The following is a 57671-nucleotide window of genomic DNA, read 5'->3' as shown; positions in this document are numbered from 1 at the left end:
CATGCACGGGGGTTTTCCGCGCCCGATCCGTCCCCTAACCGCTGTTACACGCCTGTCGACAAATGCGGACAAGCTCGTCCTAAAGTACGGGCGTTCGACTGCCGAAAGGCGCTGGTCCGGATGGGGACTAGTAGGGGTTACGGCTCTGCATACCTGAATTTCGTAACCACCCGTACCGGTGGTGCCCATGGCAGAGGGGCACCGGCCGGAACCGGTGCCCCTCTGGTGCCGCGGGTCGGACCCCTCCGGGTCCGTCGGCGTCCGCCCGTCTCAGCCGGCGGTCGCCGCGTCGCGCCGCTGTCCGCGCAGCGCCCGTGCCAGGTCGTCGCGGGCCTCGAGGACCAGACGGCGCAGGGCCGGCGCCGCGCTCTCGTGTGCCGTCAGCCACGCGTCCGTCGCGTCCAGGGTCTCCTGGGAGTCCTGCAGGGAGGGGAACAGCCCCTTCACCACGTCCATGCCGATCTGGATGGACCGCTCGGCCCAGATCCGCTCGATGGCGGCGAAGTACTTCCCGGCGTACGGGGCGAGCAGCTCGCGCTGCGAGGGCTGGGTGAAGCCCGCGATGGTCGCCTCCACGAGCGCGTTCGACAGCGCGTCCGACTCGACGACCTGGGCCCAGGCCTGCGCCTTGACCGCCGCCGACGGACGGGCCGCGAGGCAGCGGACCTGGTGGCGCTTGCCGGAGGCCGTGTCGTCGCGGGCCAGCTCGGCGGCCAGCGCGGACTCGTCGGCGATCCCGTGCGCGGCCAGCGGTTCCAGCAACGCCCAGCGCAGCTCCTGGTCGACGTCCAGGCCGTCGATCTTCGCCGTGCCGTCCAGCAGGTCCTGGAGCAGCTGCAGGTCGGCCCGCTCGGACGCGACCGCCGCGAAGAAACGGGCCCAGGTGAGCTGGTGCTGGCTGCCGGGCGCGGCGAGCCGGAGCTCCTTGAGGGCGCCCTGGGCGAGGAGCCGCCCGCCGGTCGCCCGCCAGTCCGGCGCCGTGTAGTGGGTGAGCGCGGAGTCGGCCCACGCGTGCAGCATCTGGAGCACGCCGATGTCCGACTCGCGGCCCGCGAAGCGCAGCACCAGGCCGACGAAGTCCCGGGCGGGCATGAGCCCGTCCCGGGTCAGGTTCCACAGCGCCGACCAGCACAGCGCGCGGGCGAGCGGGTCGGTGATGTCGCCGAGCAGCTCCCGCAGCGTGGCCAGCGAGTTCTCGTCGAAGCGGATCTTGCAGTAGGTCAGGTCGTCGTCGTTGACGAGGACCAGCTCCGGCGCATCGGCGCCGACGAGTTCCCCGACCACCGTGCGCGGGCCGTCGACGTCCGTCTCGGCGCGCGCGTAGCGCACCAGGGGACCGGGCTGTCCGTCCGGCCCGGTCCCGCGCCGGTAGAGGCCCACCGCGACGCGGTGCGGGCGCAGTTCGGGATGCGACTCGGCCGCCTCCTGGAGCACGGACAGCTCGGCGACCCGTCCGTCCGCGTCCAGGATCACCTGCGGAGTCAGCGAGTTGACCCCGGCGGTCTGCAGCCACGCCCGTGACCAGGCGGCCAGATCGCGCCCGCTGGTCTCCTCCAGCGCGGACAGCAGGTCGCCCAGGCGCGTGTTGCCGTACGCGTTGCGCTTGAAGTACCGGCGCGCGCCCTCCAGGAACGCGTCCTGGCCGACGTACGCGACGAGCTGTTTGAGCACCGAGGCGCCCTTGGCGTACGTGATGCCGTCGAAGTTGAGCTTGGCGTCCTGCAGGTCGCGGATGTCGGCCGTGATCGGGTGCGTGGACGGCAGCTGGTCGGCGCGGTAGGCCCAGGCCTTGCGGCGGTTGGCGAAGGTGATCCAGCCGTCCTCGAAGCGGGTGGCCCCGACCAGCGCGAACGCGCCCATGAAGTCGGCGAAGGACTCCTTGAGCCACAGGTCGTCCCACCACTCCATGGTGACGAGGTCGCCGAACCACATGTGCGCCATCTCGTGCAGGATGACGTTCGCCCGGCCCTCGTACGACGCCTGCGTGACCTTGCCGCGGAAGATGTACTCCTCACGGAAGGTGACGAGTCCCGGGTTCTCCATCGCGCCGAGGTTGTACTCGGGCACGAACGCCTGGTCGTACTTGCCGAAGGGGTACGGGTAGTCGAAGTGGTCGTGGAAGAAGTCCAGACCCTGCTTGGTGACGAGGAAGACGTCGTCCGCGTCGAAGTGGGGGGCCAGGCCCTTGCGGCACATCGCGCCGAGCGGGATCTCCAGCGTCGTACCGTCGTCGAAGGTGCGGGAGTAGCTGTCCGTCACATAGTGGTACGGGCCCGCCACGACCGCCGTGATGTACGTCGAGATCGGCTTCGTCTCGGCGAACTGCCACACCCCGTCCGTGAGTTCACCGACGCCGTTGCTCCACACGACCCAGCCCTCGGGGGCCCGCACCTCGAAGCGGAAGGGCGCCTTGAGGTCGGGCTGCTCGAAGTTGGCGAAGACGCGCCGCGAGTCGGCGGGCTCGTACTGGGTGTAGAGGTAGGTCTCGCCGTCCTCGGGGTCGACGAAGCGGTGCATGCCCTCGCCGGTGCGGGAGTAGGCGCACTGGGCGTCGACCACCAGCTCGTTCTCCGCGGCGAGGTCCTCCAGCCGGATGCGGGTGCCGTCGAAGACCTCGCCGGGGTCGAGGTCCCTGCCGTTGAGCGAGACGGCCGTGACGCTCGGTGCGATCAGGTCGGCGAAGCTCGCGGCGCCGGGCTCGGCACAGCGGAAGCGGATCGTGGTGACCGAGCGGAACGTACGCGCTCCGGCCTCGGCGGCGCCCACGGCGGATCGCAGGTCGAGGGAGACCTCGTACCCGTCCACGGACAGCAGGGCTGCCCGCTCCTGGGCCTCGTCGCGGGACAGATTCTCACCGGGCACGGCGGCACTCCCTCATGGCGTCATAGACATGTGTGAACGGGAGAGATCCTCCCATCCCCTGATCTTCGCAGGGAATCCCGGCCTTCAGGGCGGCCGGGAATGGGGTCTTCGGCCCGGAGGCGCGAAGCACCCGGCGGGAATGAGCAGGGGCCCCGTGGTGTTGGCCGGAAAAAGAGGACCCTTTGAGGAGAACCATGTCCGAGACCATCTCCGGCAAGACCCCCGTCGACTTCTGGTTCGACCCGCTGTGCCCCTGGGCCTGGATGACCTCGCGCTGGGTCCTGGAAGTGGAGAAGGTCCGGGACATCGAGGTCCGCTGGCACATCATGAGCCTCGCGGTGCTGAACGAGGACAAGCTGGACACGCTCCCCGAGGAGTACCGGGAGATGCTCGCCACCAAGGCCTGGAAGCCGATCCGGGTGGTCACCGCCGCGTGGCAGAAGCACGGCGAGGACGTCCTCGGCCCGCTCTACACCGCGCTCGGCACCCGGATCCACAACCAGGGCGAGGGCCCGACCGTCGAGGCGGTCGCCGGCGCGCTCGCCGACGTCGGTCTGCCGGCCTCCCTGATCGACTACGCCGACCAGGAGGACTTCGAGTTCGACGCCGAGCTGCGCGCCTCCCACAAGGAGGGCATCGACAAGGTCGGCCAGGAGGTCGGCACCCCGGTGATCGCGCTCCCCGGCGACGACGGCGAGCAGATCGCCTTCTTCGGCCCGGTCGTCACCCCGACCCCCAAGGGCGACGCCGCGGCCAGGCTGTGGGACGGCGCGCTGCTCGTCGCCTCCACGCCCGGCTTCTACGAGATCAAGCGGACGCGGACGGCCGGCCCGGACTTCAGCAACCTCTGAGCCGTCCGGGCGGCCGGTGCGTCAGTCCGGTTCGGGCATCTTGCGTGGCGGGTCGAACGGCTTGACCCGCCACGCGTGCCGGATGTTGCGGCAGTCGTAGTCGGTGCGACCGCAGATCCAGTAGTCGTCGACGTAGGCGTGGGGCGTTCTTGCGTGCGTCAGTTCGCGGATGATGTCCCGTTCCCGGTCGTCCCGGGGCTGTCGGTGCGGCTGGTCCGATCCGCACGTACAGCAGGGATACGTCATTTCCCTAGGCATCCCGCCACAATGCCCCGGAAGCCCCCGTACCGTAAGACATCGCACCCGCCGCGCCGGTCGCGTCGCGCCGCCCGGAATGCAGCGGCGGGCGCGCTCGCGAGCCCGGGGCTCCGGGCATCGGCGCGTCGCGGGCGGCCTTCCCGGGTGCCGATCCGGCCACCCTGGACCGGGCCGCCGCCGCCCACGAACCCGCGTCGGTCCTCGCCTGTCCGCTCGTCTCACCCGGCGAACGTTTTCCCTTCCTCGCCCCGGACGCCGTCCCTTCGTCCTCGGCACCCCCGCCTCCGACCCCGCCCCGTGGGCCGCCCGCACGGCACGGTTCGTTTACCCCGACGCCCACCTGGTCGGCGTACTCGAAGAGCGCGGCTTAAGCTGCCCGCTTCCGTCGGAGCGCACGCACGCGCCCGCCTCGACCTGGATACTGCGGGGTCATGAGGACGACGCACACCACCGACGACGCCACGAGCCCCGGGACTCCGGCGAGCGCGACCCTGCTGCTGGCCCGGCACGGCCAGACCGTCTGGCACGCCGAGAACCGCTACGCCGGGGTGAGCGACGTGGCCCTCACGGACGAGGGCCGCGCGCAGGCGGAGGCGCTCGGCCGCTGGGCCGCCGCCCATCCCGTGGACGCGGTGTGGACGTCGACCCTCTCCCGCGCCGCCGCGACCGCCGCCCCCGCCTGCCGGGCCCTCGGGCTCACCGCGCACCGTGAACCCACCCTGCGTGAATGCGACTTCGGCGTCGTGGAGGGCCGTACCCTCGCCGAGTTCGAGGCCGACAACCCGGCCCGCGCGAAGGCGTACAGGTCGGACCCGGTGTCCTACCCGTTCCCGGAGGCGGAGGACCCCCGGACCGCGGCGGCCCGCGGCACCGCGTCCCTGCGCCGCATCGCGGCGGCCCACCACGGCGAACGCGTCCTGGTCGTCGCCCACAACACCCTGCTGCGTCTGGTGCTCTGCTCGCTGCTCGGCATCCCGCTGGGCGAGTACCGCAAGGTCTTCCCCCGGCTGCGCAACGCGGCGCTCACCGAACTCCGGATGACGGACGGGGCCGCCGCGCTGCTGTCGCTCAACGTGCCGTGCGCGTGAGCCACGACGTGGGGGAGCCCCCGCGCGGCAGGTCCGCGCGGGGGCTCCCCGTTTCTCCGCCTGCCGCGTGAAGGGTGAGAAGACGATCACGAGCAGGACGTCTCGCGGCCGGCTCAGGAGGCCGGCAGCAGCACATTCGTACGGGACTTCGCGGCGGCGTAGCGGCGCGCCACGTCCTGCCAGTCGACGACCTGCCACATCGCCTCGACGAAGTCGACCTTCTGGTTCTTGTACTGCAGGTAGAAGGCGTGCTCCCAGGCGTCGAAGACCAGGATCGGCACCGAGCCCTGGCCCACGTTGCCCTGGTGGTCGTAGATCTGCTCGACCAGGAGGCGCCCGCTCAGCGGCTCGTAGGCGAGGACACCCCACCCGGACCCCTGTGTGGTCGCGGCGGCCTTGGTCAGCTGGGCCCTGAACCCGGCGAAGGAGCCGAACGACTCGGTGAGGGCGTCCGCGAGGTCGCCGACGCCGTCCGCGGCGAGCGGCTCACCGCCGCCGTCGCCGGTCATGTTCGTCCAGTAGACGCTGTGCAGGATGTGGCCGGACAGGTGGAAGGCGAGGCTCTTCTCCAGGCCGTTGACCGCCTCCCACGACTCCTTGTCGCGTGCCTCCGCGAGCTGTTCCAGGGTGTCGTTGGCCCCCTTCACGTACGCCGCGTGGTGCTTGTCGTGGTGCAGCTCGATGATCTCGGGACTGATCACGGGTGCGAGCGCGGAGTAGTCGTACGGCAGTTCAGGGAGTGTGTAGACGGGCATGGCGGGGTCCCCTCCAGGCTTATTGCAAATAACTTGCAACTACACGCTAGCAGCAAGAAGCCCTCGTGCGGGGCGCACGAGGGCTTCTCGGGAGTGGCGGGTGTCGCGGGTGTGTCGGGTGTGGCGGGGGCTCAGTTCCGGGTGCGCATCCGCTGCCTGGTGTACCCGGCGGCCGCCAGGAGCAGCGTCATCCCGCCCGTGGAGTACAACTGCACCCGGGTGTCGGGCTCCCGGGCCATCAGGACGAAGATCGCGGCCATGCCGGCCAGCGCGACCCAGGTCAGGACGGGGAACAGCCACATCCGTACGACCAGCTTCTCCGGCGTCTCGCGCTCCACCGTGCGGCGCAAGCGCAGTTGGGAGACCGCGATGAAGATCCAGACGACCAGGATCACCGCGCCGATCATGTTCAGCAGCCAGGGGAAGACGTCGTCGGGCCGCCAGTAGCTCAGCAGGACGCAGACGAAGCCGAAGACGCAGGAGACGAGCACGGCGATGCGCGGGACCCCGGCGGAGACCTTCCCGAGGGCCTTCGGGCCCTGGCCGCGCTCCACCAGCGAGTAGGCGATGCGCGAGGAGCCGTAGATGTTGGCGTTCATCGCCGAGAGCAGCGCCACCAGCACGACCACGTTCATCAACTGGCCGGCGCCCGGGATGCCCAGCCGGTCCAGGGCCGCGACGTACGGGCCCTGCTCGACGACCGCCTTCGAGTCCCAGGGCACCAGGGTGACGATGACCGCCATCGAGCCGATGTAGAAGAGCGCGATGCGCCACATCGCCGTACGGACGGCGCGCGCGACGCCCCGGACCGGGTCCTGCGACTCGGCCGCCGCGATGGTGACCGTCTCCAGGCCGCCGTAGGCGAAGACCGACGCGAGCAGACCGATGACCAGCCCCTCGCTGCCGTGCGGCAGGAAGTCGGCCAGGTTGGCCGTGCCCGGGGAGTCCGTGCCGGGCAGCACCCCGGCGATGGCCAGCACACCGAGGACGAGGAACAGGCCGATCGCGCCGACCTTCAGCGCGGCGAACCAGAACTCGAACTCGCCGAAGTTCTTCACGGCGGCGAGGTTCGCGGCGCAGAAGACCGCCACGAAGAGGGCGACCCAGCCCCACTCGGGCGTACCCGGCAGCCAGCCGGTGACGATCTTCGCGGCGCCGATGCCCTCCAGGCCCACGGCCGTGCACAACAGCACCCAGAAGGACCACCCGGCGGTGAAGCCGGCCCACGGGCCCATCGCCCGCTCGGCGTGTGCCGAGAAGGAGCCCGAGGACGGATGGGCGGCCGACATCTCGCCGAGCATCCGCATCACCAGCATGACGAGCAGACCGGAGACGGCGTACGCGATCACGATCGACGGTCCGGCGGCGGCGATGCCCGCGCCGGAGCCGACGAACAGGCCCGCGCCGATCACCCCGCCGAGGGCGATCATCGACAGGTGGCGCTGCTTGAGGCCGTGGGAGAGCGGGACGTCCCCGGCGGCCGGGGTACCGGGCGGGGCGTCGAGGGTGGTGCGGGACATGAGAGCGGGTGGTCCCTTACAGGGGAGGGGGCAAAACGCCCACAGTCTGGGCGGCCCTCCGCTCCGGGTCAGCCCCTGCCCACCATACGGACGTGGGTGATACGGAGTGTAGTAGTCCGGTCACCTGTCCGGTGAGTCGCGGCGCGGGCCGGAGCGACGGGCGGGCGGCCTCCGAGCCCGGGGTGGGGCGATTTGGCGGGACCCTACAGCGGCAGCTCACCCCGACTCCGTAGGAGAAACGATCCCACCTCAGTGACCAGTGTCACGCTCCGGCAGGTGTATGCCGCACTTTTGTGAGAGGTGCACCAAGCCGCCGATCCCCGCTTTGTCGATCGCTGATGGTGATCAGCTCAGGGCCCCTGGGATAGCGTCACCGTGTCCCGCAGCCCCCGTCACCCGCCGGAGTCCCCATGAGCACCGCCGCCGTCACGTCCCGCACAGGCATCCGCCCCGGCGAGGTCCTCGCCGACCTGCTCCCGGCCTCCCGCGTCCGGGACGCCGCCCTGGTGCTCGGCGGCGCCGCGCTCACCGGGCTCGCCGCCCAGATCTCCCTCCCCGTGCCGGGCTCCCCGGTGCCGGTGACGGGCCAGACCTTCGCCGCCCTCCTCGTGGGCACGGCCCTCGGCGCCGGCCGCGGCTTCCTCTCCCTCCTGGTGTACGCGCTCGTCGGCATGGCCGGCATGCCCTGGTTCGCCGGCGGCGCCTCCGGCTTCGCGGCCCCCTCGCTCGGCTACGTCCTCGGCATGGTCTTCGCCTCCGCCGCCGTGGGCGCCCTCGCCCGCCGCGGCGCCGACCGCTCCGTACTGCGCACGGCCGGCGCGATGCTGCTCGGCGAGGCCATCATCTACGCGGTCGGCCTCCCGTACCTGGGCGCCGCCACCGGCATGTCCCTCGGCGCGACCCTCGCGGCGGGCCTCACACCGTTCCTGATCGGCGACGCCCTGAAGGCGGCACTGGCGATGGGCCTGCTGCCCACGGCGTGGAAGTTCCTCGACAAGAAGTGACCTCGCGGGCCCGACGTCACGGGCCCGACGTGACGTCATGGGCCCCGGTCCCGTGATTCCCGCGGAAGAGGTTCGCCGGGTCGCGACGCGACCTCCGGTCCGGCGAGCCTCTTCCGCGTTTCCGCGTTTCCGCAGCTCTGCGGGTCCGCGTCCGTGCGGATGTCCCCTCAGGTCAGGACGGCTGACGCCGAGGGCGCCGCTGGGTCCACCACAGCCCCGCCGCGCCCAACGAGACGAGCGCCGCGCCCGCCGCGCCGAGCGGCAGGAGATCGCTTCCGGCGCCGGTCCTGGGCAACTCGTCGCCGCCGGGCGACACCGGCTTGTTGGTGGTGTCGAGCAGCAGTGGGGTGGTCGGGGCGTTGGGCGACGGGTTCGACGCACCGAACGGCACCGGACCCTGCTGCCAGAACGTCTTCTTCCCGGCACTGTCCTGGACCGGCAGGCAGATCTTTCCGGTCCTGCTCAGATCGAAGGTCGCGTCGACGGCGTACGACTTCGACTTTCCGGCCGCGAGATTGCCGACGTCGCACACGAAACCGCTGTTCGAACCTTTCGGAAGATCTTTCTCCGCCATGGCGGAACACCCCTGAACGCCTTTGACCCGCAAACCGTCGAAACCGACCACCAGAAGCCGGATGCCGCCGCTTTCCTTGGTCCCCTCGTTCTTTACCGTGGCGGTAATCGACGTCTTGTGCGAGCTGTTGTCCACCGAGATCCTGCCGGGCAGTGTGGTGGTCGGCTTCACGCCCGCCGGCGCCGGATCGACGGCCTTTCCTCCCTTGCTGCTCCCCGGTCCCTGATCGTCCGCGACGGCGGTGAAGGAAAGGATCATCACGGCCGAGAAAGATGCCGCGATCAGCGATCCCGCGATGGTCGTCGTGTGACGAGAACTCATGTTCGTCCCCCTTGGCTGCGCCTGAATTCGCAGTACTTGAAGAGGTACCACAAGATTTCTCCGCACTATGCTGGTACGGCATGAAGTGTGACCATTGTGTTTCCTGTGTGGCAGACGTTTATGGCGGGTGCCGAGGGGGTGCGGGAGATTGACGGGGAATGCGAGTGGCGGCGTTCCGGGGTTATTGGTGACGGGCCGATATCGACTGGCCGAGAGTATTGGGCAGGGGGGGAATGGGGCGGGTGTGGCGGGCCGTCGACGACGTGCTCGGCCGACAGGTCGCCGTCAAGGAAATGCGCATCGACGGACTCGACCCGGAGGACACCCGCACCCGCCGCGAACGCACACTGCGCGAAGCCAGGGCCACGGCTCGGATCGACCATCCCAACGTCGTACGCATCTACGACGTCGTCGACGAGGACGAGCGGCTGTGGATCGTGATGGAACTGGTCGAGGGCCGCTCACTCGAACAGGTGGTGGTCGAGGACGGCCCGCTCGACCCGTCCACCGCGGCCCGTATCGGCCTCGGACTCGTCTCGGCGCTGCGCCAGGTGCACGCCGGGGGAGTGCTGCACCGGGACATCAAGCCGGGCAACGTCCTGGTCGAGAGGCGCGGCCAGCGTGTCGTCCTCACCGACTTCGGCATCGCCGCGCTGCAGGACGCCGAGGCGCTCACCATGGTCGGGATGCTGGTCGGTTCCCCCGACTACATGGCGCCCGAGCGCATCTCCGGCCGGCCGCAGGGCCCGCCGTCCGACGTGTGGTCCCTCGGGGCGACGCTCTGCGCGGCCCTCGGCGGCCGTTCCCCGTTCTCCCGCTCGACCACCCTGGCGACCCTGCACGCCGTCCTCTACGAGGAGCCCGAACTCCCCCCAGTCGAAGGCGGCTTGAGGGACGTCCTGGCGGCGCTCCTGGAGAAGGACCCGTCGACCCGGCCCGGCCTCGATGAGCTCGGGTCGGCGTTGTGGCCGATCGCGTTCCCGGCACCGGAGCCGGCGCAGGAAGGTCCGCGGGCACCGGAAGCCGCACCCTCCGTTCTCCCGGTCCACCAGGAGTCCCCCACACCGGTGTTCCTGGACCCTCAGCTGATACGGGAGGCACGGCGCCGTCCGCCACGACCGCAGTCGGAACCGCAGCCGCAGCCGGAACCGGAACCGGAACCGGAACCGGAACCGGAAACAGAGGCGGAGCCGGAGGAGGCGGGGGAGCGGGGCCAGGAGCAGCAGCCGGAGCCGGATCAGGAGCAGGAGCAGGAGCCGGACGGGGAATGCGCACCCGTGCCTGACTCGGCCCCCGTGCCTGACTCGGCCCCCGTTCCTGACTCGGCCCCCGGCCCTGACGCGAACGCCGGATCGGAACCCGAACCCGATCCTGCCCCCGATCCCGATCCCGATCCCGATCCCGAGCGCGGGTCCGAGCCCGATTCCGATTCCGCCCCCGATCCCGTACAGGACGCCATCCCTGCGCTCTACACCCCGACACGGAAGTACCCACCCGACCCCGGTGCACCCCCGGCCGAGGAGCAGGCCACAGCCGCCCCCGAGACCCGGGCCCACGTGACACAGCCCCCCGCGACAACGGCTCCCGTGCCATGGCCGAGGAACCCGAACCGCCCGAGCCCCCCGTCCCCACTCTCACGGTCCCTCCACTCCCACTTCCAACGCCTCCACCGAGGCCCCCACCGAGCTGCACTCACAGGTCCGCTCGGAAATCCCCTCAGCCCCTGCCACCCCCGCCACCCCCTCTGCGCCTTCCTCGCCCTCTTCCCTCGCCTCGCACACCACCACTCACGGCCCCGTCCCCGTACTCATGCCGCCGGGTGAACTCCCCGGCCCCGTGATGCCGTCGGTTCCGGGCGACCGCAGGCGCCGGATGGCGCTCGTCGCCGCCGGCGGGGTGGTGGTCGCGGGAGCGGTGGCAGGGATCGTGATCGCCGCGAACGGGGGGTCCTCCCACGACACGGGGGGTACAACGGCGTCCGTGAGCACGTCACCGTCCGCGACGAGCGCGCGGACGCCGTCCGGTGAACCGTCCTCGCCCGTTCCGACTGTGGACGGCACCTCGCGTCCGCCGAGCCTGCCGGCCGGGGCCCGTGAGGAGGCCGGGCTGTACGCATGGGTCCCGCCGCAGGGCTGGCAGCGGGTGGCGCAGAGCGGCTCCGAGGTGCACTACACCTCGCCCGACAGCGCGCAGGAGATCGTGGCCAACGCGACCCCGGCCAAGGGCGACCTGCTGGCGCAGTGGCAGCAGGCGGAGGGGGACACCAGCAAGGGGCTGGACTACCGGCGGATCAGGCTGGAGCCGACGACGTTCCGCGGGGAGAGCGCGGTCGCCTGGGAGTACACCGTCATGGCCAGGGGCCGGCTCTGGCACGTCCGGCTGCTGGGCTTCCGTTCCGGTGGCACGTCGTACGAGATCAGCACCTGGTACCACCCGGACATCGAGGCCGCCGCGCTGCGTGTCTACGACGAGGTGAGGCAGAGCTTCACACCGCTGTGAGCGGCTGCGCGGCTGTGGGCGGCCGCGGGCGGCCGTGCGAAAAAGGGGCGGGGCCCGGCGGCAGTGCCGCCGGGCCCCGCCCTCGTCGGATCCGTGGTGCTCAGCGGGCCTCGGACGAGGCCTCGACCGGCACCGGAGTGGCCGCGGACTCCACGGCGGCGCCGCCGCCGCGCAGCCGCTGCTTGACCACCGCGATGGCCACCACCACGGCGGCGACGAGCAGTGACAGCAGCACGGTCTCGCGTCCGTCGTGCTCGGTGTCGGTCAGCATGTAGCCGAGGACGAAGACGATCAGCGCGGCCGTGGCCCAGGTCAGGTACGGGTACAGCCACATCTTGACGACCAGCTTCTCCGGGGACTCGCGCTCGATGATCTTCCGCATCCGCAGCTGCGAGAAGCAGATGACCAGCCAGACGAAGAGGGCGACCGCGCCGGAGGAGTTGACCAGGAAGAGGAAGACCGAGTCCGGGAACTTGTAGTTGAAGAAGACGGCGACGAAGCCGAAGACGACCGAGACGACGATCGCCGCCAGCGGCACACCGCGTGAGGTGGTCTTCGAGAAGGCCTTGGGCGCGTCCCCGCGCTCACCGAGCGAGAAGGCCATCCGGGAGGCCGTATAGAGGCCGGAGTTGAGACAGGACAGCACGGACGTCAGCACGATGAAGTTCATGATCTCACCGGCGTGCGCGATGCCGAGGGAGTCGAGAGCCGCGACGTACGAGCCCTTGTCCTTGATGGAGGGGTCGTTCCAGGGCAGCAGGGCGACGACGACCAGGATCGAGCCGAGGTAGAAGACGCCGATCCGCCAGATGATGCTGTTGGTGGACTTGGTGACGGCCCGCTGCGGGTTCTCGGACTCACCGGCGGCGAGGGTCGCGATCTCGCTGCCCATGAAGGAGAAGACGACCAGGAGCACACCGGTGAGGATCGCGCCGGGTCCGTGCGGCAGGAAGCCGCCGTGGTCGCTGAGGTTCCCCAGTCCTGCCTTCGGGGCGTCCACACCGGGCAGCACACCGAAGATCGCGAGGCCGCCGACGATGATGAACGCGCCGATCGCCACGACCTTGATCCCGGCGAACCAGAACTCGAACTCACCGTACGAGCCGACCGAGACCAGGTTGGTCGCGGTGAGCACGATCATCACGATGAGCGCCCAGCCCCACTGCGGTACGGCGGGGACCCAGCCCTCGAGGATCGTGGCGCCCGCTGTCGCCTCGACGGCCAGGACGACCACCCAGAAGAACCAGTACAGCCAGCCGATCGAGAAACCGGCCCAGCGTCCGAGCGCGCGGTCGGCGTGAGCGGAGAACGAACCGGAGGTCGGATTGGCGGCGGACATCTCGCCCAGCATCCGCATCACCAGCACCACGAGCGTGCCGACGAGGGCGTAGGAGAGCAGGATGCCCGGCCCGGCGGTGGCGATACCGGAGCTGGAGCCCACGAAGAGGCCCGCGCCGATGACACCGCCGATGGCGATCATGGTCAGATGACGGTTCTTGAGTCCTGCCTGGAGGCCCGAACCGGGTTCTCCGGGGCCTCCGGGGCCGTCGGCGGCCTTCGTGGGGGTCGGCTGCGAGGTCATGAGGGGGGATTCCTTTGCGCCGGTGAGCGGATTTCCCGTACTTCACTTGGGGGTGAACTGCTCGGACTTCCCGTACTTCCCGTACGAGCGGTGTACGGGACTCGTACGAGCGGTGTACGAGCCGGTCCAGTGAATCGGAGGCAAAGGAATTCGTGAACCTTTGAATCCAGATCGTTACTTGAGGTTTCCTTGAGGTTTTGTAGCCATGCTCACAATTTTCCCTGGCGGCACCCGGCGAGGCCGATCCGAAACAGCCGTGTCACACTCGGACCATGCGCGTGTATCTCGGCTCCGATCATGCTGGTTTCGAACTCAAGAACCACCTCGTGGAGTGGCTCAAGGAGGCCGGCCACGAACCCGTCGACTGCGGGCCCCTCGTCTACGACGCCGAGGACGACTACCCGCCGTTCTGCCTCCGCGCCGCGGAGCGCACGGTGGCCGACCCCGGTGCCCTCGGCATCGTGATCGGCGGTTCCGGCAACGGTGAGCAGATGGCGGCGAACAAGGTGGCCGGCGTCCGCGCCGTGCTCGCCTGGAGCGAGGAGACGGCGGCGCTGGGCCGCGAGCACAACAACGCCAACGTCATCTCCGTGGGCGCCCGTATGCACTCCGAGGAGGAGGCGACCAAGTTCGTCGAGACCTTCCTCAACACCCCGTTCTCCGGCGTGGACCGCCATGTCCGCCGCATCGAGATGCTCTCGGCGTACGAGGCCACGGGCGACCTCCCGCCGATCCCGCCCCACCACCCGCAGGCGTAGCCCGTCAGGCCCAGGACGCGAGCCTGTCGCTTTTCAGCCCGTCCGGCGTTTGAGGACGAGCCCTTCGGGCGATGCGGGGGTCTGGGGGCGGAGCCCCCAGGTACGGGACGGGTCGGGTAGGGGCGGCGGGGGGCGAGAAAAGCCCCCCGCCCGGTTCGTCACAGCCGCACACAACCCAGGAGGACCCCGTGCCCGAGGGGCACACCATCCACCGGCTGGCCGAGGACTACGCGGCCGCCTTCACCGGCACCCCCACCCGCGTCACCAGCCCCCAGGGCAAGTTCGCGGACGCCGCCGCCCTCCTCGACGGCACCCCCCTGGAATCCGCCGACGCCCACGGCAAACACCTCTTTCTCGGCTTCCGCGCCGCCGAGTGGATCCACATCCACCTGGGCCTCTTCGGCAAGGTGAACTTCGGCGGCGCCCCCGCCCCGCCCCCCCACGGAAACGGTCCGTCTCCGCCTCGCGAACCCCACGACGTACGTCGACCTCCGGGGCCCGACGACCTGCGCCCTGATCACGGACGACGAAAAGCGGGCGATACACGCCCGCCTCGGCCCGGACCCCCTGCGCCCCGACGCCGACCCGTCGGCCGCCTACCGCCGCGTCTCCCGCAGCCGCACGACGGTCGCCGCCCTCCTCATGGACCAGAAAATCATCGCGGGCGTGGGCAACGTCTACCGCGCCGAGGTCCTCTTCCGGCACGGCATCGACCCGTATCGCGCGGGCAGGGACATCACCCGCGCCGAGTGGGACGCGATCTGGACCGACCTCGTGGACCTGATGCGCGAGGGCGTGCGCAACAACCGCATCGACACGGTGCGTCCGGAACACGCCCCCGAGGCCATGGGCCGCCCACCCCGGGTGGACGACCACGGCGGCGAGGTCTACGTGTACCGCAGGGCGAACCTGCCCTGCCACATCTGTGGCGGCGAGATCCGCACCGCCGGTCTCGCCGCCCGCAACCTCTTCTGGTGCCCGCACTGCCAGCACCGGTGACCCGGGGCCCGCGCCCCGGCCCCGAACCGGTCTAGAACCCGTGCGGCAGCCACGGCGCGACCGCCGACGAGAAGGCCACCGAGGCCTCCGCCAGCGCCCCCTGCCGCAGCTCCCGCACCCGCCCGGCCGCCGCGAGCGACACCAGGGACACCCCGCCGAGATACGCCGCCCCCAACTCCCTTACGGACAGCGCGAGATCGGCGGGCTCGCGGGTCGGCACACAAGTCGCCCCCTTCGCGTCACCGGTGAGCCGCCAACGCCCCTCGTTCCAGGGGCAGAACGCGTCCTCGACCTCGAACACCAGGTCCACCGGCGCCTGGTACGTCCGCGCCTCCAGCGCGGCGTCCACATCGACGAGCCGTACGTGCAGCGAGTCCTTCAACCGCACGGAGCAGCGCCGGATGTCGGACACCATGTGCTGCCACGCCTCGTCCACCGGACGTGCCCGGGTGCGCAGCGTCGTCGTCAGGTCGAGGTCGAAGAGCAGCCGCCACAACGCGGCGTCCGCCGCCGGGTCCAGCGCCTGGAGCTCGTCGAGGACGACGGTGGCCTTGGCCCCGGTGTGGTCGTGGTCCGGTTTGATCCGGTACCGGGTGTAGCCGACCACCTCGCCGTCCCGCTCGGCGACCACGCACTGCAACGGCGACGCCCCGTTCCGCTTACCCTCCGGGTCGAGCACCATCACCCGCTCCCAGCCGGGCCGCCGCGCCAGCATGCCCGGCCGCCCCGGAACCGTCCGTGCGTACACCGACTCGCAGGCGTCGAGGACGTCGGCCGGCGCGGCGAACCGCAGACGTACGTCATCGGTGCCGGGCGGTACGGACAGCCGTACCCGGGTGGTGTCGATCTCGGCGTTGTGCTGATGCGTCGCGATGCCGTAGCCGAACCGGCCGTAGATCGCCGGCTCCGACGCGGTCAGGACGGCGAGCGGCTCGCCCCAGGAGTGGATGTCGTCCAGCTGCCGCCGCATCATCGACGTCAGCAGCCCGCGTCGGCGGTGCGTGGCCGCGACGCTCACCATGGTGATGCCCGCGGCCGGTACGGAGGCGCCGCCGGGGACCGTGACCCGGAAGGAGAACGCCCCCGCGGTGCCCACGCACTGGTCGCCCTCCCAGATTCCCAGGGAACGGTCGTACTCTGTGAGCTCGTTCCACAGCTCGCGCTCCTCGGACGACTCCGGTACGCCCCCGAACGCGCGAACCAGATTGTCGTACCACGCATCCCATTCGGGCTGCCGCAGCACCCGCAAGTCAGTCGTCATGCGCCATGCCTACCAGGGCAGTGCGGTACGAGCGAGAGAATTTTCCACCGGCCGCGGGGGATGCGTGCCGTGACCTTCTCCATGAGGCTCGCCGTGCAGTTCACTGTGATGTTGAGCGCTCGGACGGGGGACAAGTGGGACCTCCCGTGCCAAGCACCTGGTCCGATGGATAGGGTCCCGAACTAATGGCAGCAGGACGAGGGCGGCGCGCGGAAGCCGAGACGTTCACGGCCCGGTTGAAGAAGCAGTGGCACCGGGCTCGCACCGGCCTGCGCAGATCCGCCGTGGACTACTTCCGCGGGGACGGTTCCGACTGGATCGCCCTGGCCGGCCTGCTGCTCACGATCCCGCTGATCGCGGCGACCACGCTGGTCAACTCGGTCTGGTGCTCGCCGGCCGCGCTGGTCCTCCCGATCGTGGCGGGCGGCCTCCTGCTGCGCCCCGCGAGCCTGCTGGGTCTCTACGCGGCCGCCGCCACCGGGCTGATAGTGGAGTCCGTGAAACTCGGCCCGTACACGGAGGGTCCGTCCCGGGTGACCCCCGGTGTGGTCCTCGTCGTCGCGGCCTGCGGCTTCTTCGGTCTGCTGATCGCGCAGTTCCGCAGCCGCGTGGGCGTGCCCTGGCGCCGCGGCGGCACCATGCTCTTCGACCTGCGCGAGCGCATCCGGGTCCAGAGCAAGCTGCCGAAGCTGCCGCTGGGCTGGCACCGGGAGATGGCCCTGCGCCCGGCCGGCGGCCAGTCCTTCTCGGGCGACTTCGTGGTCGCGGCCCGTACGAACGGGGGCCGGACCCTGGAAGCCGTCCTCACGGACGTGTCGGGCAAGGGGATGGACGCGGGTTCGCGGGCGCTGCTCCTGTCCGGCGCCTTCGGCGGCCTGCTGGGCTCGCTCCCGCCGCACGCCTTCCTTCCCGCGGCCAACGGCTACCTCCTGCGCCAGGACTGGGACGAGGGCTTCGCCACCTCCATCCACCTGGTCCTCGACCTGGACTCCGGCGACTACGAACTCTTCTCCGCCGGACATCCACCGGGGCTGCAGCTCAGCGCGGGCAGCGGCCGCTGGGAGGAGAAGGCGGCCGAGGGGCCGCTGCTCGGGGTGTACGACGGTGCCCAGTTCGACTCGGTCAAGGGTTCGCTGCGGCCCGGTGACGTCCTCATGCTCTTCACGGACGGCCTGGTGGAAACCTCCGACCGGGACATCGTCGAGGGCATCGACCGTCTCACCGGCGAGGCCGACCGCTATGTCGCCGGCGGCTTCCACGGCGCCGCCTGGCACCTCATCGAGGCGGTGGCCAAGGACGTGAACGACGACAGGGCGCTCCTGCTGATCTGCCGGGAAGCCCCCGCCCCGGCGGCCCGCTGACCCCTCTCCCCGGCGTGCGTTCGGTGACGCCGTGCGAGCGCTCGGTGCGCCGATCACCGTGCTCGGTGCGACGGCGGGCGCGGTCCCGGCCCGCGCGGCCCTGCGGCGGGAGACACTGGAGGGGTGACGCAGACTCTCCTGACCCTGGCCGAAATAGAGGCCCTCGCCCGTGCGGCGCACTCCGCCCAGACCGACAAGGCGGGGCGGCCGTACGCCGAGCACCTGCAGGCCGTCGCGGACGGGGTGCGCGAGCGTGGCGGCGACGACGAACAGATGGCGGCCGCCTGGCTGCACGACGCCGTCGAGGACGACGTGCTCTCCGAGGACTGGCTGCGCGACGCCGCGCTGCCCGCTCGCACGCGGGACATCGTGCTGGCGCTCACCAAACGTGAAGGAGAGCCCCCGGAGTCGTACGCGAAGCGCATCCGTACGACTCCGGGAGCCCTCCTGGTCAAGGCCTCGGACCTGGCGCACAACGGTGACCCCGCCCGGCTCGCGGTCCTCGACGAGCACACGCGCGCACGACTCACGAAGAAGTACGCCGCCATGCGGGCCCTGCTGGGCCTGCCCCCGAACTGAGTCCGGCCCGCGGGGGCCGGGACAGCCCTCAGGCCTTGGCCGCCCTGGCCCGCCTGCGGGCCAGTTCCGTGGCGTCCCGCCTGAAGGCCCAGTGCATGCTGGGCTCCATCGCGAAGCGGAAGACCCGGCGGACCGGTGCCGTGCACAGGAGGGTGACGGCCGCGGCCGCGACGAGGGTCACGAAGATCTCACCGAGCGGCCTGTGCAGCCACGCGTGGTCGAACCAGCCCCAGTAGGTGCCGGCCTTGACCAGGAAGCCGTGCAGCAGATAGCCGTACAGCGTGCCCGCGCCGAGCGCCGTGAACCAGGTCCGGCGGCGCGGCACCCAGGAGAAGAAGCACGCGGTGAGCAGCAGCGAGCAGCCGAACAGGGCGAACACCATCACCGGGCCCACCCACCACGGGACGCCGAGTTCCTGCGCGCTGTCGCGGTGGTAGAACCAGGCGGTGTTCATCCGTGGCACCGCCCACCAGCCCACCGCCAGCGCGGCGGCGAACACCGGCACCGACAGGATCCGCACCTCACGGCGGCGCGCCAGCTGGAAGTGCTCGGGCTTCATGATCAGGCCCAGCACGAAGAACGGGAGGAACTGGAGGACGCGCTGGAGGTCGAGGTCGTCACCGATGTCCGGTGAGACGGACGCGAGCATGGCGACGGCGAGCGCGACCGGGAGCGGCCAACGCACCATCTTCCACAGGGGGGTGGTCAGTCGCCAGATGAACAGCGCGCACAGGAACCAGGTGAGGTACCACGGGTCGAGCAGGCTGATCGGCAGCGACGGGTCGTCGTCGGCCCAGCGCTTGAAGAGGACGTACGACACCTCGAAGACGACATAGGGGACGGCGACGCCGGTCACCAGCCGCTTCAGACGGTCGGGGCGCATGTCGAAACTGCGCGAGAAGTAGCCGGAGATGATGATGAAGGCCGGCATGTGGAAGGCGTAGACGACCGTGTACGCCGCCTCCAGGACGCGGCTCTGGCCCTTCAGGGGCTCCCAGGCGTGCCCCATGGCCACGAGCACGATCGCCAGGTACTTGGCGTTGTCGAAGAAGGCGTCGCGCGGCGCCGCGGGCTTCGCGGCCGGGGTGGCGGCCTCGGCCGTTCCCGTCGTGGTGTGCTGCGCGGACTGATTCCGTGGTGAGCGCGGGCCCGGCACTCCCCGGACCGGCTGCTGTGCCGGGGGGAGCGGTGCTCGCTGCTGGCCGTTCGGTCGTAGCGAGTTCGTCACGGACCCTCCCACCAGGCGCGGAGGGGGACGGTCCGGAACGTTGCTGCGCTTGCGGGGGGCGAGGCGGCGTGGAACATCTGAGGCACCCTAGCGTCGTATGTGTGTCTTCGTAAAACCCTCGAGGTCATTCCTGCATATGGGCTCCGAGTACCCCGTATTTGAAGATGTGTGCCTGCTGGTTCGCAAGCGGATCCGCATACCGATTCGCTTACCGTATACGGTTGTTGTATGGATGATCTGTCCGCATTCTTCATGACTAAACGGTGCATAAGGCTCGCGGGCGACTCTGGTGATATGTCCGGTTCATTAGTCTTTAGTGGCCTGTTGGTGACCGGTGTGCGGCATCCTCGCGGTGTCTGTGGCAACAATTGGAATTGCCTGCGAACGAGATGTGTGGACACAGCAACGGTCCTGCTGAATTCCATGACCGGCGTTGCCTCGAATTGCGCTGCGGGTCAGTGCTGTTCACTCGACCCGGAAGGCTTCCGGGGGGCGGGCTCCACGGGTCCGCGACCGATGATGTGTCACCTGCGGCATACGGAAGCCGCGTTGGTGGCACGATGGTTCTGGCGGGGGTGTGAGGGGTTGCATCCCCGGGCCGGGAGAGTGAACCGACCGTAGGGTGTGATCAGTTGTGGCCATCTCGCTGTCAGTGGTACTGCTGTTGGCGATCATCCTCGTGGTGTTGATCCGGGGAGGATCGATCAAGGCGGGGCCCGCGATCGTCGCGGTGCTCTTCGGCTTCTTCCTCGCGTCGACCGGCATGGCTCCGTCCATCCAGCGGTTCCTCGACTCGATAGCGCAGACCATCAACTCGATCAGCTTCTGATCGATCACTTTCCGATTCCGGCCGGCGGTCCCCGACGGTCGGGCGGTGCCTGATCCGGGTCCGGCCGCGGCCCGGCCCGCACACGACGGCCGCGGACACCGACGGCCGCGCCCTCGGCCACCCCTGCTCGCCGGCCGCCCGGCCACCGCTACCCCGGTACTCCCGCGCCCGAAAGCACCCGAAAGCGACCGGGGCCGGGCGGGAAATGCCTGAGCGGCAGCACCAGTTGCGACGCCCGAATGGGTGACTACAGTAGAAATTGACCCTATGTGAGAAAAATGCGAAGGGGCTGTCATGTCTACTGCGCCCAGAAGAGGTGCCGCCATCCTGAGCTCGGCCTTCATCGCCGCAACGGTCGCTCTGGTCCCGGCCGGCATCCAGCAGGCGTCCGCGGCCACACCGAGCGGCACTCAGGTCAGTGCATCCGCCAACGTCTCCAAGTCGAACCAGGACTACGCGCGGGGCTTCAAGGACGGCTTCAAGTCCGGGGTCCGCCAGGGTCAGCGGAGCTGCGGGGACGACGAACGGTCCGCCACCGTTCTGCACACGGACAAGAACAAGAACAAGGACAAGGACTACCAGCGAGGGTTCAAGGACGGCTTCAAATCCGGATTCCGCCAGGGGCAGGGATCGTGCTGAGCCTCCCGTGGTCCCTCGAACCGAAGCGCCGGCCCGGTCGATAGGCGACGGGCACGGGAGGGGCGCGGCGGGCGGAACACGGACTCCGGAAACGATCAGGGCCAGGCGGAGGAATGAACCTCCGGCCTGGCCCTGAGTCGTACAGAGCGGGCGACGGGAATCGAACCCGCGTAGCTAGTTTGGAAGACTAGGGCTCTACCATTGAGCTACGCCCGCACACATCGCACCGCAGGTCAGTGACCGCGGCGCTGAAGGCATCGTAGCGGGTTGTCCCCCCTCGACGCACACCCTGTTCCGGCGCCCCGCGGACGCCCGCGAAATGCGGCAGCCGCACTGCCTGCGGGCATGTACCCTACGTGTCGCACCGACGGGGTGTGGCGCAGCTTGGTAGCGCGTCCGCTTTGGGAGCGGAAGGCCGTGGGTTCAAATCCCGCCACCCCGACCACCAGTGACATCGGCGATCGAAGGCCGATGGCCGGGATCGCAAGATCGCCTTTTGGGGCGTGTACCGCCTGCGGTTACTATGCAGGTTGCGCGCCCGTATGTCTGCACTGTTACGTCTCTCAAGGGCCCGTGAATCCACTGAGGCACCGCCCGACCGACCGGGCGGACGCCCGCGGTGGAACCCCGCAGCAGTACCCCCAAGAAGTCAGCCACAAGGAGACCGAACCGTGAAGAGCGCCGTGGAGAACCTGAACCCGACCCGGGTTCGGCTCACTGTCGAGGTGCCCTTCGAGGAGCTCAAGGACAGCCTCGACGCGGCGTACAAGAAGATCAACCAGCAGGTCACGGTGAAGGGCTTCCGGAAGGGCAAGATCCCGGCCCGCGTCATCGACCAGCGGTTCGGTCGCGGCGCCGTGCTCGAAGAGGCCGTCAACGACGCGCTCCCGAAGTTCTACACCGAAGCGGTCAACGAGGCTGAGCTGAACGTCCTCGGCCAGCCCGAGGTGGACATCACCGAGCTGAAGGACGGCGAGACGCTGAACTTCACCGCCGAGGTCGACGTCCGTCCGGCCATCGAGATCCCGGACTACTCCGGCATCGAGGTCGAGGTCGACGCCATCGAGGTGAGCGACGAGGACATCGAGAAGGCCGTCGAGGAGCTCCGTGAGCGCTTCGCGTCCACCTCGCCGGTCGAGCGCGCCGCCGAGGAGGGCGACGTCGTCACGCTCGACCTGGAGGCCAAGGTCGACGGAGAGGTGCTGGAGGACGGCGTCGCCTCCGACGTCTCCTACACCATCGGCTCCGGCGAGCTGCTGGAAGGCATCGACGAGGCCGTCAAGGGCCTGGAGGCCGGTGGCGAGACCACCTTCACCTCCGAGCTCAAGGGCGGCTCCGCGGCCGGCAAGGAGGCCGAGGTCACCGTCAAGGTCTCCCAGGTCGCCGCCCGCGAACTCCCCGAGCTGGACGACGACTTCGCGCAGCTCGCCTCCGAGTTCGACACCCTCGAGGAGCTCCGCGCGGACAGCCGCAAGCGCCTCGAGAACATGAAGGAGTACGACCAGGCCACGCAGGCCCAGGAGCGCGTCCTGGAGAAGCTGCTCGAGCTGGTCGAGGTACCCGTCCCCGAGAAGCTGCTCGAGGACGAGATCAACACCCGCAAGCACAACCTCGAGCACCACCAGCTCGGCCAGATGGGCCTCGACCTCGCGAAGTACCTGGAGATCCAGGGCAAGACCGAGGAAGAGTTCGACGCCGAGACCAAGGACGCCGCGGTCAAGGGCATCAAGACGCAGTTCGTCCTCGACGAGCTCGTCAACAAGGAGAAGCTGAACGTCAACCAGGAGGAGCTCACCGAGCACCTCATGCGGCGTGCCGCCTCCTCCGGCATGTCCCCCGACCAGTTCGCCCAGGCCGTCGTCGAGGGCGGCCAGGTCCCGATGCTGGTCGGCGAGGTCGCCCGCGGCAAGGCGCTCGCGGTCGTCGTCGAGGCCGCCACGGTCAAGGACACGAACGGCGAGGTCGTCGACCTGGACGACGAGGACGAGACGGAGGGCTCCACGGAGTCCGCCGAGGTCGTCGAGGCCGCCGACGCCGACGCCGACGCCGAGGACAAGCCCGAGGCCTGATCGCCTCACCAGTACGAGGCCTCACCGCCTCACCGGTACGCCGCGACGGGCCCCCGGGGACTTCCGAGTCCCCGGGGGCCCGTCCGTCTTCCGGCGCCCGTCCTCCGGGCCCGTGCCCCCGCCTTTCGGGGGCACGGGGACTCTCGGGGGCGCGCGGAACCGGGCGGGCGCCCCGCCACTGGACGTACCCCTCGGCACACACTCGGTGGCGGGCGCTCCCAGGGCCCCACGGGGGTTGGCGGCACGGCTCTCCGCGCCCCTCCAGGGGCCCGCGGCACCCCGGTCCGAGCGGTGCGGCGCATGCGCTCACAGCGAACAGTTCCTTCTGCGGGATTCCCCGGAGGGACCAGCGCGTTAGGGTCCATGAATACGAGGGCAGGGGAGTCCCCGAAGCCGCCCGGAGCGGTGATTGCACCGGGGTCCCACGCCCCCAGCAGAAGACGTGAGACGGCCCGGCGCCGTCGTAAGACGAGCAGGTGGATACGTGACGAATCTGATGCCCACAGCTGCCGGCGACCCCATCGGTGGTGGCCTCGGCGACCAGGTCTACAACCGACTGCTCGGCGAGCGGATCATCTTCCTCGGCCAGGCGGTCGACGATGACATCGCCAACAAGATCACGGCGCAGCTGCTGCTCCTTGCCTCCGACCCGGACAAGGACATCTACCTCTACATCAACAGCCCCGGCGGTTCGATCACCGCGGGCATGGCGATCTACGACACCATGCAGTACATCAAGAACGACGTGGTGACGATCGCCATGGGCATGGCGGCCTCGATGGGCCAGTTCCTGCTCAGCGCGGGCACCCCCGGCAAGCGCTTCGCGCTGCCGAACGCCGAGATCCTGATCCACCAGCCCTCGGCCGGCCTCGCCGGCTCGGCTTCGGACATCAAGATCCACGCCGAGCGGCTGCTGCACACGAAGAAGCGCATGGCGGAGCTGACCTCCTTCCACACCGGCCAGACCGTGGAGCAGATCACCCGAGACTCGGACCGCGACCGCTGGTTCGACCCGATCGAGGCCAAGGAGTACGGCCTCATCGACGACATCATGCCCACCGCTGCCGGTATGCCGGGCGGCGGCGGCACCGGGGCGGCGTAAGCCCCTCAGCGCCCCCAGGGCGGCCGTGGAGCCCACCCGCCGCCATCCCCGCCCTCGGGGGTGGTGCGGGGCCCCCAGCGCCCCCAGGCGACCGCCTCAGCCCTTTTCAGGCTCTTCAGGAGACACAGTGAACGACTTCCCCGGCAGCGGCCTCCACGCCCGCACGCAGGCCGAGTACACCGGTCCTCGCGCGGAGTCCCGCTACGTCATCCCGCGCTTCGTCGAGCGCACCTCGCAGGGCGTGCGTGAGTACGACCCGTACGCGAAGCTGTTCGAGGAGCGTGTCATCTTCCTCGGCGTGCAGATCGACGACGCCTCCGCCAACGACGTCATGGCGCAGCTGCTGTGCCTGGAGTCGATGGACCCCGACCGTGACATCTCGGTCTACATCAACAGCCCCGGTGGCTCCTTCACGGCGCTCACCGCGATCTACGACACGATGCAGTTCGTGAAGCCCGACATCCAGACGGTCTGCATGGGCCAGGCCGCCTCGGCCGCCGCGATCCTGCTGGCCGCCGGTACGCCGGGCAAGCGCATGGCGCTCCCGAACGCCCGTGTGCTGATCCACCAGCCCTACAGCGAGACCGGCCGCGGCCAGGTCTCGGACCTCGAAATCGCGGCGAACGAGATCCTCCGGATGCGCGCGCAGCTCGAGGACATGCTGGCCAAGCACTCGACCACGCCGATCGAGAAGATCCGCGAGGACATCGAGCGCGACAAGATCCTCACCGCTGAGGACGCGCTGGCGTACGGGCTGATCGACCAGATCATCTCCACCCGCAAGATGAACAATTCCGCGGTGCTCTGACGTACCGCTGTATCGTCTGCCGCTCCTTGGCGCGGTTCACGACAAAGTGAACCACGCCAAGGGGGGCCCGAACGGGGGGCTCGGCAAGGTACCGTCGTTCATAAGGCAGCACCAGGAGCCGCTGGATCTAGGCGTCTCCCAGGCGAAGGGGAAGCACACCGTGGCACGCATCGGTGACGGCGGCGATCTGCTCAAGTGCTCGTTCTGTGGCAAGAGCCAGAAGCAGGTCAAGAAGCTCATCGCAGGCCCCGGTGTGTACATCTGCGACGAGTGCATCGATCTCTGCAACGAGATCATCGAGGAAGAACTCGCGGAAACGAGCGAGGTCCGCTGGGAGGAACTCCCCAAACCTCGCGAGATCTACGAGTTCCTGGAGGGGTACGTCGTCGGCCAGGAGTCCGCGAAGAAGGCCCTCTCGGTCGCGGTGTACAACCACTACAAGCGGGTCCAGGCGGGTGAGAACGGCGGCGGTCAGAGCCGGGAGGACGCCATCGAGTTGGCGAAGTCCAACATCCTGCTGCTGGGTCCCACGGGCTCCGGCAAGACCCTGCTGGCCCAGACACTCGCCCGGATGCTCAACGTCCCGTTCGCCATCGCCGACGCGACGGCGCTGACGGAGGCGGGCTACGTGGGCGAGGACGTCGAGAACATCCTGCTGAAGCTCATCCAGGCGGCGGACTACGACGTCAAGAAGGCCGAGACGGGCATCATCTACATCGACGAGATCGACAAGGTGGCCCGCAAGAGCGAGAACCCGTCGATCACGCGCGACGTGAGCGGTGAGGGCGTCCAGCAGGCGCTGCTGAAGATCCTGGAGGGCACGACGGCCTCGGTCCCGCCCCAGGGCGGCCGCAAGCACCCGCACCAGGAGTTCATCCAGATCGACACGACGAACGTCCTGTTCATCGTGGGCGGTGCCTTCGCGGGCCTGGAGAAGCTCATCGAGTCCCGTGCGGGCGCGAAGGGCATCGGCTTCGGCGCGACGATCCGCTCGAAGCGCGAGCTGGAGGAGAAGGACCAGTTCGAGGACGTCATGCCCGAGGACCTGGTCAAGTTCGGCATGATCCCCGAGTTCATCGGCCGTCTCCCGGTCATCACGTCGGTCCACAACCTCGACCGCGCGGCGCTCCTCCAGATCCTCGTCGAACCGCGCAACGCGCTCGTCAAGCAGTACCAGCGTCTCTTCGAACTCGACGGTGTGGAGCTGGACTTCGAGCGCGAGGCGCTCGAGGCCATCGCCGACCAGGCCATCCTCCGCCAGACCGGCGCGCGCGGCCTGCGCGCCATCATGGAGGAGGTCCTCCAGGCGGTGATGTACGAGGTCCCGTCCCGCAAGGACGTGGCCCGCGTCGTCATCACCGCCGACGTGGTCCTGTCGAACGTCAACCCGACGCTCATCCCGCGGGACGCCCGCGGGCGGGGGCCGGGGGAGCAGAAGACGGCGTAACCCGCAGATGGACACACCAGGCACATGACGAAGGGGCCCCGGTCGACCGACCGGGGCCCCTTCGTGGTCGACGCGAACGGTCAGATCTTCTCGCGTACGTCGTCACGCAGCTTGGCGGCGGTCTGGGCCGCGACGTCCATCGAGCCGCTCTTGCCCGCGAGGATGGTCGCCGTGTCGTACGAGACCACGTAGGCGACCGTGCTGCGGTCGCCCCAGATGCAGATCGGCATCCGGGTCTTCTTGCCGCCGGCCTCGGTCTCCACGAACTGGCACTTCATGACGCCGTTCTTGAAACCGGCCGGCGTCATCTTCTGAGGGCTGCCGACGAGTTTGCCGTCGGAGGCGGAGCCCTTCTCGGACTCCTTCTTGGTGTTGGCGAACATGGCGTCGATGACCTTCTCCGGGTCGTCGATGCTGCCGTAGACGCCGCTGAACGTCACCAGCTTGCCGTTGACGGGGCTGCCGCTCTGGTAGCTCGCGCTGACGTCCTTGGGGTTCTTGACCCCCCAGCTCTCGGCGTCCTTGATGTCCGACTTCGACATGGTGCCGGACTTGGCGTCGCCGCTCTTCTTGTACGTGCCGTCGATCACCGTCGCCGGCGCCGTCAGCTTGTGCGCCCCGTCGTCCGCCACCGAACTGCCGCCCCCGCCGCCACCGACGAGGAGGGCCGCGCCCACGGCGATCACGGCCACGACCGCCACCGCGCCGATGATGAGCGCCGTCTTCTTCTTGCCGCCGCCGGGCGCGGGCGGCTGCGGAGCCCCGTAGGGCTGCTGGCCATAAGGAGGCTGCTCACCGTAGGGGGGCTGCTGGCCGTAGGCGGGCTGCTGACCGTACGGAGGCGTCTGGGGCGGGACACCCTGGGGTGCCTGGGGTGCCTGCTGGGGGTAGCCGTAGCCGGGCTGCGGGGGAGTCCCCGGGGCCTGCGGCGGGTAGCCGTAGCCGGGCTGGGGCGCCTGCGGCGGCTGGCCGTACGGTCCAGGCTGCCCCGGCTGACCGCCGTACGGTCCGGGCTGCTGGGGCTGCCCGCCGTACGGGCCCGGCTGGTTGTAGCTCATTCTGGGTTCCCCTCCAGATGCTTATGTGTTCCTGACATCCTGGCGCAGCGCCCGGGACACCACTGCGGTGGGGGGCGGACCGTTACGAAAGAAACGCGTTTCGGGACAGGGCGGAGACGCCTCTAAACTGACCCCGTGACCGAGAACGCTCAGCAGCAGCCATCAGCGCCCGAACCCGAACTGCCGACCCAGTACGCGCCGGCCGAGGTAGAGGGGAAGCTGTACGAGCGCTGGGTGGAACGGGGTTACTTCGCGGCCGACGCGAAGAGCGACAAGCCCCCGTACACCATCGTCATCCCGCCGCCGAACGTCACCGGCTCGCTGCACCTGGGCCACGCCTTCCAGCACACGCTGATGGACGCGCTGACCCGCCGCAAGCGCATGCAGGGCTACGAGGCGCTGTGGCTCCCCGGCATGGACCACGCCGGTATCGCCACCCAGAACAAGGTGGAGCAGCAGCTCGCCGAGGAAGGCAAGTCGCGGCAGGACCTGGGGCGCGAGGAGTTCGTCGAGCGCGTCTGGCAGTGGAAGGAGGAGTACGGCGGCAAGATCCTCGGTCAGATGCGGCGCCTCGGTGACGGCGTCGACTGGGACCGCGAGCGGTTCACCATGGACGAGGGGCTGTCCAAGGCCGTCCAGACCATCTTCAAGAGGCTGTTCGACGACGAGCTGATCTACCGCGCCGAGCGCATCATCAACTGGTGCCCCCGCTGTCTGACGGCGATCTCCGACATCGAGGTCGAGTACCAGGACGACGACGGCGAGCTGGTCTCGATCAAGTACGGGGAGGGTGACGAGACCCTCGTGGTCGCCACCACCCGTGCCGAGACGATGCTGGGTGACACGGCGGTCGCCGTCCACCCCGACGACGAGCGGTACAAGCACCTGGTCGGCAAGCGCATCAAGCTTCCGCTGACGGACCGTACGATCCCGGTCGTCGCGGACACCCACGTGGACCCCGAGTTCGGCACGGGGGCCGTGAAGGTCACCCCCGCCCACGACCCGAACGACTTCGCGATCGGCCAGCGCCACGGCCTCGAGTCGATCACGGTCATGGACGAGCGGGCCGTCATCATCACCCACGGCCCCTTCCAGGGCCTCGACCGCTTCGAGGCGCGCAGCGCGATCGTCGCCGCGCTGCGTTCGCAGGGCCGGATCGTCGCCGAGAAGCGCCCCTACACCCACTCCGTGGGCCACTGCTCGCGGTGCAGGACCACCGTCGAGCCGCGCCTGTCCATGCAGTGGTGGGTCAAGGTCGCCCCGCTCGCCCAGGCGGCCGGTGACGCCGTCCGCGACGGCCGGGTCGCCATCCACCCCGCCGACATGTCGAAGCGCTACTTCGACTGGGTCGACAACATGCACGACTGGTGCATCTCACGGCAGTTGTGGTGGGGCCACCGGATTCCCGTCTGGTACGGCCCCGGCGGCGAGGTTGTCTGCGTCGGCCCCGACGAGGAGCCGCCGGGCACGGAGGCCGAGGGCTGGAAGCAGGACACGGACGTCCTGGACACCTGGTTCTCGTCCGGCCTGTGGCCGTTCTCCACGCTGGGCTGGCCCGAACAGACCCCGGACCTGCGGAAGTTCTACTCGACCGACGTCCTGGTCACCGGCTACGACATCATCTTCTTCTGGGTCGCCCGGATGATGATGTTCGGCCTGTACGCGATGGACGGCGAGGCGCCCTTCAAGACCATCGCCCTCACCGGCCTGGTCCGTGACGAGCGCGGCAAGAAGATGTCGAAGTCCTTCGGCAACGTGGTGGACCCGCTCGACTGGATGGACAAGTACGGCTCGGACGCCGTCCGCTTCACGCTCGCGCGCGGCGCCAACCCCGGTACGGACGTGCCGATCGGCGAGGACTGGGTCCAGGCGTCCCGGAACTTCGCCAACAAGATCTGGAACGCCACCCGCTTCGCGCTGATGAACGGCGCGACGGTCGAGGGCCCGCTGCCGGAGCCGGAGAAGCTGTCGGCGACCGACCGGTGGATCCTGTCGCGGCTGAACAAGACCGTGGCCGAAGTCGACGCGTTCTACGAGGACTTCCAGTTCGCGAAGCTGTCCGACGCGCTGTACCACTTCGCGTGGGACGAGGTCTTCGACTGGTACGTCGAGCTGTCCAAGACGACGTTCATGGCGGGCGGCGAGCCGGCGAAGATCTCCGGCCGGGTGCTCGGCGAGGTCCTCGACGTGACGCTCCGCCTCCTCCACCCGGTCGTCCCGTTCGTGACGGAGACGCTCTGGACGACGCTCACCGGTGGCGAGTCGGTCGTCGTCGCCGACTGGCCGAAGGACAGCGGGTTCCGTGACGCCGCCGCCGAGCGGGAGATCGAGACGCTCCAGCAGGTCATCACGGAGGTCCGTCGCTTCCGCGCCGACCAGGGGCTGCAGCCCGGTCAGCGCGTTCCCGCCCGGCTGACGCTCGACGGGACGGCACTGGCCCCGCACGAGGCGGCCATCCGGCAGTTGCTGCGCCTCCAGCCGGAGGGGGAGGCCTTCGCGGCCACGGCGACGCTGCCGGTCGCCGGTGCCACGGTGGCGCTCGACCTCTCCGGCACGATCGACGTGGCGGCCGAGCGCAAGCGGCTCGCCAAGGATCTCGCCGTCGCCGAGAAGGAGAAGGCACAGGCGAACGCCAAGCTCGGCAACGAGGCGTTTCTCGCGAAGGCTCCGGACCAGGTCGTGGAGAAGATCCGTACGCGGCTCGCCAAGGCGGACGAGGACATCGCGCGCATCGGGGCACAGCTGGAGCGACTGCCGGAGGCGTGAGCCGCCGGGCCCTCCGGGATCCGTGAGGTTCCGGGGGGCTTCGTCGTACTTGCGGGTGCGGGCGGGTGGGGTTGCTCGCGCAGTTCCCCGCGCCCCTTGGATCCCCGCGCCCCCTCGGCGGCGGGGCGGGGGCGTGGGTTTTCAGCCCGTCCGGCGTTCGAGGACGAGGCCGTTCAGGCCGATGCGGGGGACCGGTGGGGCGGGAACCCCCGGAGGGGCGCGGCTCCGTAGACTGGAACCGTGAGTGAGCTCCCTCCGTACGACGACAGCAGCGAGTCAGACGAATCGGAACCCCGGGATCCGATCGGCCTCTTCGACGAGATCGTCGCGGCCGAGACCGACCGTGACCCCGATCTCGCGGTGATCGAGGCCGGCAGCCGCACCCTGCGCGCCCAGGGCAGCGCCGCCGAGCGGGACGACGTGCCGGGCCGCCCCGCCGACCCGGAGACCGACAGGGCGCTGCGCGAGGTGGAGGCCGACCTCGCCACCCGCTGGGGCGAGACCAAGCTGGAGCCCTCCGTCAGCCGCATCGCCGCGCTGATGGACGTGCTGGGCGAGCCGCAGCGCGCGTACCCCTCGATCCACATCACCGGGACGAACGGCAAGACGTCCACCGCACGCATGATCGAGGCCCTGCTGGGCGCCTTCGACCTGCGCACCGGCCGGTACACCAGCCCTCACGTCCAGTCGGTCACCGAGCGGATCAGCCTCGACGGGACCCCGATCTCCGCCGAGCGGTTCATCGAGACGTACGAGGACATCAAGCCGTACGTCGAGATGGTCGACTCCCAGCAGGAGTACCGGCTCTCCTTCTTCGAGGTGCTCACGGCCATGGCGTACGCGGCCTTCGCGGACGCCCCCGTGGACGTGGCCGTCGTCGAGGTCGGGATGGGCGGCAGCTGGGACGCCACCAACGTGATCGACGGCGCCGTGGCCGTCGTCACCCCCATCGACCTCGACCACACCGACCGCCTCGGCACGACTCCCGGCGAGATCGCCACGGAGAAGGCCGGCATCGTCAAGCAGGACGCGACCGTGATCCTGGCGCAGCAGCCGGTGGACGCGGCCCAGGTGCTGCTGAAGAAGGCCGTCGAGGTCGACGCCACCGTGGCCCGCGAGGGCCTGGAGTTCGGGGTCGTGGCCCGGCAGGTCGCCGTGGGCGGTCAGCTGGTCACGCTGCGCGGGCTCGGCGGGGAGTACGAGGAGGTCTTCCTGCCGCTGCACGGCGCGTACCAGGCGCACAACGCCGCCGTGGCGCTCGCCGCCGTCGAGGCGTTCTTCGGCGTCGGTGCCGCGCACGCGCAGAGCCTCGACATCGACACCGTCCGCAAGGCCTTCGCCTCGGTGACCTCGCCGGGCCGCCTGGAGATCGTGCGCCGCTCGCCCACCGTCGTCCTGGACGCCGCGCACAATCCGGCGGGCGCCCGCGCCACCGCCGAGGCCGTCAGCGAGGTCTTCGACTTCAGCCGGCTGATCGGTGTGGTCGGCGCGAGTGCCGACAAGAACGTACGGGGGCTGCTGGAAGCCTTCGAGCCGATCTTCTCCGAGGTCGTGGTCACGCGGAACTCCAGCCATCGCGCGATGGACGTGGACGAGCTGGCCGGGATCGCCGTCGAGATCTTCGGCGAGGACCGGGTGCAGGTCGAACCGCGCCTCGACGACGCGATCGAGGCCGCGATCACGCTGGCCGAGGAGGAGGGCGAGTACACCGGCGGCGGCGTCCTCGTCACCGGTTCCGTCATCACCGTCGGCGAGGCCCGACTGCTTCTGGGAAGGCGCTGACCCCGTGCGTACGCTCTGTGCTTCGACCCTGATCGGCGAGTTCTTCGTCGTCGGCTTCGCCGGGCTGGTCGCGATGAAGGACCCGGGGCTGTCCACGTCCACCGTCTGGACGGTCAGCGGGATCGTCATGGTGCTGAGTGTCCTGCTCTGTGGCATGATCACCCGGCCCGGCGGGGTGCAGCTCGGCTGGGCCCTCCAGATCGTGCTGATCGCCAGCGGGTTCTTCGTGACCTCGATGTTCTTCCTGGGCGCGATCTTCGCGGCGCTGTGGTGGGCTTCGGTGCACTACGGCCGGAAGATCGACGAGGCGAAGGCGCGGTTCGCCGCGCAGGCGGAGGCGGAGGGGCACGCCGCGTAGCGGACGCGCCCCACGACTTCCGCGCGGGTCCCAAGGCTCCGTATCACCTGACTCTGCGTGACACCCACCCCGACACGCCCTGTAGCCTCGGTCACCCGCACACTTGTGACCTGAAGGAGCACCACCGTGAGCCAGCGCACCCTCGTCCTCCTCAAGCCCGACACCGTCCGTCGTGGCCTGACCGGCGAGATCATCAGCCGCATCGAGCGCAAGGCCGGCTGGCAGATCACCGCGCTGGAGCTGCGGACGCTGGACCAGGACACGCTGGAGCAGCACTACGGCGAACACCAGGGCAAGCCGTTCTACGAGCCGCTCGTCGAGTTCATGGCGTCCGGCCCGGTCGTGGCGCTGGTCGTCGAGGGCGAGCGGGTCATCGAAGGGGTGCGGGCGCTGGCCGGCCCCACCGACCCGATCGCCGCGGCCCCCGGCTCCATCCGCGGGGACTACGGCGTGATCGTCCGCGAGAACCTGATCCACGCCTCCGACTCCGAGGAGTCCGCCGAGCGTGAGCTGAAGATCTTCTTTCCCGGCCGCGGCTGAGTTCCACGGACCGCGCGAGCGCTAATTTTCCGCGAATTTTTCGCGGGATCGTCTCGTCATTCGGATGTCCGCTCCGGGGCGGCCGCGAAATTTCCGGCCGTCCTGTGGCATATGCGTGCCGATTGGGGGAACGCGTGCCCCCGATGGCCCGTCTCCACAAGCGGGGCGGCGTCGCACATGCTGACAATGGCGAAGACCCTCGCGCAGTGTTCGTGCAGGCGCGTCTACGATGTAAGCCTTCACGTCACAGCACCCACCTCGCCTTACCTGACAAGCCGTCAAAGCTCCACTTGGGAAGGCCAGACGAATCCTGATGGGGAACTCAATGTCGTTCATCGGCCGTGACATGGCTGTCGACCTCGGGACCGCCAACACGCTGGTGTACGTCAGGGGTCGCGGGATCGTACTCAACGAGCCGTCCGTCGTCGCGATCAACACCAACACCGGTGGCATCCTCGCGGTCGGCTCGGAAGCGAAGAAGATGATCGGGCGGACCCCCGGCAACATCGTTGCCGTGCGTCCGCTGAGGGACGGTGTCATCGCCGACTTCGAGATCACCGAGCGCATGCTCCGCTACTTCATCCTGAAGATCCACAAGCGGCGCTACCTCGCCCGCCCCCGTGTCGTCGTCTGCGTGCCCTCCGGCATCACAGGCGTCGAGCGCCGTGCCGTCATCGAGGCGTCGTCCCAGGCCGGGGCCCGCCAGGTGCACATCATCGAGGAGCCCATGGCCGCGGCCATCGGTTCCGGCCTGCCGGTCCACGAGGCCACGGGCAACATGGTGGTGGACATCGGCGGCGGCACCACGGAGGTCGCGGTGATCTCGCTCGGCGGGATCGTCACCGCCCAGTCCATCCGCGTCGCGGGCGACGAACTGGACAACGCGATCATCCAGCACATCAAGAAGGAGTACAGCCTCCTCCTCGGTGAGCGGACCGCGGAACAGATCAAGATCACGATCGGTTCGGCGTACGACCTCGACAATGACGAACACACCGAAATCCGCGGCCGGGATCTCGTTTCCGGGCTGCCCAAGACCGTCGTCATCTCCGCGGCCGAAGTACGCAAGGCCATCGAAGAGCCGGTCAACGCGATCATCGACGCCGTGAAGACGACCCTCGACAAGTGCCCGCCGGAGCTGTCGGGCGACGTGATGGACCGCGGAATCGTTCTGACCGGCGGCGGAGCCCTGCTGCGGGGTCTCGACGAGCGGCTGCGCCGCGAGACCGGCATGCCGATCCACATCGCCGAGGACCCGCTGGACAGCGTCGCGCTCGGTGCCGGCAAGTGCGTCGAGGAGTTCGAGGCGCTCCAGCAGGTGCTGGACGCCCAGCCGCGCAGATGAGGTAACTCTTCGGTTCCGCCGTACGAGATGATCTCCTCTCGTACGGCGGATCGTTGATATAGAGGCATAAGCTCACCCAAAGAGCCTCTTGGGGCAGCCTCTTGGGGAGGCCCTCCGGTCAGCCCTGCGGGCTGCCCTCTTTGGGTACGACGAATTCCGACGAGGAAGGCACGGCCGCCGCACGTGAGGGACACACGAGAGAGCCGGCTGCTCCTGGTGCTGCTGATCGCCATCGCGTTCGCTCTGATCACGGTGGACATCCGGGGCGGAGAGGACTCACCGGTCCAGGGGGCCCGTCAGGCCGCCGCGACGGTCTTCGGCCCGATCGAGAACGGGGTGTCCTCCGCGGTCGACCCCGTCGGCAACGCGATCACCGCGGTCCGTGACTCGGACGACCGGCACGACCGCGTCGCCCGGCTCGAACACGACAACGCGGCGCTGAAGGCGAAACTCGGCAGCGACGACCGCAACCGCAGCCGGCTGGGCCAGCTCAACAAGATGCTGCGCATGGCCGGCGACGGACAGTACGGCATCAAGGGCGCCGAGGTCATCGCCATAGGAGCGGCCCAGGGCTTCTCCTGGACCGTGACGATCGACGTCGGCGCCAACGACGGCATCACCCGCGACATGACCGTCCTGAACGGGGACGGACTGGTCGGACGCATCACCACCGTCGGCCCCGCCACCTCCACCGTGCTGCTCGCCAACGACCCCGACTTCACGGTCGGCACACGCATGGAATCGAGCGACGAACTCGGCTTCGCCTCCGGACAGGGCGACCGCCCGCTGCGGGTCGAGCTGCTCAACGGCAAGGCCAAGATCAAGAAGGGCGACCGCCTGGTCACGTTCGGCTCGCAGGCCGACAAGCCCTTCGTGCCCGGCGTCCCGGTCGGCGTGGTCTCCCGCGTCGACCCCTCCGGCGGCGGCCTGACCCGCACGGTCTACGTGACGCCGTACGCCTCGTTCACGAAGCTCGACATCGTCGGCGTCGTCGTCCAGGCCCCCCGCAAGGACCCCCGCGACGAGGTCCTGCCCCCCAAGCCCAGACCGACGCCCACGCCGACCGTGACCGTCACGGTCACCCCCTCGGCGGACGCCCCCCTCGACGGCCAGCAGCAACAGCAGTAGGAGCCGAACCCCATGCGTCTCAACCGGATGCTGCTCTCCACCACCCTGGTGGTCGTCGCCCTGGTGATCCAGGTGAGCGTCCTCGCCCGTCTCCACCTCCCCGGTGCCGTCCCGGACCTGGTCCTCCTGACCGTGCTGGCCCTCGCCATGGTCTACGGCCATGTCGGCGGCGCCCTCATCGGCTTCGGCGCGGGCCTGCTCGCCGACCTCGCCCCGCCCGCCGACCACGCCGCCGGTCGCTACGCCCTCGTGCTGTGCGTCATCGGCTATCTCGCCGGTCTGGTGAAGCCGGAGAACGGCCAGCTCAAGTCCGCGACCGGACCGATGGCCGTGGTCGTCGCCGCCGCGGTCGGTTCCACCCTGCTCTACGCCGGTGTCGGCGCCCTCGTCGGCGACACCGCCGCCCGCCATGTGGGCCTCGGCAGCCTGCTGTTCACGGCCGCGCTGTACGACCTGCTGCTCGCGCCGTTCGTGGTGCCGGGGCTGATGGCGCTGGCCCGGCGCGCGGAGAACAACCCGCTCGGTGAGTCCGGCGCGTCCGCCAAGTCCGCCGACGTCTCCTCGGGGTGGCTCGCCTCCGGCACCGGTCTGCGCATCGGCAGCCAGCGCGGTATGCGGGTCAAGGCGGCCAGGGCGCGCGTCGCCCGCGCGGGGCGCATCAAGGGGGTCAAGCGACTGTGACCGCGGATGAGTTCACTCCGGGCGCCGTGGCCGGCGTACACAGGTTGGCCGGGTATTCGTATGTCTCGTACACACACTGAGAGGGGGAGGCAGCAGCAGTGACCAACATCCCCGAGACCGGCAGGACCCCACGGGTCCAGATCCGACTCGTCGTCATCCAGATTCTCGTGCTCTCCCTCCTCGGCACCCTCGGCGGCCGCCTCTGGTACCTCCAGATCCGCAACGGCGACGAGTACGCCAAGGAAGCCTCCGGCAACCACGTCCAGCAGGTCGTCCAGCCCGCCGTGCGCGGCTCGATCCTCGACGCGCGCGGTGTGCCGATCGCCGACAACGAGACCCGGCTCGTGGTCTCCGCCTCACGCACCGACCTCCTGAAGATGAAGGACGACGGCAAGGCGGTCCTGACCAAGCTCGCCGACGTGCTCGGCGAGAAGCCCGAGGACGTCATCCAGAAGGTCCGGCTGTGCGACGCGAAGACCCCGCAGCCCTGCTGGAACGGCTCGCCCTACCAGCCGATCCCCATCACGGACGAGGCCACCGCCAAGCAGGCCCTGCAGATCCGTGAACGCTCCGAGGACTTCCCGGGCATCACCGCCGAGCCCGAGGCCGTACGGCGCTACGCCGCTCCCGGCAAGTCCAACGCCGCGCAGGTCCTCGGCTACCTCTCGCCGGTCACCGACGCCGAGATCACCAAGGCCAAGGACACCGAGTCGCCGTACCTGCGCTCCGACCAGGTCGGCCGCTCCGGTCTCGAGCGCCAGTACGACAAGGAACTGCGCGGCAAGGCCGGCGTCACCCGCTACGAGGTCGACAACCTGGGCCGTGTCATCGGCAAGGCCAAGAGCGACAAGTCCGAGTCCGGCGCGAACCTCGTCACCAGCATCGACGCCCGCGTCCAGCGGGTCGCCGAGTACGAGCTGAACAACGCGATGAAGATCGCCCGCACCCAGTACGACAAGATCACCAGCGAGAACTACAAGGCCGACTCCGGCGCGGTCGTCGTGATGGAGGCCAAGACCGGCCGGATCGTCGCCATGGCGTCCAACCCGACGTACGACCCGAACGCCTGGGTCGGCGGCATCTCCGCCAAGGACTACACGCGGCTCACCGGCAAGGACTCCGACTACCCGCTGCTCAACAGGGCCATACAGGGTCAGTCCGCGCCCGGTTCGACGTTCAAGGTCGTCTCCACGGCCGCCGCGGTCGAGGCCGGCTACGACTTCGACGGCAACTACCCCTGTACGAGCTCCTACTCCGTGGGCAGCCAGGTCTTCAAGAACTTCGAGGGCGAGAACTTCGGCCCCATCTCACTCGGCCGGGCCCTCGAGGTCTCCTGCGACACCGTCTTCTACGGCCTCGCCGACAACGAGTGGAAGAAGGACGGCGGCATCAACCCGAAGAAGACCCCCAAGGACTACTTCTACAAGGCCGCCCACCAGTTCGGCCTCGGCAAGGAGACCGGCGTCGACCTGCCGAACGAGGTCACCGGCCGCGTCCCCGACCGCCAGTGGAAGCAGAACTACTGGAAGGCCAACAGGGCCGTCTGGTGCAAGACCGGCAAGAAGAGCGGCGACTACGTCCAGCGGATCGCGTACGAGAACTGCCTCGAAGGCAACAAGATGCGCGAGGGCGACTCGATCAACTACTCCATCGGCCAGGGCGACACCCTCGTCACCCCGATCCAGGAAGCCATGATCTACGGGGCGATCGCCAACGGCGGCACCGTGCACACGCCCACCATCGGCAAGGCGATCGTCAGCGCCGACGGCAGGAGCGTCAAGGAGATCAAGCCCCAGGTCCGCGGGAAACTGCCGGTCAGCAAGGCCACGCTCAAGGGCATGAACGCGGCCCTTGAGGGCGTCGTCACCCGCGGTACGGCCGCCTGGAAGTTCGGTGGCTGGCCGCAGGACAAGATCCCGCTGCACGCCAAGACCGGTACCGCCGAGGTCTACGGCAAGCAGACGACTTCCTGGCTCGCCACCTACTCCAAGGACTACACGATCGTCATGACGATCGCCCAGGCCGGTACGGGTTCCGGAGCCTCCGGTGAGGCCGTCCGCAACATCTACAACGCCCTGTACGGCGTCTCGCCCGACGGTGCCATCGACAAGAAGAAGGCCCTGCTCCCCACCCCGCAGAAGAGCCTTCCCAAGATCCAGCCCGATGGCTCGATCGACTCCCCGGAGATCTCCAAGGACCCGGCCAAGGACCAGCAGGCCAGCAAGAAGGACACCTCCGGCACCACCGACCAGCAGCAGGACGGGGCCACCACGCCGTCGCCGAACGCGAGCAACCGCGACACCCGCAGGCGCTCGGAACGCCCGCGGAAGCGGCGGAGGGTGAGGATCCTGACATGACCGGAGCGAACAACTTCTCCGTCTCCGGGTACGGCCCCGAGCGCGGCGGCATGTCGCGGCTCCTCGCCCGCGACTCGCTGGCCCGCCGCCTCGACTGGCCGATACTGCTGTCGGCCGTCGCGCTGTCGCTGATCGGCTCGGCCCTCGTCTATTCGGCGACCCGCAACCGCACCGAGATCAACCAGGGCGACCCGTACTACTTCCTCATCCGCCACCTCATGAACACCGGCATCGGCATCGCTCTGATGATCGGCACGGTCTGGCTCGGCCACCGCACCCTGCGCACCGCGGTCCCGATCCTGTACGGCCTCTCGGTCTTCATGATCCTGCTGGTGCTCACCCCGCTCGGCGCGACGATCAACGGCCAGCGCAACTGGCTCGTCGCGGGCGGTCTCTCGCTCCAGCCCGCCGAGTTCACCAAGATCACGATCATCCTGGGCATGGCGATGCTGCTGGCCACCCGGGTGGACGCGGGCGACAAGCAGTACCCGGACCACCGCACCGTGCTGCAGGCACTGGGCCTCGCGGCCGTCCCGATGATGATCGTCATGCTCATGCCCGACCTCGGCACGATCATGGTCGCGGTCATCATCGTGCTCGGTGTGCTGCTCGCCTCCGGCGCGTCCAACCGCTGGGTGTTCGGCCTGCTCGGAGCCGGTGCACTGGGCGCGGTGGCGATCTGGCAGCTCAAGATCCTCGACGAGTACCAGATCAACCGCTTCGCCGCCTTCGCCAACCCCGACCTCGACCCCGCCGGCGTCGGCTACAACACCAACCAGGCGCGGATCGCCATCGGCTCCGGCGGCCTCTTCGGCACCGGCCTGGGGCACGGCTCCCAGACGACCGGCCAGTTCGTCCCCGAACAGCAGACGGACTTCGTCTTCACGGTCGCGGGCGAGGAACTGGGCTTCGTGGGCGCCGGCCTCATCCTGTTCCTGCTCGGCGTCGTCCTGTGGCGGGCCTGCCGCATCGCCCGCGAGACCACCGAGCTGTACGGCACGATCGTCGCCGCCGGCATCATCGCCTGGTTCGCCTTCCAGGCCTTCGAGAACATCGGCATGACGCTCGGCATCATGCCGGTCGCCGGCCTTCCCCTCCCGTTCGTCTCCTACGGCGGCTCATCGATGTTCGCGGTATGGGTGGCGGTGGGCCTGCTGCAGTCGATCAGAGTCCAACGGCCCATGTCGGCGTAGGCCTCCGGCGGTTGGGCGGGAGGGGGGTGCGTTGGTGGCTGGAGGTTCCTTGTCTGCGGGTGGGCGGGGGCTGGTCGCGCAGTTCCCCGCGCCCCTAAAAGCCTCCACAGCGGCCCGCAGTTTCAGCCTGTCCGGTGCTTGATGACGAGGCCGTTCAGGCCGATGCGGGGGTCCAGGGGGCGCAGCGCCTCCTGGCGGAGCCCCTGGGGACGGGTAGGGGCGGCGGGGGCGAGATCCGGTCGTTCCCGGAGGCCCCGGAGGGGGCTGGTACTGCCATCCCGGCCCGACAGCCACTAGATTCAGTTCATGGCGGACACCAAGCGCGAAATCGAGCGAAAGTACGAGGGTCCCCCGGCCGGCGGCGACGCGCCACTCCCGGACCTGACCGACGTCCCGGGAGTCTCGCGCGTCATCGACAAGGGCGTAGCCGAACTGGACGCCACCTACTACGACACGGCCGACCAGCGGCTCGCCACCGCCTTCCTCACCCTCCGCCGCCGCACCGGCGGCGACGACGCGGGCTGGCACCTCAAACTCCCCGTCTCCGAAGGCGTCCGCGACGAAATCCGCGCTCCGCTCTCCGACACCGTCCCCGAAGAACTGACCGCACTCGTGCGCTCCCGCATCCGCGAGGCCGAACTGGTCCCCGTCGTACGTCTCCTGTCGGCCCGGGACATCAGCCACCTCGTCGACGCCTCCGGCACCCTCCTCGCCGAGGTCAGCGTCGACCGCGTCCGCGCGGAGCGCCTCAGCGGCGGCGCGGGCAGCACGGAATGGACCGAGATCGAGGTGGAACTCGCCGACGACGGCGATCCGGCCTTCCTCGACAAGGTCGAGAAGAAGCTCCGCAAGGCGGGCCTCAAACGCTCCGCCTCCGCGTCCAAACTGGCCAAGGCACTCGACGACACGGCCCCCCGGAAGTCCGCGCATCCGGAGAAAGCAGAGAAAGCAGAGAAAGCAGAGAAAGCAGAGAGAGCAGAGAGAGCGGAGAAGGCCGGCAAGGCGGAGAAGGGTGGCAAGGCGGGGGCGACCGACAAGGTCGCTGATGCGTCGAAGGCGACGGCGACGGCCGCGAAGCCCGGGCCCCCCGAGTCGGCCCCGCACACCGCCGGCGACCACGTCCTCGCCTACGTCCGCACCCAGCGTGACGCGATCGTCGAGCTGGACCCCGCCGTCCGCCGCGACGTGCCCGACTCCGTGCACCGTATGCGCGTCGCCACCCGCCGCCTCCGCAGCACCTTCCGTTCGTACGGCAAGATCTTCGACCGCACCGTCACCGACCCGATCGGCGTCGAGCTGAAGTGGCTCGCCGCCGAGCTGGGAGTGGACCGCGACCAGGAGGTCCTCACCGAGCACCTGACGGCGACACTCGACGAACTCCCGTCCGACCTGGTCTCGGGCCCCGTACAGGCCCGTGTGAGCGCCTGGTCGGGAGCCCGCCGCTCCGGCTCCAGGCAACGCCTGATCGCCGTACTGGACGGCAAGCGCTACCTGGACCTGCTGACGGCACTGGACACCCTGGTGGCCGGCCCGCCCCTGCTGGAGGCGGCCGCGAAGAAGCCCGAGAAGGTGATCTCCAAGGCCGTACGGAAGGATTTCAAGAAGGTCGCCGGCCTGGTCGGCGAGGCCCTGGAGCTGCCGCCCGGCTCCGAGCGCGACCTCACGATGCACGACGCCCGCAAGAAGGCCAAGCGCACGCGCTACGCGGCCGAGGCGGCCACCCCCGCCCTCGGCAAGCCCGCCGCCGACCTGGTCAAGTCGATGAAGTCCCTGCAGACGCTGCTGGGCGACCACCAGGACAGCGTGATGGTCCGTGGGGCCCTGCGGGAGCTGGCGACCGAGGCGCACGAGGCCGGCGAGAACGCGTTCACGTACGGGGTGCTGTACGGCCGCCAGGAGCAGCGCGCGGCGGCGGTGGAGGCGGCGCTGCCGGGGGAGTGGGAGCCCATCGAGGACAAGGGTGCCGTCTGAGGCGTACGGGGGCCGGCCCCGGCCGCGCTAGTCTGGATGGTCACCCCTGTCAGTACGTTCCAGCTCACGAAGGTTCGCGAGATGCCTGCCGAAGCCGCTGTATCGGTGTTTCCACAGCTCGAAGCTCTGCTCCCGCATGTGCAGAAGCCGATCCAGTACGTCGGCGGAGAGCTCAACTCCACGGTCAAGCCCTGGGAGGCCTGCGACGTCCGCTGGGCGCTGATGTACCCCGACGCCTACGAGGTCGGACTGCCCAACCAGGGCGTCATGATCCTCTACGAGGTCCTCAACGAGCGTGAGGGCGTCCTCGCCGAGCGCACGTACAGCGTCTGGCCGGACCTGGAGGCACTGATGCGCGAGCACCGGGTCCCCCAGTTCACGGTGGACAGCCACCGCCCGGTGAAGGCGTTCGACGTCTTCGGACTGTCCTTCTCCACGGAGCTGGGCTACACGAACATGCTGACGGCCCTGGACCTGGCCGGGATCCCGCTGGAGTCCAAGGACCGCACGCTCGACGACCCGATCGTGCTGGCCGGCGGCCACGCGGCCTTCAACCCCGAGCCCGTCGCCGACTTCATCGACGCGGCGATCATCGGCGACGGCGAGCAGGCCGTGCTCGACATGACCGAGATCATCCGGGCCTGGAAGGCCGAGGGCCGTCCGGGCGGCCGCGAGGAGGTCCTCTTCCGCCTGGCGAAGACGGGCAACGTCTACATCCCGGCGTTCTACGACGTCGAGTACCTCGCCGACGGCCGGATCGCCCGTGTGGTGCCCAACAAGTCGGGCGTTCCGTGGCGCGTGTCGAAGCACACGGTCATGGACCTCGACGAGTGGCCCTACCCGAAGCAGCCCCTCGTCCCGCTCGCGGAGACGGTCCACGAGCGCATGTCCGTGGAGATCTTCCGCGGCTGCACGCGTGGCTGCCGCTTCTGCCAGGCAGGCATGATCACCCGTCCGGTCCGTGAGCGTTCCATCACGGGCATCGGCGACATGGTGGAGAAGGGCCTGAAGGCGACGGGGTTCGAGGAGGTGGGCCTGCTGTCCCTGTCCTCCGCGGACCACAGCGAGATCGGTGACCTCGCGAAGGGCCTCGCGGACCGGTACGAGGAGGACAAGGTGGGCCTCTCCCTCCCCTCCACCCGTGTCGACGCCTTCAACGTCGACCTGGCGAACGAGCTGACGCGCAACGGCCGCCGCTCGGGCCTGACCTTCGCCCCCGAGGGCGGCTCGGAGCGCATGCGCAAGGTCATCAACAAGATGGTCTCGGAGGAGGACCTGATCCGGACCGTCTCCACCGCCTACGGCAACGGCTGGCGCCAGGTGAAGCTGTACTTCATGTGCGGCCTGCCGACGGAGACGGACGAGGACGTCCTGCAGATCGCCGACATGGCGATGAAGGTGATCGCCGAGGGCCGCAAGGTCTCCGGCCAGAACGACATCCGGTGCACGGTCTCGATCGGCGGCTTCGTCCCCAAGCCGCACACCCCCTTCCAGTGGGCCCCGCAGCTCTCCGCCGAGCAGACGGACGACCGCCTCGGGAAGCTCCGCGACAAGATCCGCGGCGACAAGAAGTACGGGCGCTCGATCGGCTTCCGCTACCACGACGGCAAGCCCGGCATCGTCGAGGGCCTGCTCTCCCGCGGCGACCGCCGTATCGGCTCGGTCATCCGCGCCGTCTACGAGGACGGCGGCCGCTTCGACGGCTGGCGCGAGCACTTCTCGTACGACCGGTGGATGGCCTGCGCCGAGAAGACCCTCCCCGCCTTCGGCGTGGACGTCGACTGGTACACGACCCGCGAGCGCACCTACGAGGAGGTCCTCCCGTGGGACCACCTCGACTCCGGCCTCGACAAGGACTGGCTCTGGGAGGACTGGCAGGACGCCCTCGACGAGACCGAGGTCGAGGACTGCCGCTGGACGCCGTGCTTCGATTGTGGGGTCTGTCCGCAGATGGACACCCACATCCAGATCGGCCCGACGGGCAAGAAGCTGCTGCCGCTGACGGTCAAGAACGCGGCACCGGCACCCGTCTCGGGCGGTCACACGCACTGAGGTGAGCGGGGCGCTCGATCGGGTGATTCAGGCTCTGGCGGGGGTGGGCGAGGACGAGGTGGCGGCGGCGTTGGCTGCGGCCGGTGCCTCGGTCCCTCGTCCGTCGACACCGTCGACACCTTCTCGGACGCCGTTGCCGGGCCGTGAGGCTTTGTCGCACATTGTTTCCGAAGCCGAGTGGGTCTGAGGCCCGTATCGGCCTGCGCGTGGATGCATAGCCGCGAGCCCCCTTTCCTGACCGTGAAGGGGGCTCCTCGGCGTTCGTCGGCGAGTGAGCCCGTGGGCCTGGTGCTGGGATGTGCCCTACGTACCTGGTAGGGGCCATGATCACTCGCCTCGTGGCAGCTCCAACCCAGAGTCTCCCAGTCGACCCGTCGCCGTCGTCGACTACAGGTCGATGTGGCGGGTCACGGGGTTGGCACCCCAAGGAGGAGGACAGTCACCAGCATGTACACCGGAATGGCCAGGGCCACGGCCAACCCGGCAAGGCAGCCCCAGACGGTCAATTGAGTACTGGTTCGCTTGTAATCATCGTTCTTCGGCACGCCCGCATCTAACAGTGTGACCGCCCGACTCTCTACCCGTTTCGTCGAGTCACACGTGGATCGCTATGCGGAGTGATGCGTGATCTGCCCTCAGACGGACACCCACATCCAGATCGGCCCGACGGGCAAGAAGCTGCTGCCGCTGACGGTCAGGAACGCGGCGCCGGCGCCGCGCAGCGACAGCGGGCAATGAACCGGTAGATGCCAGAGCGATGTGGGGCTCTGCCTCACGCCCCGGCGCTCCCTCGGAGAGGGCGCCTGTCGCTGGTGTGCAGGTTCGTCGTTGTGACGGTCCGTCATGGGGTTGGGGATGGGCAATGGGGGTGTGCGGTTGGTCGAGCACCGCCGCTGTGGAGCTGAGGATTCGCCTGTCGGCCGCTGCAACCCGGCGACAGGTAGCAGGTCTCTTCGGGTTGTCCTCGCCGACCGAACGAGGGAGCAGCCTGCGTGGCTCCATGTGCCGGAAATCGGTAAAGCACATTCTCAACGCTGTCGCGCATTTGTGTTGCGCGCCCATGCAGGCCGTAAGCCTGGACCCCGTCGATCCGAAAGCAGGGATGCCGCCTTGCCTGCACTCCGAGCCCTTGCCGGTGCCGTCGCGATTGCCGCGTCCGCTACCGCTGTCACCGCTGTTCCCGCGGTTGCCCACAGTCCTGAGCATGTGCGGTGCAAGACGAGTTCCCTTGTCGCCGCCATCACCAGGGCCAACGCCCGTGGTTTTGGCAAATTCAGTCTCGCCAAGGGCTGCGTCTACGACTTCACAGCACCCTTCTCGGGTGAGGACGCGACACCTCCCATCGCGGTGCCTGTCACGATTGACGGAAACGGCGCCACTCTCCGGCGCGGTACTACCGCGAACCTCTTCCGCCTTCTCGATGTCGCAGCCGGTGGACGTGCGACGCTCAGCGATCTCAAGATCGAGAATGGTGAAGTGACCGACGACGGTGGGGGCGTCCTCGTCCAAGACAGAGGGTCGCTCCACGCGACATCTGTCCTCGTGAAAGGGAACACCGCCCATAACAACGGTGGCGGCATCGAGAACCTGGGAACCCTGAGGCTTCTTCGATCCAGGGTTGCCAACAACAACGCCGCGGCCTCCGGTGGGGGGCTTTCCACCGAGGGCTCCGCCTCCGTCATTTCCACCTCGATCGAGGGCAACACGGCCAGCAGATTTTTTGGCGGAGGGGTGTTCAACGACAACAGGATCACCATCTCCCGCAGTTCCATCACCGGCAACAGGGTTACGGCGGGCGACGGCGGCGGCCTTTGGAACAACTTCCGGATGACCGTCGACGACAGCACGATCGTCGACAACGCCGCCAGCGACCACGGAGGGGGCGTCACCAACGCACAGCTCGGTAGAGCCACCTTCAACCGGAGCACCATCAAGAGGAACACCGCCGTTCTGGTGGCCGGCGGTATCTACAACGTCGACTCTGGCTCCTACCTCGTCCTCAACCACAGCTCCGTCACCAAGAACAAGGCGGGCAATGCCCCTGGAGGCGTGTTCAACGGGACCGGAGACATCGTGGTGAACAAACACTCGCCCATCACGGGAAACCGTCCTACCAACTGCGTTGGCAGCCCGTCTCCCGTGGCCGGTTGCACCGGCTGACCCGCCCACATCCCGCCGCGGGCCCCGGGCGGCATACCACCGGAACCCGGTCCGTCGAGTCATGGCGCAGAGTGGCAGAGTGATCGAACTCCCGATGCGGGTGTCGTGGATACGGTTTTGTCGAGGCGACCATGCATCAGATGGACACCCATACGGATCAGAAGGTGCCCGTGCCCCTGCCGTGCCCGATGAACCGGTAACCAGCGGGGAACCACGGGCACGCACCGACAGCGCACGCGAGGACGGCCCCTGACCGATTTACCTGGTCAGGGGCCGTCCTGCGGTGGGTGTGCGTGTGGGTATGGGATTTGAACCACGGTGACATCGCTGCCACACCGCACCCGGAGGCAAGCCCCCGATCGGCCGCGTCAACAACCCTGCGGGTCAATACAACCAGTCGTGCCCAACTCCGTTGCCGAGATCGTGGACCTTCGCCGTGCTCTTGGGTTGAACGTGTTCAAAAGTGTGGCTAGAGTCCATCCTGGCAACATCTTGAACGCGTTCAAGAAGGGTGGGATGCAGTTGCCTCGCGGTCACCGCTTGCGTCAACTGTCCGCCAGCCCGTTGCGTACCTGGCCCGACGGGATGCTGCGGGGATTCAGGAGGAACAGTGACGCCGATCGCGTTCCGGCCCAGGGCAGGGAACGGGCAGCTCGACCGCTGTCCGCATACGGCGTTTTCCGAACCGGGGACTGACCGTCCCAACTGGCACGCGCGGGGAGTCCTCTCATCCGTCGAAGGCCACATGAGCGAAGCGAACTGTTCGCAACGACCCGGCTATCGCCATCTGTGAGGGGGCGGCTATGCGCACTGCAGTGATCGTATCCAAGGCCGTACTTGTCGTTCTCGCTACGTGGATCGTTCTCGTCGTGGGCCTGGGGCTGGTGGCGTTCCTACCTGCCCGCGTGCAGTACTACGCGATCTCTCCAGCCACCATGTTTCTCTGGGTTTGCTCCCTTGCGGTGGGCCCGGTACTGGCTTGCCTGGTGCTACGTCGCTGGATCAAGGCCGTGCCGGGCAAGCCGCCCACAGCGCGAGAGCAGTCCAACCACTCCACCTTCGATTCATAGCCGGCCACCTGGGTGGAAAGGGCCCGCCCTGCCTTTGGAAGCGCCAAGGTGGGGACCGGAGCAGGCCTGATCGGGATCGGGACGGCGCCGGTCCTGGTGACGCGAGGCTGGGCCTACGCCCTGCTCCGGTCGCGCCCGATGCAAGGGGAACCAGCAGGGGACAGCCGGTACCGGCGGGCACCGTCCCGCTCAACCCCGGGTAAGGAAGTTCCCAGCTCGGCCGCAACCCGCATACGCGATCTTTCAAGCTGGTGACGTGGCCATTACGCTCCGGGAGCTGAAGCGGTGGTCCGGGGTGAGGACGTGACGATGAGTCGTAGGCGGACGTTCGAGGTCGTCTCCTACGTGATCGGCGGGATCCTGTTGATCGGTTCCCTCGCCCTGCGCCTGAACAGCTGGCAGGAGCGGGGGTACGTGGCTGGTTTCTACGTCGGCGCGGGCTGCGTCGGCTTTCTCTTCCACCAGTGGCGCCGGCGGGGCAATCTCGCTGCCCGAGCATGGTGCCTGGGCGCTTTCGGTACGTGGGCGCTCACGGTGATGGTGGGCTCGGTCGACGACGGTGCGGCAACGATCGTTGCCGGGCTGGCGCTAGGTGTTGGGTTCGTCGGAGCCCTCACGACGCTCCTCAAGATGAGGAGCCACCGTCGGCAGTCGCAGCCTGCGCCGCTCGACCACTGATCTCCGGCCCTGCCCTGGAGGATTGTCGAGGCAACGTGCGGCGACTGACACCAGCCGCTGACACCGACTGGGGCCTCTCGTCAGTGCTGACGCCGGGGAGGGGCTGTGGCAGACATCAGGTTCGGGATCTTCGTCCTCCGCGTCATGGTCGCGGTGAGTCTGTTCTCCGTGCGGGCTGCCTGGCTTCACTGGACCGACTCGGATCGGGCGCCCGACGCGGCGACCCACCGGTACTCGGCGGACCCGTCGGCCGGCGCCTGCTTCACCCTGGGCTCGTTCCCGTTGCTGATGCTGCACGTCACGATCGCGTGGTTCAGCTGGCCGAAGTTCTCGGTACCGCCTCACCGGCGCAGCGAGACAGGCTCGGTGATCGAATGGTGGCGGCATCGCCGAGACCTCCGCGCGGCGATCGCGGGAAGCTGGGCAACGTGATGCCCAAGGGCAACATTCGACCGACCTCCCGAAGCAGGAGTGACCTGCGCGGCCAGGCCGTCCCACTCCTCCGCCCCTGCCTTCCGAGCGTCTGTGCTGTGGCCCTGCTACATCGCGGCCTGTTGACATCCATCGCCGGCATCAACGTCGGCCAACAGCCTCGGAGTTCACCCCCCATCCAGATAGCCAGATCGGCCCGACGGGCGTGAAGCTGCTGCTTCGGACGGTCGAAAAGCTGCTGCCTCGGGCGGTCGAGAACGTGGCGCCGGCGCCCGCTTCGAGTGGTCGCACGCGCTCCCTGCCGTCAGGTCGGCACCTGCTGGTTCTGCCATCCGTGGCGCTGGTTCGGCGGAGGCAGCGCGGAGCGCAGTTGCCTGCGGGAGCTGAGCCCGAGCTTGGCGAAGACGTTGCCGAGGTGCCATTCCACCGTGCGTGAGCTGATGAAGAGCTCGGCGGCTATCTCGGCGTTGGTGAGCCCTTCCCTGGCGAGCCCGGCGATCTGGGCTTCCTGGCCGGTGAGTTCGGAGTCGGTGCCGAAGGTCCGTTTGCGGGCGGTCTCCCCGGTGGCGAGGAGTTCCCTGCGGGCGCGCTCGGCGAATCCTTCGGCGCCGACCCGGCTGAACGTCTCGTAGGCGGAACGGAGCTGCGTGCGGCTGTCATGGCGGCGGTTCCGGCGGCGCAGCCACTCGCCGTACAGCAGCCGGGCGCGGGCCAGGTGGACGGTGACCCGGCAACGTTCGAGGCGCTCGATCGCCTCCTGGTAGAGCGCCTCGGCGGCCCGGTCGTCACTCAGCAGCGCGCGCGAGCAGGCCTCCGTGCCCAAGGCCCATTCGGTGCCACAGGCACGAGTGCGTTCGCCGAGCCTGGCCAGCGCGGAAAAGGCGACCTCCGGCTGCCCGCTGCGGGCGCCTGCCTCGATGAGTTCGGCCAGTGCCCAGCCGAAGAATCCCAGGTCTTCGAACCGGCAGGCACGTGTCGCCGCCGCGAGCGCGTCCTCGTAACGGCCGAGGCCGTTGTAGAGCACGGCGGTCGCGTACTCGGCCAGGCTGAGAACGCGACCCTCACCTCGGGCGCGCACTTCTTCGATGGTCTTCTCGATGACGTCCAGCGCCTCGGATTCCCGGCCTCGCCAGGCGCCGAGCACGAGTTCCGAGTACATCATGGGCGCCCCGCCGATCGCCTCCGAGATGGCCGTCCCTTCGTCGATCAGGGCCGCCGCGGTGTCGAACCGGCCGGTGTGCACGTTGAGGCATGCCTGGTAGCTCAGTGCCATCGGGAGGACGGCGAGCGCTCCCGTCCCGCGCGCGGCGGCGACGGCGCCGGCCGCCAACTCGTCCCACGCCTCGTCGTCCCACAGCTCCGGTGCGAGGGCCTCGGGCGTCACCCGGAACGCCAACCACAGCCATCGCCCGTCGGCATCCGCCGCGCTGGATCTCTGTTGCTGCAGAACGACGTCCAGCGCGCGCCTCAGAGCCTCGACGCCAGTCGCGTAACCGTCGATGATCCAGCTGGCAAAGCTGTCCAGAAGGACATCGACCATCCGCGGCGGCGTCGAGGGCGGCGGTCCCGCGCGGGCCGCCTCCGCCACTTCGCGCAATCCCGGTCCCTCGTTCAACTGGCCCGCGAAGATTGCCGCGCCGGCCGCCTCCAGCAGGGTGTCGCGGGCGAGAGCCGCATCCAGGGGCTCCAGCCGATGCGCGGCGGCGAGCAGGAGCCGGGGCGCGTCGCCGCCGCGCACTTCGGAGAACACCAGCCGGGCCCGCAGCCGCTCCGAGCGGGCGCTCTGAAGGTCATCGAGGGGGCCGGTCTCGGCCACCGCCAGCATGTTGTGGGCCTGGTCGCCCCCGCCGGCGTCGATCGCGGCCTGGGCGGCAGCCAGCGCGCGGGTGACGCGGCGCGAGGGGTCGGGCGTGAGCTCGGCCGCCCGCCGCAGGAAGGCCGCTGCCGCGGCGGCGCCACCTCTGCCCTCCGCCCGGCAGGCGGAGCGTTCCAGATCACAGGCGACGTCCTCGTCCGGCCGGGCCGCGGCGTGAGCGCGATGCCAGGCCCTGCGATCGGGATCGTGGTGCGGGTCGGTGGCTTCCGCCAGTGCCTTGTGGGCCGCCCTGCGCTCCGGCGCGGACGTCGTCCGGTACACGGCCGAGCGCACCAAGGGGTGCTGGAAGCGGACCCCGGCGCCGAATTTGACCAGACCGGTGGCCTCGGCCGCCGCGGCGGCGTCCCCGGGTATCCCCTGCAGGCCGGCCGCGCGCCACAGGAGGTCCGCATCCCCGGTCGGCTCGGCCGCGCCAGTCGTCAACAGCCGTCGACTCTCATCGGGCAGCGTATGGAAGCGCTGGCGGAGGGCGGTCTCGATGCTGCCGACCACGGGGCCTTTGCCGGGGAATCCGAAGCCGCCCGCCTGCTCGGCGGGATCGAGCGCGCGCGGCAGCTGCAGCAGAGCCATCGGGTTTCCGCGTGCTTCAGCCACGATCCGCTCCCGTACCAGGGGATCGAACGGCACGCGCACGGCCGATGCCAGCAGGGCTCGCGCCTCGGGCTCCATCATGCCCACGACGAGCATCTCCGGCAGACCCGCCAGCTCACGAGCATGGGCGGAATCCCGCAGGGCGAAGATCAAAGCCACTCGTTCGGCCAGCAATCGCCTGGCGACGAATGCGAGCACTTGCCGGGAACCGTCGTCGAGCCACTGCGCGTCATCGACGAGACAGGCCAGTGGCCGGTCCTCGGCGGCGCCGGCCAGCAGACTGAGCACGGCCAGGCCCACCAGGAACTGGTTGGGCGCCTCTCCCTCCCGCAGCCCGAACGCGACGGACAACGCGTCCCGCTGCGGTCCGGGCAGCCCTTCGAGCCGGCCCAGACGGGGAGCGCACAACTGCTGAAGGCTCGCGAACGGGAGCTCCATCTCCGACTCGACGCCCGCGACGACGGCGGTGCGGAACCCATCGGCCCGGCTGGCCGCATAGCCCAACAAGGCGGTCTTCCCGATCCCCGCCTCACCGCGAAGCACCAGCACAGCGCTGCTCCCCGCGCGTGCCATGTCCAGCGCCTGCTCCAATGCGGCCTTTTCCTGGCCCCGGCCACGGAGTGTGACCGGTGAATCGACGGCGGGCACTCCCATGGGTCGCTCCCTGATACGCCGATTACCCCCTTATGTGACCTTATTCCCCTTCTGTTGATTTTGGTACGGCGTGCAGGGCTCGGACCGGCCCTCGGGTCCCGGCCAGGGGATGAACCCCGGGTCCCGGCCACGGGACGACCCCCGGGGGTTCCCCTGGGGCGACGCGCGCCGGCCGCATCCACTGTGGACGAGTCCCGCGGCGCGGAGCCGCTGACCACCGCAAGGAGAACCCCCCCCACATGTCTGACACCGCCGCATCGACGGCCATCCGCCCCTTCACCTTCGAATTCCCCGAGGCGGAGCTCCAGGACCTGCGCGCGCGCATCGAGGCGACGCGTTTCCCCGAGAAGGAGACCGTCGCCGACCAGTCCCAGGGCACGCAGCTTTCCACTGTTCGGGAACTGGCGCGGTACTGGGCCAAGGAGTACGACTGGCGCAAGGTCGAGGCGAAGCTGAACTCCTACCCTCAGTTCATCACCGAGATCGACGGGCTGGACATCCACTTCCTGCACGTCCGCTCCAAGCACGAAAACGCCCTGCCGGTGATCGTGACGCACGGGTGGCCGGGTTCGGTCGTCGAGCAGCTGAAGATCATCGAGCCGCTCACCAACCCGACGGCTCATGGCGGGGACGCCTCGGACGCTTTCCACGTGGTGATTCCGTCGATGCCCGGCTACGGGTTCTCCGGCAAGCCCTCGGAGAAGGGCTGGAGCCCGGAGCGCATCGCTGCCGCATGGGGCGAGCTGATGAAGCGCCTGGGCTACACCGAATACGTCGCGCAGGGCGGCGACTGGGGTGCGATCGTCACCGACCTGATGGGTTCGCAGGAGCCCGAGGGCCTGGTCGGCATCCACACCAACATGCCGAAGGTGATTCCGACCGACATCGACGCCGCGCTCGCCAAGGGCAACCCGCTGCCCGAGGGCCTGACGCTGTCCGCCGAGGAACAGACCGCGGTGGACCAACTGGACTTCGTGTACCGGCACGTCTACTACGCGTACATGATGGGCTCGCGGCCGCAGTCGCTGACCGGGCTGGCGGACTCCCCGGTGGGTCTGGCGTCCTTCCTGCTCGACCACGACGCGAAGAGCCTGGCCATGATCACCCGTGCTTTCGACGGGGTGAGCGAGGGTCTGTCCCGTGATGACGTCCTGGACAACGTCACGCTGTTCTGGCTGACGAACACCGCGGTCTCCGCGGCCCGTCTCTACGCGGAGAACACGACTCCGTTCTTCGCGGTCAACGGGGTCAAGCTCCCGGTCGCCGTCAGCGTCTTCCCCGACGAGCTCTACGAGGCCCCCAAGAGCTGGACCGGGCAGGCCTACCCGAACCTCGTCCACTACAACCGGCTTCCCAAGGGCGGCCACTTCGCAGCCTGGGAGCAGCCGGAGCTCCTCGTGAACGAGCTCCGCACGGGCTTCCGCTCGATGCGCTAGCCGACCGCGCCTGACGCCTGAACAGGCGCCGGCACGACGGGGTGGCCGAGCGAACCGGCTCCAGGTCCACTCGGCCGCCCCGTGTCTCCGTGGCCCTTTTCCACCGGCTTGCCGACGCCGCACTCCACGCCCCTGATGGGTGGGAACGCTCGTCACGTTCGAGGTCCTCGGCAGATTGTTCTACGGGCGACACCGCTTGATTCGCGCGCTCACCGATGCCGCACGGCGGCAGGGCTTTCTCGACTGACGAGCCGCCCGGACCCTCTGGCCGGACAACTCGTGCCAGTGCCCCAGTACTAAGGTGACCGCTCGGTACGGCGTCGGCGCTCGCGCCCGGTTGGCTGACCTTCCCTTCCGTTCGAAGGCCCCTGGAGGCTCCCAGTGCACACCGTCGTCTTCCTGCTGCGGAGCGCGCTGGGCCTTGGCGGCGGTCTGGTGTTCGTGTGGGAGCTGAACCGCCAGGCTTCGGGGCGGGGCTGGAGGAAGCCGCGGGTCCTCGGTGCGGTGGCGGCGTTGACGCTCGTCGGGCTGCTCGCCGTCTAGAGACGGCCGGTCGACGTGCCCCCGGCGCCCATTCGGTCGGGAAACAGCGGGGAACAGCGGTAGTTGGCGGACGACCTGAGACTCCGCCGTCCCTGGTAGGCGCGCCCAGCGAGGTACGCACGCCGGACGCGGCGGAGTTCCGCACCCGGCACAACCTGCGAGCGCCCTGGAGAGTCGTACCCCGCATGATCAGCTTGCGCGCACGGCACGCTCTCAGCGTCTCCACGCTCGTCGTGGTCCTGTCGTCATTGTTGCTCTCCTGCAGCGGTGGCCCGGGCACGACTTCGAGCACCGATGAGGAGTCTCCCGTCCGTAAGGCGGTATCGGCCCCCGCGACCGAGGAGCCGGCCGCCCCGAGCACGGCGGAACCCGCACCGGAAGCCGAGAAGGTCCGCGATGCGTTCGCCGGCCTTCAGGCCACCTATAACGACGGGTGCACGACCCCGGGGAACTGCGAGTACTTCCTGGGGCGGGTGCTCGATGAGCTCAACAGTCTCGACAAGGCGATGAAGACGGACCCCCAGGGCCCTGGGCACTTCAAGGAACCCCTCGCCTGGATTGTGGAACTGCGGGCCGAGTTGGGCGACGACAGCTCCTTCGAGAACCTCAAGAAACACCAGGATCTGCTCACCGGAACGCGAGACAAGATCAATACCTGGATGCAGGGTCACCCGGAGGACTACCGATGAGGCGGAGGCCGCGCATGGGCTCCACGGGCTCCAGAATCCCCTGAGCTTCACGCCGGCTCGGGTGGAGGCGTCGGCGTCGCGGCCGAGGGCCAACACCACGACGTGCCAGGTGATTCGGCCTCTCAGTACAACTGGCAGCGCGTCCGGGGTGTCGTACCCGTCGTGATCGAAGCACGTACAGAACGCAGCGTGAGGTTGTCGCCGGCCGCCTCCTCGGCAGCAGGCGTCGGGAGTCTGGTCCTCGCGGCCGTGGCGAGTTGGAGCAGCCTTCTGCTGGTCGTGCGGGGGCGGGTGGTGCCCGGCTGGGGGATGAGCGCGGCTCTGCTTGTCCTGTCGCTCGTTCTCCGGTGGGTCCTCACCCGGGTGGGCCGCCCGGTGGCTGCTGCGGGGCTCCCGCGGAAGCGGGCCATGTGGGCTCGGCTGGGGAAGAGTCTGCTGATCGTCACGGCGGTGCTCGGCACTGTATGGGGAGCGGTGGACGACCTGATCTCGGACGCGGAGTACTACGTGCTGAGCCCTGCGGGGCCGGAGGGCTGCACGGTCGTGGTGCGGGAGACGTCCTTTCTCGTGATCGGCAACGGCGAGGCGTACGCGGTGGGGCGTAGCGGCCTGGCTCTGGGCGCCTCGGGATCCTGGACGGTCGACGATGGTTACCGGCCCGTCGGCGCAGGCACGTACGAGTTGGACTGGGGGCGGGACCGCGGTCTTCTGCGGATCAGCGGCACGAGCACCGATCCGGTCCTGTACGGGGGTTCGGCCGACATCGACTGCGGGTGGTGAGGTCGGTCGCGCTCGCCGGCCTGCCCGGCGCGTGGCCATGACGATGCCGAAATGGCTGTACTGCGGCGCAGTACCGCGACGCGCTCGCCCAACGCGGCCTCATATCGCCTCGTATCGGCAACCCGACACAAGCCGGCTGACATCAACCAGCCGACACCAGCCGGCCGGGATCAATCAGCCGGGATCGATCAGCCGACATCAACGACGCCGTACGCAGGCCGCCTTGAGCGGCCGAGGACGTCGGACCGGCGAGACCGGCGAGAGCGGCCCGGCTCCAGGCAGGCAGGGCGGCCGTGCCGATCGGACTCCTGGAGCGGTGCCCACCCGGGGGCAGAGGCCGTCAGGGCTGGGGGAATCGCAAGTGTCGTCGTTCGGCGAGTTCCTCCGCGCCGACCACGGTCAGAACGGGCGTGCCCGGCTGCGCGAACATGGTCACCACCAGTTGCGACTGCGCGTCCGGGAGGTTGTTGCCTCCCTGGTAGTGGATCACGTCGCCGCCGGGCTCGAACAGGGCGTCCCCGGCCTTGAGCACCCGGGGCGGTTGCCCCTCCAGCTCGAAGAGGATCTCGCCCTGGGTCACGTAGCCGAAGAGCGGCCCGGGGTGACGGTGCGGCGGCGCGCCCGGGTCACCGGGCGACAGGGTTACCCGGATGGTCCTCGCCTCGGAGCCGGCCGGGATCCGGGCCGCCGCTTCCGGCAGGGTCGAGATCACCTCGACGCCTGGGGGCAGGTGTGGGTGTTCAGCGCTCATGCGTTCCTCCAAACAGGGACTGTCCGCAGAGAGGACAAGACGGCCTCCTCGTTTGTGACAACCCTGCGCTGGTGACAACCCTGAGTTCGTGACAGCCCTGCGCGGCGAACCTGGCCAGGGGGGCGCGGGAGATCCGGTCGCCGTGCCCGGGGCTCATGGCCACGACGCGAACTGCGGTTGCCGCGCTCAGACTTCACTCGCCGGGGCGATCTCGTCGAGCAGGCCGCGGATGCGCTTCTCGATCTCGTCGCGGATGGGGCGGACGGCGGCGACTCCCTGGCCCGCGGGGTCGGGGAGCTCCCAGTCGAGGTAGCGCTTGCCCGGGAAGATCGGGCACGTGTCGCCGCAGCCCATCGTGATCACCACGTCCGACGACTGGACGGCCTCCACGGTGAGCACCTTGGGGACCTCGGCGGAGATGTCGATGCCTGCCTCCGACATCGCTTCCACGACGGCCGGGTTGACCGTACCGGCGGGCGCGGACCCGGCGGAGCGTACCTGTACCCGGTCCTCCGCGAGATGGGTGAGGAACGCCGCGGCCATCTGGGAGCGCCCGGCGTTGTGGACGCAGACGAACAGCACGGACGGGCGGCGCTCTGCGGGGGTCTTCATCGCGGTTGTCCTTCTGGGCGGAAACTGGTCAGGGGAGTGGCGGAAGCTGGTCAGGGGATCGTGGGGAAGGCGGCTTCGGGATCGCCTTGAACGGGGACGGGGCCGGTTCGCGCGGGTGCCGCGCGTCCGAACACCGCCGTCACCAGCGCGAGACCCAGTGCGGCGCCGATCAGCTGGGCCGCGATGAACGGGCCGACCGAGGCGGGTGCGATGCCGGCGAACGTGTCGGTGAGGGCGCGCCCGACGGTGACGGCCGGGTTGGCGAACGACGTGGAGGACGTGAACCAGTACGCCGCTCCGATGTACGACGCGACGGCCACAGGGGCGAAGTGAGCGCGAGCGGTCCGGCCGAGCCCGAAGATCAGCAGGACGAGTCCCGCGGTCGCGACCAGTTCGCCCAGCCACAGATGACCGGAGGAACGGTCGTGCGTGGACCAACGCACCAGGGGCTCGGCGAACATGGCGTCGGCCAGGATCGCGCCGCCGATCGCTCCGGCGGTCTGGGCGGGAAGGTACGCGGCTACGTCCCGACCGCTCAGGCCGCCGCCGGAACGACGACGGTCGGTGTACCAGGCCGCGAGGGTGACGACGGGGTTGAAGTGCGCGCCCGAGACCGGCCCGAGGAGCGCGATCAACACGCCCAGCCCGAAGACGGTGGCCAGCGAATTGGCCAGCAGTTGCACTCCGACGTCTCGGGTCAGCTCGGTGGCCTGGATTCCCGAGCCGACCACCACCGCGACCAGCGCGGCCGAGCCGACAGCTTCGGCAAGGGCCCGCTGTCTCAGCGAAGCGTTCACGCGGTCGCCTCTGCCGTCTGTGCCGCCTGTGGCGCCTGTGCCGTTTTGAGGAACGCGGAGAGCCGGTCCAGGGTGCCGGGAAGCACCCAGTAGTAGACCCACGTACCCCGGCGTTCGCAGTCGATCAGGCCCGCCTGCCGAAGCAGCTTGAGGTGGTGCGAGATGGTCGGCTGGGACAGATCGAAGGCGGGGGTCAGGTCGCATACGCAGACCTCACCGCCCGCCCGCGAGGCGATCATCGACAGCAGCCGCAGGCGGACCGGGTCGCCGAGAGCCTTGAAGATCTTCCCCAGCTCGGCAGCCTGGTCCTCGTCCAGCGGCGCGGTCACGAGGCCTGGGCAGCAGGCGGCGGACCGGTCCTCTTGCCCGAGCACCAGGAGTTCTTGCTTCGACATGCTTCTATGTTGACGTTTTTCGATTCAACGCGCAAGCTTGCATCGACATACGTCAATGCAAGCAGATGGGGGCCATGTCATGTCTCGTGCTCAGCTCGCCCTGCGCGTCAGCGACCTGGAAGCGTCGATCACGTTCTACTCGAAGCTGTTCGGCACCGAACCGGCCAAGCGGCGCGAGGGCTACGCCAACTTCGCCATCGCCGAGCCCCCGCTCAAGCTCGTCCTGATCGAAGGCGAGGCCGGACAGGACACGCGGCTCGATCACCTCGGCGTCGAGGTCGAGTCCACCGACCAGGTCACGGCCGCGACCAGTCGCCTCAAGGGCGCCGGGCTGGCCACCTTCGAGGAGAACGACACGTCCTGCTGCTACGCCCTCCAGGACAAGGTGTGGGTCCACGGTCCGGGGCGGGAGCCCTGGGAGGTCTACGTCGTCAAGGCCGACGCCGACACCCTCGGCGAGAGCGCCGACCCCGACGCGGCGGGGGACGGCTGCTGCACCGGCCAGGCCACGGAAGACACGGCGGCGGGAAGGGGCCATGACTAGTGCCGCGGCAGGCAACGTTCGCCCCGTCGTGACGCCCG

The 57671-nt window shown here is 69.3% G+C and carries 48 protein-coding genes, 2 tRNA genes and 3 pseudogenes (1 of these 53 cut by a window edge); 37 read left to right on the top strand and 16 right to left on the bottom strand.

Going from position 1 to position 57671, the window contains the following annotated elements; genetic code table 11:
- A pseudogene (locus HEP85_RS14385) lies at nucleotides 1–3 on the bottom strand (hypothetical protein); it reaches 1052 nt to the left of the window's first position.
- Nucleotides 4–270: 267 nt separating this feature from the next.
- A complete protein-coding gene (gene pepN, locus HEP85_RS14380; RefSeq protein WP_168528126.1) occupies nucleotides 271–2862 on the bottom strand; it encodes an aminopeptidase N in 2592 nt (863 codons plus the stop codon).
- Nucleotides 2863–3056: 194 nt separating this feature from the next.
- On the opposite strand from pepN, the gene HEP85_RS14375 reads away from it, so the two are divergent.
- Nucleotides 3057–3713, top strand: coding sequence for a DsbA family protein (locus tag HEP85_RS14375; RefSeq protein ID WP_168528125.1), 657 nt, complete (start codon nucleotides 3057–3059; stop codon nucleotides 3711–3713).
- Nucleotides 3714–3734: 21 nt separating this feature from the next.
- On the opposite strand, the gene HEP85_RS14370 is transcribed toward HEP85_RS14375, so the two are convergent.
- Nucleotides 3735–3971: a hypothetical protein gene (locus HEP85_RS14370; RefSeq protein ID WP_168528124.1), complete on the bottom strand. Its 237-nt coding sequence runs from the start codon at nucleotides 3969–3971 to the stop codon at nucleotides 3735–3737.
- A 119-nt stretch (nucleotides 3972–4090) separates the two neighbouring features.
- On the opposite strand from HEP85_RS14370, the pseudogene HEP85_RS14365 reads away from it, so the two are divergent.
- Together HEP85_RS14365 and HEP85_RS14360 are read left to right on the top strand one after the other, a co-directional pair.
- Nucleotides 4091–4278, top strand: a pseudogene (locus HEP85_RS14365) (carbohydrate kinase); the annotation flags it as partial.
- 124 nt (nucleotides 4279–4402) lie between these two features.
- Complete coding sequence (locus HEP85_RS14360; protein WP_168528123.1) at nucleotides 4403–5059, top strand: histidine phosphatase family protein; 657 nt, start codon at nucleotides 4403–4405, stop codon at nucleotides 5057–5059.
- Between the two features lie 113 nt (nucleotides 5060–5172).
- Here HEP85_RS14360 and HEP85_RS14355 read toward each other — a convergent pair whose 3' ends face one another.
- On the bottom strand, nucleotides 5173–5814 hold the full coding sequence (locus tag HEP85_RS14355) for a superoxide dismutase (RefSeq protein ID WP_168528122.1): 642 nt from the start codon (nucleotides 5812–5814) through the stop codon (nucleotides 5173–5175).
- Nucleotides 5815–5945: 131 nt separating this feature from the next.
- Nucleotides 5946–7334 carry an amino acid permease gene (locus tag HEP85_RS14350; protein WP_168528121.1) on the bottom strand — a complete coding sequence of 463 codons (1389 nt, stop codon included), beginning with the start codon at nucleotides 7332–7334 and terminating at the stop codon, nucleotides 5946–5948.
- Nucleotides 7335–7744: 410 nt separating this feature from the next.
- On the opposite strand from HEP85_RS14350, the gene HEP85_RS14345 reads away from it, so the two are divergent.
- A complete protein-coding gene (locus tag HEP85_RS14345; RefSeq protein ID WP_369657714.1) occupies nucleotides 7745–8338 on the top strand; it encodes a biotin transporter BioY in 594 nt (197 codons plus the stop codon).
- A 172-nt stretch (nucleotides 8339–8510) separates the two neighbouring features.
- Here HEP85_RS14345 and HEP85_RS14340 read toward each other — a convergent pair whose 3' ends face one another.
- Complete coding sequence (locus HEP85_RS14340; protein WP_168528120.1) at nucleotides 8511–9233, bottom strand: hypothetical protein; 723 nt, start codon at nucleotides 9231–9233, stop codon at nucleotides 8511–8513.
- A gap of 233 nt (nucleotides 9234–9466) precedes the next feature.
- Between HEP85_RS14340 and HEP85_RS14335 the strand changes: the two genes are divergently transcribed.
- Entirely contained in the window at nucleotides 9467–11056 is a 1590-nt protein-coding gene (locus tag HEP85_RS14335) for a protein kinase (protein ID WP_369657713.1), read from the top strand.
- Nucleotides 11057–11213: 157 nt separating this feature from the next.
- Nucleotides 11214–11732: a hypothetical protein gene (locus HEP85_RS14330; protein WP_369657712.1), complete on the top strand. Its 519-nt coding sequence runs from the start codon at nucleotides 11214–11216 to the stop codon at nucleotides 11730–11732.
- A gap of 100 nt (nucleotides 11733–11832) precedes the next feature.
- Here HEP85_RS14330 and HEP85_RS14325 read toward each other — a convergent pair whose 3' ends face one another.
- Entirely contained in the window at nucleotides 11833–13314 is a 1482-nt protein-coding gene (locus HEP85_RS14325) for an amino acid permease (protein WP_168528118.1), read from the bottom strand.
- A 272-nt stretch (nucleotides 13315–13586) separates the two neighbouring features.
- Here HEP85_RS14325 and HEP85_RS14320 point away from each other — a divergent pair, with 272 nt between their 5' ends.
- Nucleotides 13587–14072, top strand: a complete 486-nt coding sequence (locus tag HEP85_RS14320; RefSeq protein WP_168528117.1) for a ribose-5-phosphate isomerase — start codon at nucleotides 13587–13589, stop codon at nucleotides 14070–14072.
- 188 nt (nucleotides 14073–14260) lie between these two features.
- A pseudogene (locus HEP85_RS14315) lies at nucleotides 14261–15071 on the top strand (Fpg/Nei family DNA glycosylase).
- A 31-nt stretch (nucleotides 15072–15102) separates the two neighbouring features.
- Here HEP85_RS14315 and HEP85_RS14310 read toward each other — a convergent pair.
- Entirely contained in the window at nucleotides 15103–16332 is a 1230-nt protein-coding gene (locus tag HEP85_RS14310; RefSeq protein WP_168528115.1) for a GNAT family N-acetyltransferase, read from the bottom strand.
- Between the two features lie 185 nt (nucleotides 16333–16517).
- On the opposite strand from HEP85_RS14310, the gene HEP85_RS14305 reads away from it, so the two are divergent.
- A complete protein-coding gene (locus HEP85_RS14305; RefSeq protein ID WP_168528114.1) occupies nucleotides 16518–17693 on the top strand; it encodes a PP2C family protein-serine/threonine phosphatase in 1176 nt (391 codons plus the stop codon).
- Between the two features lie 123 nt (nucleotides 17694–17816).
- Nucleotides 17817–18272: an HD domain-containing protein gene (locus tag HEP85_RS14300; protein ID WP_248001926.1), complete on the top strand. Its 456-nt coding sequence runs from the start codon at nucleotides 17817–17819 to the stop codon at nucleotides 18270–18272.
- Between the two features lie 28 nt (nucleotides 18273–18300).
- Here HEP85_RS14300 and HEP85_RS14295 read toward each other — a convergent pair whose 3' ends face one another.
- On the bottom strand, nucleotides 18301–19500 hold the full coding sequence (locus tag HEP85_RS14295) for an acyltransferase family protein (protein ID WP_168528113.1): 1200 nt from the start codon (nucleotides 19498–19500) through the stop codon (nucleotides 18301–18303).
- A 634-nt stretch (nucleotides 19501–20134) separates the two neighbouring features.
- Here HEP85_RS14295 and HEP85_RS14290 point away from each other — a divergent pair.
- The gene (locus HEP85_RS14290) at nucleotides 20135–20329 is read left to right on the top strand and encodes a hypothetical protein (RefSeq protein ID WP_054231893.1); all 195 of its coding nucleotides are present in this window, start codon (nucleotides 20135–20137) and stop codon (nucleotides 20327–20329) included.
- A gap of 294 nt (nucleotides 20330–20623) precedes the next feature.
- Nucleotides 20624–20968, top strand: coding sequence for a hypothetical protein (locus tag HEP85_RS14285; protein WP_168528112.1), 345 nt, complete (start codon nucleotides 20624–20626; stop codon nucleotides 20966–20968).
- Nucleotides 20969–21113: 145 nt separating this feature from the next.
- On the opposite strand, the gene HEP85_RS14280 is transcribed toward HEP85_RS14285, so the two are convergent.
- Nucleotides 21114–21184: transfer RNA gene (locus tag HEP85_RS14280), tRNA-Gly, on the bottom strand.
- A 152-nt stretch (nucleotides 21185–21336) separates the two neighbouring features.
- Here HEP85_RS14280 and HEP85_RS14275 point away from each other — a divergent pair.
- From HEP85_RS14275 to clpX, 5 genes are all read left to right on the top strand, one after another.
- A tRNA-Pro gene (locus HEP85_RS14275) sits at nucleotides 21337–21413 on the top strand.
- A 226-nt stretch (nucleotides 21414–21639) separates the two neighbouring features.
- On the top strand, nucleotides 21640–23037 hold the full coding sequence (gene tig / locus HEP85_RS14270; RefSeq protein WP_168528111.1) for a trigger factor: 1398 nt from the start codon (nucleotides 21640–21642) through the stop codon (nucleotides 23035–23037).
- A 496-nt stretch (nucleotides 23038–23533) separates the two neighbouring features.
- Nucleotides 23534–24139 (top strand): ATP-dependent Clp protease proteolytic subunit, encoded by a 606-nt coding sequence (locus HEP85_RS14265; RefSeq protein WP_060897745.1) that lies wholly within the window; start codon nucleotides 23534–23536, stop codon nucleotides 24137–24139.
- Between the two features lie 127 nt (nucleotides 24140–24266).
- Nucleotides 24267–24947: an ATP-dependent Clp protease proteolytic subunit gene (locus HEP85_RS14260; RefSeq protein WP_168528110.1), complete on the top strand. Its 681-nt coding sequence runs from the start codon at nucleotides 24267–24269 to the stop codon at nucleotides 24945–24947.
- A gap of 160 nt (nucleotides 24948–25107) precedes the next feature.
- Nucleotides 25108–26394, top strand: a complete 1287-nt coding sequence (gene clpX, locus HEP85_RS14255) for an ATP-dependent Clp protease ATP-binding subunit ClpX (protein WP_054212896.1) — start codon at nucleotides 25108–25110, stop codon at nucleotides 26392–26394.
- A gap of 80 nt (nucleotides 26395–26474) precedes the next feature.
- Here clpX and HEP85_RS14250 read toward each other — a convergent pair whose 3' ends face one another.
- Nucleotides 26475–27452: a hypothetical protein gene (locus tag HEP85_RS14250; RefSeq protein WP_168528109.1), complete on the bottom strand. Its 978-nt coding sequence runs from the start codon at nucleotides 27450–27452 to the stop codon at nucleotides 26475–26477.
- A 135-nt stretch (nucleotides 27453–27587) separates the two neighbouring features.
- Between HEP85_RS14250 and HEP85_RS14245 the strand changes: the two genes are divergently transcribed.
- The 15 genes from HEP85_RS14245 to HEP85_RS14175 all read left to right on the top strand — a co-directional run bounded on the left by HEP85_RS14245 (nucleotide 27588) and on the right by HEP85_RS14175 (nucleotide 47965).
- The gene (locus HEP85_RS14245) at nucleotides 27588–30218 is read left to right on the top strand and encodes a valine--tRNA ligase (RefSeq protein WP_168528108.1); all 2631 of its coding nucleotides are present in this window, start codon (nucleotides 27588–27590) and stop codon (nucleotides 30216–30218) included.
- A gap of 240 nt (nucleotides 30219–30458) precedes the next feature.
- Nucleotides 30459–32000 carry a folylpolyglutamate synthase/dihydrofolate synthase family protein gene (locus tag HEP85_RS14240; RefSeq protein ID WP_168528107.1) on the top strand — a complete coding sequence of 514 codons (1542 nt, stop codon included), beginning with the start codon at nucleotides 30459–30461 and terminating at the stop codon, nucleotides 31998–32000.
- Between the two features lie 4 nt (nucleotides 32001–32004).
- Entirely contained in the window at nucleotides 32005–32358 is a 354-nt protein-coding gene (locus HEP85_RS14235) for a DUF4233 domain-containing protein (RefSeq protein ID WP_168528106.1), read from the top strand.
- Nucleotides 32359–32484: 126 nt separating this feature from the next.
- The gene (ndk, locus tag HEP85_RS14230) at nucleotides 32485–32898 is read left to right on the top strand and encodes a nucleoside-diphosphate kinase (protein ID WP_168528105.1); all 414 of its coding nucleotides are present in this window, start codon (nucleotides 32485–32487) and stop codon (nucleotides 32896–32898) included.
- 325 nt (nucleotides 32899–33223) lie between these two features.
- Nucleotides 33224–34243 carry a rod shape-determining protein gene (locus tag HEP85_RS14225; protein WP_168528104.1) on the top strand — a complete coding sequence of 340 codons (1020 nt, stop codon included), beginning with the start codon at nucleotides 33224–33226 and terminating at the stop codon, nucleotides 34241–34243.
- A 183-nt stretch (nucleotides 34244–34426) separates the two neighbouring features.
- Nucleotides 34427–35371 carry a rod shape-determining protein MreC gene (mreC, locus tag HEP85_RS14220; RefSeq protein ID WP_168528103.1) on the top strand — a complete coding sequence of 315 codons (945 nt, stop codon included), beginning with the start codon at nucleotides 34427–34429 and terminating at the stop codon, nucleotides 35369–35371.
- 12 nt (nucleotides 35372–35383) lie between these two features.
- Nucleotides 35384–36052, top strand: a complete 669-nt coding sequence (mreD, locus tag HEP85_RS14215; RefSeq protein ID WP_168528102.1) for a rod shape-determining protein MreD — start codon at nucleotides 35384–35386, stop codon at nucleotides 36050–36052.
- Nucleotides 36053–36150: 98 nt separating this feature from the next.
- The gene (mrdA, locus tag HEP85_RS14210) at nucleotides 36151–38409 is read left to right on the top strand and encodes a penicillin-binding protein 2 (RefSeq protein ID WP_168528101.1); all 2259 of its coding nucleotides are present in this window, start codon (nucleotides 36151–36153) and stop codon (nucleotides 38407–38409) included.
- Complete coding sequence (rodA, locus tag HEP85_RS14205; RefSeq protein ID WP_153290606.1) at nucleotides 38406–39602, top strand: rod shape-determining protein RodA; 1197 nt, start codon at nucleotides 38406–38408, stop codon at nucleotides 39600–39602. The genes mrdA and rodA overlap by 4 nt, the downstream gene beginning before the upstream one ends.
- A gap of 306 nt (nucleotides 39603–39908) precedes the next feature.
- Nucleotides 39909–41573 (top strand): CYTH and CHAD domain-containing protein, encoded by a 1665-nt coding sequence (locus HEP85_RS14200; RefSeq protein ID WP_168528100.1) that lies wholly within the window; start codon nucleotides 39909–39911, stop codon nucleotides 41571–41573.
- Between the two features lie 81 nt (nucleotides 41574–41654).
- Nucleotides 41655–43625 carry a TIGR03960 family B12-binding radical SAM protein gene (locus HEP85_RS14195; protein ID WP_168528099.1) on the top strand — a complete coding sequence of 657 codons (1971 nt, stop codon included), beginning with the start codon at nucleotides 41655–41657 and terminating at the stop codon, nucleotides 43623–43625.
- A 1110-nt stretch (nucleotides 43626–44735) separates the two neighbouring features.
- Complete coding sequence (locus HEP85_RS14190; RefSeq protein ID WP_168528098.1) at nucleotides 44736–45785, top strand: right-handed parallel beta-helix repeat-containing protein; 1050 nt, start codon at nucleotides 44736–44738, stop codon at nucleotides 45783–45785.
- A gap of 803 nt (nucleotides 45786–46588) precedes the next feature.
- Nucleotides 46589–46855: a hypothetical protein gene (locus tag HEP85_RS14185; protein WP_168528097.1), complete on the top strand. Its 267-nt coding sequence runs from the start codon at nucleotides 46589–46591 to the stop codon at nucleotides 46853–46855.
- 309 nt (nucleotides 46856–47164) lie between these two features.
- Nucleotides 47165–47533: a hypothetical protein gene (locus HEP85_RS14180; RefSeq protein WP_168528096.1), complete on the top strand. Its 369-nt coding sequence runs from the start codon at nucleotides 47165–47167 to the stop codon at nucleotides 47531–47533.
- Between the two features lie 105 nt (nucleotides 47534–47638).
- Nucleotides 47639–47965, top strand: coding sequence for a hypothetical protein (locus HEP85_RS14175; protein ID WP_248001925.1), 327 nt, complete (start codon nucleotides 47639–47641; stop codon nucleotides 47963–47965).
- Between the two features lie 304 nt (nucleotides 47966–48269).
- Here the strand turns inward: HEP85_RS14175 and HEP85_RS14170 are convergent, their stop codons facing one another.
- The gene (locus HEP85_RS14170; RefSeq protein ID WP_369657711.1) at nucleotides 48270–51086 is read right to left on the bottom strand and encodes an AAA family ATPase; all 2817 of its coding nucleotides are present in this window, start codon (nucleotides 51084–51086) and stop codon (nucleotides 48270–48272) included.
- A 239-nt stretch (nucleotides 51087–51325) separates the two neighbouring features.
- On the opposite strand from HEP85_RS14170, the gene HEP85_RS14165 reads away from it, so the two are divergent.
- The 4 genes from HEP85_RS14165 (at nucleotide 51326) to HEP85_RS14150 (ending at nucleotide 54534) form a co-directional block, all read left to right on the top strand.
- Complete coding sequence (locus tag HEP85_RS14165) at nucleotides 51326–52522, top strand: epoxide hydrolase family protein (protein ID WP_168528095.1); 1197 nt, start codon at nucleotides 51326–51328, stop codon at nucleotides 52520–52522.
- A 381-nt stretch (nucleotides 52523–52903) separates the two neighbouring features.
- On the top strand, nucleotides 52904–53065 hold the full coding sequence (locus HEP85_RS14160) for a hypothetical protein (protein WP_168528094.1): 162 nt from the start codon (nucleotides 52904–52906) through the stop codon (nucleotides 53063–53065).
- A 185-nt stretch (nucleotides 53066–53250) separates the two neighbouring features.
- Nucleotides 53251–53754, top strand: a complete 504-nt coding sequence (locus HEP85_RS14155; protein ID WP_248001924.1) for a hypothetical protein — start codon at nucleotides 53251–53253, stop codon at nucleotides 53752–53754.
- Nucleotides 53755–53943: 189 nt separating this feature from the next.
- On the top strand, nucleotides 53944–54534 hold the full coding sequence (locus HEP85_RS14150) for a hypothetical protein (protein WP_168528093.1): 591 nt from the start codon (nucleotides 53944–53946) through the stop codon (nucleotides 54532–54534).
- A gap of 340 nt (nucleotides 54535–54874) precedes the next feature.
- On the opposite strand, the gene HEP85_RS14145 is transcribed toward HEP85_RS14150, so the two are convergent.
- The 4 genes from HEP85_RS14145 to HEP85_RS14130 form a co-directional block, all read right to left on the bottom strand.
- Nucleotides 54875–55285 (bottom strand): cupin domain-containing protein, encoded by a 411-nt coding sequence (locus tag HEP85_RS14145; protein WP_168528092.1) that lies wholly within the window; start codon nucleotides 55283–55285, stop codon nucleotides 54875–54877.
- Between the two features lie 186 nt (nucleotides 55286–55471).
- A complete protein-coding gene (locus tag HEP85_RS14140; RefSeq protein WP_168528091.1) occupies nucleotides 55472–55897 on the bottom strand; it encodes an arsenate reductase ArsC in 426 nt (141 codons plus the stop codon).
- A 50-nt stretch (nucleotides 55898–55947) separates the two neighbouring features.
- Nucleotides 55948–56694: an MIP/aquaporin family protein gene (locus tag HEP85_RS14135; RefSeq protein ID WP_168528090.1), complete on the bottom strand. Its 747-nt coding sequence runs from the start codon at nucleotides 56692–56694 to the stop codon at nucleotides 55948–55950.
- On the bottom strand, nucleotides 56691–57089 hold the full coding sequence (locus HEP85_RS14130; protein ID WP_168528089.1) for a helix-turn-helix transcriptional regulator: 399 nt from the start codon (nucleotides 57087–57089) through the stop codon (nucleotides 56691–56693). The genes HEP85_RS14135 and HEP85_RS14130 overlap by 4 nt, the downstream gene beginning before the upstream one ends.
- Nucleotides 57090–57168: 79 nt before the next feature.
- Here HEP85_RS14130 and HEP85_RS14125 point away from each other — a divergent pair, with 79 nt between their 5' ends.
- Nucleotides 57169–57633 (top strand): ArsI/CadI family heavy metal resistance metalloenzyme, encoded by a 465-nt coding sequence (locus HEP85_RS14125; protein ID WP_168528088.1) that lies wholly within the window; start codon nucleotides 57169–57171, stop codon nucleotides 57631–57633.
- The last annotated feature ends 38 nt before the right edge of the window (nucleotides 57634–57671 follow it).

The organism is Streptomyces sp. RPA4-2, from assembly GCF_012273515.2.
GTDB lineage: Bacteria > Actinomycetota > Actinomycetes > Streptomycetales > Streptomycetaceae > Streptomyces > Streptomyces kaempferi.
Note: the sequence above shows the minus strand (reverse complement) of the source record. Positions and strands in the feature narration are given on the sequence as shown.

Excerpts from the sequence above, each read along its gene's own strand:
- HEP85_RS14375 (WP_168528125.1), top strand. The coding sequence starts at position 3,057 with ATGTCCGAGACCATCTCCGGCAAGACCCCCGTCGACTTCTGGTTCGAC.
- HEP85_RS14370 (WP_168528124.1), bottom strand. The coding sequence starts at position 3,971 with ATGCCTAGGGAAATGACGTATCCCTGCTGTACGTGCGGATCGGACCAG.
- HEP85_RS14360 (WP_168528123.1), top strand. The coding sequence starts at position 4,403 with ATGAGGACGACGCACACCACCGACGACGCCACGAGCCCCGGGACTCCG.
- HEP85_RS14355 (WP_168528122.1), bottom strand. The coding sequence starts at position 5,814 with ATGCCCGTCTACACACTCCCTGAACTGCCGTACGACTACTCCGCGCTC.
- HEP85_RS14350 (WP_168528121.1), bottom strand. The coding sequence starts at position 7,334 with ATGTCCCGCACCACCCTCGACGCCCCGCCCGGTACCCCGGCCGCCGGG.
- HEP85_RS14345 (WP_369657714.1), top strand. The coding sequence starts at position 7,745 with ATGAGCACCGCCGCCGTCACGTCCCGCACAGGCATCCGCCCCGGCGAG.
- HEP85_RS14340 (WP_168528120.1), bottom strand. The coding sequence starts at position 9,233 with ATGAGTTCTCGTCACACGACGACCATCGCGGGATCGCTGATCGCGGCA.
- HEP85_RS14335 (WP_369657713.1), top strand. The coding sequence starts at position 9,467 with ATGGGGCGGGTGTGGCGGGCCGTCGACGACGTGCTCGGCCGACAGGTC.
- HEP85_RS14325 (WP_168528118.1), bottom strand. The coding sequence starts at position 13,314 with ATGACCTCGCAGCCGACCCCCACGAAGGCCGCCGACGGCCCCGGAGGC.
- HEP85_RS14320 (WP_168528117.1), top strand. The coding sequence starts at position 13,587 with ATGCGCGTGTATCTCGGCTCCGATCATGCTGGTTTCGAACTCAAGAAC.
- HEP85_RS14310 (WP_168528115.1), bottom strand. The coding sequence starts at position 16,332 with ATGACGACTGACTTGCGGGTGCTGCGGCAGCCCGAATGGGATGCGTGG.
- HEP85_RS14305 (WP_168528114.1), top strand. The coding sequence starts at position 16,518 with ATGGCAGCAGGACGAGGGCGGCGCGCGGAAGCCGAGACGTTCACGGCC.
- HEP85_RS14285 (WP_168528112.1), top strand. The coding sequence starts at position 20,624 with ATGTCTACTGCGCCCAGAAGAGGTGCCGCCATCCTGAGCTCGGCCTTC.
- HEP85_RS14265 (WP_060897745.1), top strand. The coding sequence starts at position 23,534 with ATGCCCACAGCTGCCGGCGACCCCATCGGTGGTGGCCTCGGCGACCAG.
- HEP85_RS14250 (WP_168528109.1), bottom strand. The coding sequence starts at position 27,452 with ATGAGCTACAACCAGCCGGGCCCGTACGGCGGGCAGCCCCAGCAGCCC.
- HEP85_RS14225 (WP_168528104.1), top strand. The coding sequence starts at position 33,224 with ATGTCGTTCATCGGCCGTGACATGGCTGTCGACCTCGGGACCGCCAAC.
- mreD (WP_168528102.1), top strand. The coding sequence starts at position 35,384 with ATGCGTCTCAACCGGATGCTGCTCTCCACCACCCTGGTGGTCGTCGCC.
- rodA (WP_153290606.1), top strand. The coding sequence starts at position 38,406 with ATGACCGGAGCGAACAACTTCTCCGTCTCCGGGTACGGCCCCGAGCGC.
- HEP85_RS14200 (WP_168528100.1), top strand. The coding sequence starts at position 39,909 with ATGGCGGACACCAAGCGCGAAATCGAGCGAAAGTACGAGGGTCCCCCG.
- HEP85_RS14195 (WP_168528099.1), top strand. The coding sequence starts at position 41,655 with ATGCCTGCCGAAGCCGCTGTATCGGTGTTTCCACAGCTCGAAGCTCTG.
- HEP85_RS14185 (WP_168528097.1), top strand. The coding sequence starts at position 46,589 with ATGCGCACTGCAGTGATCGTATCCAAGGCCGTACTTGTCGTTCTCGCT.
- HEP85_RS14180 (WP_168528096.1), top strand. The coding sequence starts at position 47,165 with ATGAGTCGTAGGCGGACGTTCGAGGTCGTCTCCTACGTGATCGGCGGG.
- HEP85_RS14170 (WP_369657711.1), bottom strand. The coding sequence starts at position 51,086 with ATGGGAGTGCCCGCCGTCGATTCACCGGTCACACTCCGTGGCCGGGGC.
- HEP85_RS14165 (WP_168528095.1), top strand. The coding sequence starts at position 51,326 with ATGTCTGACACCGCCGCATCGACGGCCATCCGCCCCTTCACCTTCGAA.
- HEP85_RS14155 (WP_248001924.1), top strand. The coding sequence starts at position 53,251 with ATGATCAGCTTGCGCGCACGGCACGCTCTCAGCGTCTCCACGCTCGTC.
- HEP85_RS14145 (WP_168528092.1), bottom strand. The coding sequence starts at position 55,285 with ATGAGCGCTGAACACCCACACCTGCCCCCAGGCGTCGAGGTGATCTCG.
- HEP85_RS14140 (WP_168528091.1), bottom strand. The coding sequence starts at position 55,897 with ATGAAGACCCCCGCAGAGCGCCGCCCGTCCGTGCTGTTCGTCTGCGTC.
- HEP85_RS14130 (WP_168528089.1), bottom strand. The coding sequence starts at position 57,089 with ATGTCGAAGCAAGAACTCCTGGTGCTCGGGCAAGAGGACCGGTCCGCC.
- HEP85_RS14125 (WP_168528088.1), top strand. The coding sequence starts at position 57,169 with ATGTCTCGTGCTCAGCTCGCCCTGCGCGTCAGCGACCTGGAAGCGTCG.